Raw genomic sequence first — 57,671 nt, forward strand, 5'->3', positions numbered from 1 at the left:
AAATAAAAGGATTAATGGGTTCTAACGAACCAAAAAAGCATTTTTTCCCGTAGATTTCATTGGTTCCGTACAGAAATTGAGCACATCGCAAATAGCTCCTATAAAATGGAAATTGATGTCCGGCTTTCCACCTGATATAATAGACATTAGTGCATTTTTTCCTCCTGGGAGGTTAGGACATGGATCGAAGAAAAAGACAAGAAAAAATCCGCAATTTTTCTATCATTGCCCACATTGACCACGGAAAATCCACGTTGGCCGACCGCATTCTCGAATTCACCGGGGCTCTCAGTGAGCGGGAGCGGGAAGACCAGTTTCTCGATCAGATGGATTTGGAGCGGGAGCGCGGCATTACCATTAAATTGAATTCAGTACAGCTTACGTATAAAGCAAAGGACGGAGAGGAGTACATTCTCCACTTAATCGATACCCCGGGACATGTCGATTTTACATACGAGGTTTCCCGCTCGCTCGCAGCATGTGAAGGCGCGCTTCTTGTTGTGGATGCGGCACAGGGAATTGAAGCGCAAACGCTGGCCAACGTGTACCTCGCGCTGGATAATAATCTTGAGATAATCCCGGTCATTAACAAAATCGATCTGCCGAGCGCGGAGCCTGAACGGGTGAAGCAGGAAATTGAAGATGTTATCGGGCTTGACGCCAGCGATGCCGTGCTCGCTTCGGCGAAGGCGGGCATCGGGATTGAAGACATTCTGGAACAGGTCGTCGCCCGTGTGCCGGCCCCGACGGGGGATCCGGATGCTCCTTTAAAAGCTCTCATTTTTGACTCGCTGTACGACGCCTACCGGGGTGTTATAATTTATGTCCGTGTCATGGATGGTGTCGTAAAAAAAGGCACAAAAATTAAAATGATGGCGACAGGCGCTGTTTTCGAAGTAACCGAAGTCGGCACATTCGCCCCCTTTGCCAAACAGGTGGATGAATTAACGGTAGGGGATGTAGGGTTTATCGCTGCAAGTATTAAAAGCGTACGCGACACCCGTGTAGGAGATACCGTTACCCTTGCGGACCGTCCGGCAGCCGAGGCGCTGCCAGGCTACCGCAAAGTAAATCCGATGGTATTCTCCGGTATGTATCCGGTGGATTCCAGCGATTACAATGACCTGCGGGAAGCACTTGAGAAGCTGCAGCTCAATGACGCCTCCCTTCAATTTGAGCCGGAGACGTCCCAGGCGCTCGGCTTTGGTTTCCGCTGCGGTTTTCTCGGGATGCTGCATATGGAGATTATCCAGGAGCGAATTGAACGAGAATTTAACATTCCGCTCATCACAACGGCGCCAAGCGTAATTTACCATGTGACACAGACGAACGGGGACATGCTTGAGATTGAGAATCCATCGCTTATGCCTGAACCGCAGCGCATTGATTATATTGAAGAGCCTTATGTGAAGGCGTCCGTTATGGTTCCGAAGGATTATGTCGGTTCTATTATGGATTTATGCCAGCGGAAGCGCGGCGAATTCGGGGATATGCAGTATATCGACGAGAACCGGGTGCAGATTGTGTACGAGATTCCGCTTGCGGAAATTGTGTTTGATTTCTTTGACCAATTAAAATCGAGCACGAAAGGCTATGCTTCGTTCGACTATGAACTGTCCGGCTATAAAAAATCAAAACTTGTTAAAATGGACATTATGCTTAACGGGGAAATTGTTGACGCCCTTTCCTTTATCGTGCACCGGGATAGCGCATATAACCGTGGTCGGGTGCTGTGCGAAAAACTAAAAGAACTCATCCCGCGCCAAATGTTCGAGGTGCCTATCCAGGCTGCGATCGGGCAAAAAATTATTGCCCGTGAAACGATTAAAGCGATGCGGAAAAACGTGCTCGCGAAATGCTACGGCGGCGATATTTCCCGTAAACGCAAACTTCTTGAGAAGCAAAAAGAAGGAAAAAAGCGGATGAAATCGGTCGGTAATGTCGAAGTGCCGCAGGAAGCTTTTATGGCAGTCTTAAAAATGGATGACAACTAGCAGAAAAATGATAGGATTATCGTCCATCATCGGCAGGGCGATAACGGTTGCAGGCGGGAAGATAACGGGGAATACCTCTTTGTCCACCCGCTTTTTCTTTCCAACTCAAGTTTTTTAACAAGAAGAAGGTGAAAAGCAGTGACACAATCGGTGTATATTCATATCCCTTTCTGTACGAATAAATGCTATTACTGCGACTTTAATTCCTATGTAACGAAAAATCCCCAGCTTGTCTGGGATTATTTATATGCATTAGAAAAAGAAATGGCAGAGACGGTGGACAGGCATCCGCCGCAGGAAATACAAACCATTTTTGTCGGCGGTGGAACCCCTACGTTTCTGGAGCCGGACCAGATGGAATATTTTCTTGGAACCGTGGCTGCCCATTTTCCGAACCGGAGTGAAACGCTGGAGTTTACGATGGAAGCCAATCCGGGAACGACCGATGTGGAAAAGCTGCAGGTGATGAAAGCCGGCGGTGTGAACCGCCTCAGCTTTGGGGTGCAGTCGTTCGATGATGCGCTGCTTAAAAAAATCGGCCGCATCCATGATAAGGAACAGGTGCTGCGAAGCCTCGCGAATGCTAAACAGATTGGGTTTACAAACCTTTCGATCGACCTCATTTTTGGCCTGCCCGGCCAGACGGTCGATTTGTTTCAGGCGACGCTCGACCAGGCGTTCGCTCTCGATCTGCCACACTTTTCATCCTACAGCTTGAAAGTGGAAGAAAACACTCTGTTCCACACATGGTATGAAAAAGGCAGCCTGCTCCTTCCGACGGAAGATGAAGAAGTGGAAATGTATGAGTGTTTAATGGACCAGATGGAGAAGCACGGCTACCGCCAGTATGAAATAAGCAACTTTGCCCGGCCTGGCTATGAAAGCCGGCATAATATGACATACTGGAAAAACGAGGAATATTACGGAATCGGGGCCGGCGCACACGGATATGTGCGGGGCCGCCGTCATGCGAATGCCGGTCCGCTGCAGCAATATATGCAGCTCATCCATGAGAAAGGTCTGCCCCGTGTCGAAGAGTTTGCTGTGGACAGGCAGGAACAGATGGAAGATCATATGATGGTCGGGCTCCGGCTCATGCAGGGAGTATCGGCTTCAGGGTTTACCGCCCGCTTCGGGGAAACCATTCAACAGCATTTTGGTTTCACTGTGGATGAACTCATCAACCTCCACCTGCTGGAATGGGAGGGAGACTATTTACACCTCACAAAACGTGGAATTCTGTTGGGAAATGAAGTTTTTGCAAGATTTTTGAACTAAGTTGACAACTATGAAGATCGTCTGGTATTTTTTAAGTAAGCTTTTATTAGCACTCGACAACTCGGAGTGCTAACAAAGGAGGGATAGTATGCTGACAGAAAGACAGCAGTTGATTTTGCATGCGATTATAGACAATTACATTCGTTCTGCGGAACCGGTCGGGTCAAGAACGATTTCGAAGCGGGATGATATTGGCTATAGTTCAGCAACGATTCGTAATGAGATGGCTGACCTCGAAGAATTAGGGTACATTGAACAGCCCCATACATCGGCGGGTCGCATCCCTTCTAATAAAGGATACCGGTATTACGTGGATGAACTTGTGCAGTCTCCTTTGAAGCATCCTAAAGATATAGCACAGATTCGCCGGTTGTTTGCTGATCGATTCTACGAATTCGAACAGGTAATGAACCAGGCGGCCGCCATTCTTTCGAGCCTGACCAATTATACGTCGATTATACTCGGTCATGAAATAAATAACACAAGACTCAAACACGTTCAGATGATCCCTTTGTCTAAAGAAGAAGCGGTGTTCATTCTTGTAACCGACACCGGAAAAGTGGAAAGCAAGACAATTGCCATACCGGACGGAATCATGCCGGGTGAACTTGAACGTGTTGTCAACCTGTTAAACGCGAAGCTTGTAGGGGTACCGATGCCGGATTTGCGGCAGGAGCTCCATGCGGAAGTATCCAAAGAATTAGTCCGCTTCTTGCAGCAATATGAGCAGATGGTTACCGTTTTGGAAAATACGCTTACCCATTCAACAGACGAGCGTGTCGTGCTCAAGGGTACCACCAACATCATGAAGCAGCCGGAATTCCGGGATGTCGATAAAGTAAGGGATATTTTGGCACTATTTGAGCAAAATGATATCGTAGTCCGCTTGTTTGAAAACCAGCAAGCAGGTATTCAGGTCAAAATTGGAACAGAAAATAATGAAGAAGCTATCAACAACTGCAGCATTATTACAGCGACGTATCACCTTGACGGGAAGCCCGTCGGTACGCTGGGCATACTGGGGCCGACTCGTATGGAATACGGTAGAGTTATGGGAATACTGGATATTATTTCGAAAGATCTCTCCGATTTGCTTGCAGGCCTCTATGCGAAAAGAGATAAATAAATAGAGAGAAGGAGAGCATATGGACGAACGAAAGGCCGGAGAGGAACGGTTATCGACTCTGTTTCATAATGTGAATGCTGTGCAGGCGGTAGCTGGTTCGGTGGAAGGAACAATCGGTCCCAAAGGGCTTGACACGATGCTTGTTGATGAAGAGGGGAATGTTCTGATTACAAATGACGGGGTAACCATTTTAGAAGAAATGGAAGTAAAGCACCCCGCTGCCCGAATGGTAATTAACATTGCACGCGCCCAGCAGGATAAAGTCGGTGATGGGACCACCACCGCAACCCTGCTTGCCTCCGCTCTTGTTACCGAGGGGGCCAATCAGGTGAGGCGCGGTGTCCCGATAGCGAAAGTGATTGCGGGTATTCAGCAGGGTGTTCGGGAAGCTGCCGGCCAGCTTGAAAGAATGGCTCTTCACATCGATAACCTGGATGATGAAAAACTGTATCATACCGCTCTTATTGCCGGCCGGGAAAATGAGGACATTGCCCGCCTCGTAATGGAAGGGGCCAAACTCATTGGGATTGATAAAATTTTCGAAAAGGATTTTCGTTTAAGCGACCTTGTCACGGCTTGTGAAGGCGCCGAAAATGAAGTGGTTCCCGGGGTTCTCATTCACCAGCATCCGCTGTCAAAAGACATGCCGCAGACTGTTGAAAACGCCAAGCTAATGATTATTAATGATGCGTTGGCACCCGAGGAAATTGATGATGAGGCCCTCGGGACGGAACGCGGATTTCAGCGCTATCTCGAACTGAAGGAAGCCTACCGGCGCAACCTTGAGAAATTAATCGCGCTTGGCATTAATGTTGTTGTGGTAGAAAAAAGCTGTGACAGTATAGCCGAGGAGTTCTGTATTGATAACGGCATTATGGTGCTTCACCGGGTAAAGCGCACCGACCGGGAACGAACGGCCGAACACACGGGAGCCCGAATGGTAAAACGTACGGCCCTCAATAAAACGGTCGACGAGCTTATGCGTTTTATCGGCAAAGCTGAGCGCATTTCCTTTGATGAAAACCTCCGGCAAATCCGGGTCATTAAAGGTGCAGGAATTCCCGCAGCAACAATGGTTATCGGTGCGTCTACAGGCGAAGTGGTAGGCGAACGTGAGAGAATTGCCAAAGATGCGGCGGCAGCTGTCCAAGCGTCCGTTCGCGGCGGGTATTTACCGGGAGGCGGCAGCGCCGAACTATACGTGTCCCACCACCTTGAACAGTGGAGAACGACCTTGAAAGGGATGGAGGGGTTTGGGGTAGAGGCTGTGGCGAACGCTCTTCGCCGGCCGCTTTCTCAAATGATTCAAAATGCGGGCTTTAATCCACTGGAAAAAGTGGAACTGATAAAAGCCGCCCAGGACGAATGGGGCCGCAGCAGCATGGGGCTTGATTTTGATACGGGGCAATGCGCGGATATGCTGCAGGAGGGGGTGGTAGACCCTGCCCTTGTAAAAATTCACGCACTAAAAACGGCAGGAGAAGTCAGCCAGGCGATTCTGCGCATACATACCGTGATTCGTATGAAAGCAGGAGAAGAAAACTAGGGAGGATTTATTCATGACGGAAGATACCAGAAAAGAGACGGAAGCGGTGGAACAGGATGCGGCCGGTCATTCACCGGAAAACACGACAGACAACGAACCAGCCGCTTCTTCCGATGTCACACAGGCGGACGAAACGGAAGAGGCTGCCGGGGAGTCAGGGTTGAGTGCGCGCGAACAGGAACTGCTGGCTAAGATTGAACAGCTGACACAGGAAAAGGAAGAAAACTATAACAAATATCTCCGGGCCCAGGCCGACCTGCAGAACTTCCGCGCCCGCACAAACAAAGAGAAGGAGCAGCTTTTAACATACTCCTCACAGCGCGTCATTGAGGCTTTACTGCCTGTGATTGATAATTTTGACCGGGCGCTTTCCGCCAGCAAGGAAGCTACTGATATGGACACACTGGTGCAGGGTGTGGAGATGGTCTTTCGCCAGCTGCAGCAGGTGCTCGACCAGGAAGGTGTGACGACGCTTCCTGGTGTGGGTGAACCGTTTGACCCGAATTTACACCAGGCGGTGATGCAGGAAGAGAGCAGCGAATATGAACCCGGCATCATCATCGAGGAATTCCAAAAGGGCTATAAGCTCAAAGAACGCGTCATACGCCCGTCCATGGTCAAAGTCAGCTCTTAATTTTCCGTTAATTACTTTTTTATATATCTAGGAGGTAGTCTTACAATGTCTAAAGTAATTGGTATTGACTTAGGAACGACAAACTCTTGTGTAGCCGTTATGGAGGGTGGAGAACCGGTCGTTATTCCAAATCCGGAAGGAAACCGCACAACTCCGTCTGTCGTAGCGTTTAAAAATGGTGAGCGTATTGTAGGAGAGGCGGCAAAACGCCAGGCGATCACGAATCCTGATAATACGGTAGCCTCTATCAAACGGTACATGGGGACGAACCATAAAGTGACACTGGAAGGCAAAGAATATACACCACAGGAAGTTTCCGCGATGATTCTTCAAAAGCTTAAAGCGGACGCTGAAGCGTACCTCGGTGAATCTGTAACGCAGGCGGTTATTACCGTGCCGGCTTACTTCAATGACAGTCAGCGCCAGGCGACAAAAGATGCCGGAAAAATCGCCGGCCTTGAAGTTCTGCGTATTGTAAACGAACCGACAGCGGCTTCGCTCGCCTATGGTATTGATAAAGGGGAAGACCACACCATCCTCGTATACGACCTGGGCGGCGGTACGTTTGACGTGTCGATTCTCGAAATTAACAATGATGAAGAAGAAGGAAAAGGGGTTAACGTTATCGCAACAAGCGGGGATAACAAGCTTGGCGGAGACGACTTTGACCAGGTAATCATTGATTATCTCGTCAATGAATTTAAAAAAGAAAACGGCATCGACCTTTCCAAGGATCGCATGGCGATGCAGCGTTTGAAAGATGCTGCGGAAAAAGCGAAGAAAGACCTTTCTGGTGTCGTAACGACGACGATTTCCCTGCCGTTTATCAGCGCAGATGCATCAGGTCCGAAGCACCTGGAAATGAATCTTACTCGGGCAAAATTTGATGAGTTAACGGCACACCTTGTTGAGCGTACCATGGGACCGACTCGCCAGGCTCTATCCGATGCGGGATTAAGCGCTTCTCAAATCGATAAAGTTGTACTCGTCGGGGGTTCAACACGTATTCCTGCGGTACAGGAAGCGATTAAACGATTAATCGGCAAAGAACCGCACAAAGGCGTGAATCCGGACGAAGTGGTTGCGCTTGGTGCGGCTGTACAGGCGGGTATCGTAACCGGTGACGTAACCGACATTCTTCTGCTTGACGTTACACCTCTCTCACTCGGGATTGAAACCATGGGTGGTGTCATGACAAAATTAATCGACCGGAACACGACAATTCCGACGAGCAAAGCCCAGATTTTCTCTACGGCAGCCGATAACCAGACCTCTGTGGACATTCATGTCCTGCAGGGTGAACGTCCAATGGCAAGCGACAATAAAACGTTAGGCCGCTTCATGTTAACGGATATTCCACCGGCACCGCGCGGAATTCCACAGATCGAGGTAAAATTCGATATCGATGCTAACGGGATTGTTAATGTATCGGCGAAAGACCTGGGAACAGGAAAAGAGCAAAAAATCACGATTACCTCTTCTTCCGGCCTGAGCGATTCTGAAATCGAACGCATGGTACGCGAAGCCGAGGAAAATGCGGAATCAGACAAACAGCGTAAAGAGCAGGTTGAACTTCGCAATGAAGCTGACCAGCTTATCTTTGCCACAGACAAAGCTGTGAAAGATCTTGGCGATAAGGTGGATGCCGGAGAAATCGATAAGGCGAACGCCGCCAAAGACAAGCTGAAGACCGCGCTCGAAGGTAATGATAACGAGGCGATCCGTAAAGCGAAAGACGAACTGCAGGAAGTGGTTCAACAGCTGTCCGTTAAACTGTACGAAAAGATGGCCGCCGAACAGCAGGCGCAGCCGGATCAGGGTGGAGACACCGCTTCTAAAAAAGATGATACTGTGGTAGACGCGGATTATACAGTTGTCGATGAAGAGGGCAAAAAGAACGACTAGGATTGTGACAGAGCAGGAAAAAAGTCAGAGTCAGGGCAACTTGACTTTGACTTTTTTTAGCGTGACCTGATATTATGAGGGGTATGAGTCAAGCGAGCGGGAGTGAAAAGAATGAGCAAACGCGATTATTACGAAGTGCTGGGGCTGTCTAAATCAGCCACAGCAGATGAAATAAAAAAAGCCCATCGTAAATTGTCGATGAAATACCACCCGGACAGGAATAAGGAGCCGGATGCGGAAGAGAAATTCAAAGAAGTGCAGGAAGCATACGAAGTGTTAAGCGACCCGCAGAAAAAAGCTTCTTACGACCAATTCGGGCATGAGGGAGCAAATGGTGGCGCCGGTTTTGGCGGCTTCGGCGGCGGCGCGGATTTCGGGGGCTTCGGTGATATTTTTGATATGTTCTTTGGCGGAGGAGGAAACCGCCGCAATCCAAATGCGCCACGCCAGGGTGACGATCTTCAGTATACCCTGCAAATTGATTTTAAAGAGGCTGTGTTTGGGAAAGAGATGGACATCGAAATCCCGAAAGAAGCTACCTGTTCCAAATGTGACGGTTCCGGCGCAGAGCCGGGCAGCAAGGTGGAAACATGCCACACGTGCAGTGGAACCGGACAGCAGGAAGTGGTGCAGAATACACCGTTCGGCCGTGTCGTAAACCGCAGGGTATGTCCGACATGTAAAGGAAGCGGGAAAATCATTTCTGTTAAATGCAGCAAATGTCATGGCACAGGGAAAGAAAGAATCCGCCGTAAAATTCATATTAAGATTCCGGCGGGCGTGGATGACGGCGCAAGAATGCGGGTCAGCGGTGAAGGCGAACTCGGGATTAACGGGGGCCCTCCCGGTGATCTGTACATTATCCTGCGCGTGAAATCCCATGAATTTTTTGAGCGCGACGGAAATGATATTTACTGTCAGATTCCCCTTACATTCGCGCAGGCAGCTCTTGGCGACGAGATTGAAGTGCCGACCCTCGATGGGAAAGTGAAGCTCAAGGTGCCTGCCGGTACGCAGACCGGTACAGAGTTTAGATTGCGCGGACACGGTGTCCCTTATTTAAATCGTCCGACGAAAGGGGACCAGTATGTAAAGGTTTTGGTCGTTACTCCGACTAAATTAAATGACAGGCAGAAAGAGCTGCTGCGCGAGCTGGCGGAAATTAGTGGAGAAGGCGTGCACGGTTCTAGTGAAAGTTCTTTCTTTGATAAGATGAAAAAAGTACTTCGTGGTGAAATGTAACAGCGAATGGCTCCTCTTTATGGGAGAGCAGTATAACGAGGGGATGATAGCAGTGAAATGGTCCGAAATAAGTATTCACACAAGCCAGGAAGCGGTGGAGGCGGTAGCCAACATCCTTCATGAAGCCGGGGCGACCGGTGTGGTCATCGAGGATCCGGAAATTCTATCGCGTGAGTGGGAAGACCAGTACGGGGAAATCTATCAGCTGTCAGCGAAGGACTATCCGGAGGAAGGCGTCATTATTAAAGCGTACCTTCTCTTGAACAGCTATCTTGGTGAAACGGTGGATCAGATTAAACTCGCGATTAATAACCTCGTTCTATACGATATCGACGCAGGTCCCGGTACCGTCACTCTTGCTGAAGTGCGTGAGGAGGAATGGGCGACCGCATGGAAAAAATATTACAAACCGGTGGAAGTGTCGGAACATATTACGATTACACCAACGTGGGAAGAGTATGTCCCGCAAAAGGAAGACGAGCTGATTATTGAACTTGACCCCGGCATGGCGTTCGGCACGGGTACTCACCCGACGACGGTGCTGTGTATTCGCGCACTGGATGAGGTCATTGCCGGTGGCGAGCGGGTCATTGACGTCGGGTGCGGTACAGGGGTGCTCAGCATTGCCGCCGCCAAACTGGGCGCCGCTTCCGTTCTGGCCTTAGACCTTGATGAAGTGGCTGTCCAGTCCTCGCGGATCAATGTGAAACTGAACAAAACGGCTGACATCGTGACCGTCCGGCAGAATAACCTGCTTGATGGAATTGAGGGGCCGGTGGATATTGTTGTCGCCAATATTCTGGCGGAGGTCATTGTCCGCTTCGTTGACGAGACGGCTGCGGTGTTGAAACCGCGCGGAATTTTTATTGCTTCAGGCATCATCACGCAGAAAGAAGAAGAGGTGAAACAAGTGTTCGCGGCTGCGGGTCTGCGCGTGCGTGAAACCCACTATATGCACGATATGTATGACAGCGATGAGGATGAAAATCCCGGAAATAGCTATCCGTCCGCCGATACCATAGCTCCCCCGACGATCTATGAGCGGGATAGCTTAACATCCGGATGGGTTTGTATGATTGCGGAAAAGGAAGCGTAACGAAACATGCAGCGATACTTTGTAGAGCCGGGGCAAATGTCTTCCGGCACGGTCACGATTGTTGGCGACGATGTAAACCATATTGTGAAAGTTATGCGGGCCAGGGCCGGGGATGAAATCATATGCTGTAACGGCCTGGGGCGTGACGTAAAAGCCGTCATCGAATCGCTTGGTGCGGAAGAAGTCACCGCCCGCATTGTTGAAGAGAACCTGCCAAGCAGGGAAATGCCGGTATATGTTACCATTGCCCAGGGATTGCCCAAGAGTGATAAAATAGAGTTTGTTATACAAAAAGGCACTGAGCTTGGTGCTTTTTCTTTTTTACCGTTTACGTCACAGCGCACGGTGGTCAAACTCGACGACAAAAAAGAAAAAAAGCGTCGTGAACGCTGGCAGAAAATTGCCAAGGAAGCAGCAGAACAATCGCACCGCAGCCGCGTACCGGTAGTCCAAAATGTTTGCAGTTGGCGCGGGCTTCTTGCATTGGCCCCCGAATTTGATTATGCTTTATTTGCATATGAGAAGGAAGAAGGCGCTTTAGCCCGCTCTCTGCAGGACATTCCGCCCGGCTCCCGGGTTCTGCTTGTCGTTGGCCCTGAGGGCGGATTTGATGAAAGTGAAGTTAAGGAAGCGGAAGACGCCGGGATGAGGATTGTTTCACTCGGGCGCCGTATTCTGCGCACGGAAACGGCCGCTCTCTACGGCTTATCCTGTATATCCTATCAATTCGAAAGATAAAAACCTTACTGTAGCAAGGAGTTGGTTCCTTATGCCAACCGTAGCCTTCCACACATTAGGCTGTAAAGTAAACCATTATGAAACGGAGGCAATCTGGCAGCTGTTTAAAGATGCCGATTATCATCAAATAGATTTTGAAGACAAAGCAGACGTCTATGTCATCAATACGTGTACCGTAACGAATACGGGAGATAAGAAGAGCCGGCAGGTCATCCGCAGGGCGATCCGCCGCAATCCGGAGGCTGTTATTGCTGTAACCGGCTGTTATGCCCAGACGACACCACATGAGATTATGGCGATCCCGGGGGTCGACATTGTTGTTGGAACATCGGGCCGCGACAAGCTGATTGATTATGTTGGACAGTATTTGCAGGAGCGCAAGCCGATTAATGCTGTCTCTAATATTATGAAAGCGCGGGAATATGAAGAGCTGGACGTGCCTTCTTTCACGGATCGTACCCGGGCTTCACTTAAAATCCAGGAAGGATGCAACAACTTTTGCACATTTTGTATCATTCCGTGGGCTCGCGGGTTAATGCGCAGCCGCCACCCGGAGAGCGTGATTGAACAGGCAAACAAACTTGTTGCCGCAGGCTACAAGGAAATTGTTCTGACAGGCATCCATACGGGAGGATATGGCGAAGACCTGGAAGATTATAATCTGGCCCGCCTCCTACGCGATTTGGATACAAAAGTGCCGGGTTTACGGCGCATCCGCATCAGTTCGATTGAAGCGAGCCAGATTACGGATGAAATTATTGAAGTCCTGAACTCATCGGATAAAATGTGCCGTCACCTGCATATTCCGCTTCAGGCCGGGGAAGACAATGTGCTCAAACGCATGCGCCGGAAATATACGACCGATGAATATCGCCGTACGATTGAAAAGCTGCACAAAGCAATGCCTGATGTGGCCATTACAACGGATATTATCGTAGGTTTCCCGGGTGAAACGGAAGAGATGTATGAGCGCGGTTTCCGTTTTATCGAGGAGATGGGATTTGCCGAGCTTCATGTGTTCCCGTACTCGAAGCGAACCGGCACACCGGCTGCCAAATTCGAAGACCAGGTGGACGAAGAAGTGAAAAACCGCCGGGTGCATGAATTAATCGAACTGTCTAACCGCAGAAAGATTGCTTATGCCAATAAATTCGTCGGCCAGGTACTGGAAGTCATTCCGGAAGAACCTTACAAAGAAGCGCCGAACAGCGGGCTCTATGTCGGTTTCTCCGACAATTACGTGAAGCTTGTTTTCGAGGCAGACGAATCGCTTGCGGGTTCAATATGTAAAGTCCGCCTCGACGAACCGGGTGTGGAATATTCAAAAGGGACGTTTGTTCGTGTGCTGGAAGAAGCGCATGAACGGGCGATTATTTAAAAAAAGCGGAGCCTTTGCACGTACTGCATCGGCTCCGCTTTTATTGGCTATAAGAAAGCATAACTTTCTTATATGCATCAGTACAACTAAGGCTGCCATCTGCGCCTTCGGCTTGATGCCAGCCAAGTTTTCTTTAAATGATGCGCCTTGCGGTCATATAATATTGCATAAGCCAGCTATCCAGTCTGCTAACGATGACGTTATATCTTGGATTCGTCATATGAAGCACGCGGCCGTTTCCCAGGTAGAGCGCCACATGGGTAGCATCTTGTTGTTCTTTTTTTGTATTAAAAAATACGAGATCACCTTTTCGGAGCTCCCTCATCGATACGTATTCCCCTAAAAATACCTGGTAGTTAACCGCTTTTGTCCCTATATTAATACCGTTCTCTTTGAAAATATAATAAATAAAACTCGAACAATCCAGATATGCGGGAGGTCGGTAATCATAGCTGAATTTAGACTTCCCGATTAAACTCATTCCCGTACGGATTACATTATCTATGACTTCCACCCACTCTCACTCTCCTTGCCGCCGTTGTTTGAAAGAACCCGTTGATATAGGTTATGAACGAGACAGAGCAGTTGCGTAGACACGTATGGAGATAAATAACCCATTTCCGAACGTAATGTAGGTGCGAATGGAATGTACGAATGGAATGGGCCGTTTTATTTTTTTGCGAGTTTTTCCTTGCAGGGAAGCGGAGACTGTCCGTGCTCCTCTTCCGCTTTGAGGCGGCCCGAAACATCCGGTTATCTCAAAATGATGGAGACAGTCGGGCCTAAAAGCACCTCCAAGCTCCAGAGAAGCACTGAGTATCGGAAAAAAAAGCAAAAAATATAAACCGGCCCATTCCATTACCTGCCATCTTCGGTGAATTTCGCGTTTCGTCAAACGCAGCATCGCAGGCGGCGTTAAAGAAAGCAGGCAAGTCCGACGATGAAATCAAAAAAACAGCCCGCAAACCGCTGTAAAAGCGCTCCGGGCATGGCCTGTTGTATAGTTGCTAAGCATCCTGATACCGCGGCGTCATCGTTTTGAAAAAAATTCTTGGACGAATACCACGGCAATATGTACAGCATTTATAGACGCAAATCGATTGATAATCTTCCCGGTCGTTCTGATCTTCCCGTACATAACTCAGAAAACATTCCGGACAAGTTAGTGAATGGAGCATTCTTATCCTCCTATCCTGATCGGTCTGTTAAAAATATATTGTAAAAAAACAAAAATATGTCGGATGGATGAATGATTCTTTTAATATCAGAGAATAAAGAGTAAAATATGGAGAAAAAGTGGTAAAAACTTATACAACATATACGTTATTGATTCTGTTCGTAAGGAGGGATAAACCGTGGTAAAAGAAATTTCAGCCGGCGGTGTCGTCTACCGGCGCCGGGGTGAAGAAATTGAATTAATGCTAATCGAAGACCGGTATATGAAAGTATCTTTACCAAAAGGCAAGCAGGAAAAAGGAGAAACAATGGAACAAACCGCTCTGCGTGAAATCGAAGAAGAGACGGGCATTCAGGGCAAGGTGATCGAGCCGCTAAAGACCATTTATTATGATTACTACAACCCCGAGGTTGGCACCATCAAGAAAGAAGTCCATTATTACCTTGTTGAAGCGCTGTCCGGAACATTGGTTCCACAGGTGGAGGAGATTAACAAAGTGGACTGGATGTCGCCGGAAGTGGCGTGGAAGAAACAGGACCGTAATGGTTACGACAACAACATTCCCGTATTAAAAAGAGCGTACGAGATTTTAGGAATTCAACACCGGAGGGGAAAAACTTCATGAGCGAACATATCGCATCTTATATTGACCATACACTGTTAAAACCTGAAGCGACCGACGAGATGATTGATAAATTGTGCCAAGAGGCACGAAACCATGGCTTTTTTGCGGTTTGTGTCAACCCCTGTTGGGTGAGCCGTGCGAAAGAAAATCTCACTGGCAGCAAGGTAAAAGTGGCAACCGTTGTCGGTTTTCCGCTGGGTGCCGCCACCTCTGAAGTAAAAGGGTTTGAAACCGTACAAGCCGTTGAGGACGGTGCGGATGAGGTTGACATGGTTATCAACATCGGGGCCTTGAAAGCCGGAGATGATGAGAAAGTCCGCCTTGATATTATGGCGGTTGTCAATTCGGCCGATGGTAAACCTGTTAAAGTGATCATTGAAACAGGCCTTTTAACAGAGGAAGAAAAAGTCCGCGCCTGCAAGCTAAGCAAAGAAGCCGGCGCCCAATTTGTGAAGACTTCCACGGGGTTCGGGCCTGGAGGGGCTACCCTTGAAGATGTTTCCTTGATGCGCAAAACAGTCGGTCCTGAAATGGGGGTTAAAGCGTCCGGCGGCGTCCGCAGCCGTGAGGCAGTGGACGCGATGATTCAGGCAGGCGCTACCCGTATCGGTACGAGCAGTGGTGTCGCCCTTGTAAAAGATAAAACTGAGTATTAATCGTAAGAAAGACGGGCACGAAATAGCGCTCGTCTTTCTTACCTCGGCTTTATTTTATCCGGTATGAAGAAATCGGCCAGCAAAGCGATTGAGTACGTAAAAGGCAAGGCGATTAGGGAGCATACGATATTAAAAATTGTCTGGGAATGGGCAATTTGTAAGTCGGGTGAGTCGGTCAGCCACGAAACGATGGAGGCAAGCGGCTGAATGAGCGGGATAAACAAAAGTACGCCGGCCACATTGAGAAATACGTGGACCCAGGCCACCTTTTTGGCCGGCACGCTGGATCCAACGGCGGCCAGCACAGCGGTAACGCATGTGCCAATATTGCTGCCCAGCACGATGGCAATCCCCGTAGCAAGCGGGATCATATTCTGGTTCATAAATCCCATCGTAATGGCGGTAACGGCGGAACTGCTCTGAATGATAGCGGTAAGTACGGCGCCGATCAGGATGGCTGACAAATAATTCCCCGAAGCATGGGTGAGAATTTTGGGCAGCCATCTCATTTCCTGAAGCGGGCCGATCATTGCCTGCATTACATTAATACCGAGAAATATACATCCGAACCCGGCAAGGGAGGCCCCGACCGCCCGCCACGGTGAACGTGGAATGAACCAGAGAATACAGCCTACGATAAAAACCGGCAGGGCATGTTTTCCAAGGTCAAGGGCGATAAGCTGGGTTGTAAACGTAGTCCCGATATTTGTCCCGAGAATAATCCCGATGGTTTGGGGAAATGACAGCAGGCGCGCGTGTGTGAGGCCGATCGTCAGAACCGAAACCGCGCTGCTGCTCTGTGTAATCATCGTTACGAGTGTTCCGGTAATGAGACCGCGGGCAGGGGTTTTGGTAAATCGAATAAGCCATGCCCGCATGTTATCGCCTGCCAAATTAAACAGCCCCATTCGCATCATATGCATACCGCCGATGAAAAGGAGAAGGCCTGTTAGTAATCGGGTGATAATCATGATTATCTTGTCCCTTCTGATTTTTTAATAGATAAGTATTTCCGGCAGTTGAACATCTGGGCATTGAGCCCTCTCAAACCATATATATTCATCAGTTCGGACGGGCATTCCGTTTTTGAAACATTAATGAAAGTGAAAAAGGAGGGAAGAGAGAGGAAATCGTGTAAAAAAATCCCCCGTTTCAGGTGAATTCCCATGAAACGGGGGATTTTTTTACAATGGCCTGCCGGCCTCGCGTTATCCACGTTTTTCTATATTGACATTTTTATCATTCGAGTGTAATTTTACACTAAAAGATGATATTTACAATGCCTTTTTTGGCTTGTTTTTCCATAGAAAATGGTATAAAAGGATAGTAGTATAGAAAAAGGGGCAGAGGGATGTGGATAATGTGAGCAAGATAAATGGTTTAACCAGCAAAGCCGAAGTGATTGACTTTCTACGGAAAATAGAACTTCCTGTTTATCGAATGGCTTTTCATATCCTTCAAAGTGAAGAAGCGGCGATGGAAGCTTCCAGAAAAGCTTTAATAGAGATTTATGTACAGGCGGATAAGCACGGCGGAGATATGAAAGGGATCGCCTGGATTAAGAAAATTGTCGTTCATATCTGCATGGACGAATATCGTATAAAAAATGTGAGAACATGTAGATAAGAAAGTTTGTTTTCTTATCTACCGGAAAGGGGATAACGATGAAAACACACGCGATAAAGTTTTTTCTCCTGAGTATCGTTGCAGGGGCCGCGATGGCGGGCGGTGTTGGCTACGCATTTCCGGGTCCTGCAAAAGCTTGGGCAGACCCTGTTCCAGCATCATCAAAATCGAACGGCAAAACGGAGCAGCCTATGGAACACGCAAAAGAATTACCATATGAATCGGTATATTCTTCCGAGTTAGGCCTGGACCACAATAAAACGGTGCCGGCTAACATAAATGAATGGTACGACGGCAAACGCCTGACCGAGTTTCAGGGTGTCACTCCATTCGATGGAGCTTCATATGTTGCGGTTTCCCGTGGAGAATGTTCGAACCCCGGCTATAATGTGAAGTTAATTGGCGTTTACGAAACGGATCATGAGATCATTGTAAAGGTAAAATATATAAATCCTGACCCCGATAAAACGTATATACAGATGATTACCCATCCGTCCATTTTGTTTAAAGTAAATAAAGACGGCAAACCGTTCCGATTCGTCATCGAAAAGTAACCAGCCGAAAAGCAAAACCACGCGAAATGAAAATCCTGCGCGTGGTTTTGTCATAACGCAGAAATTCAGTTATAGTTAGAATGTATGAAATACTATGTTTAAAGAGGGAACCTTAATGTCAGGACAAGCAAAACACCTAGCAAGCATTTCGCTTGGAATCATGGGGGCCGGCTTTATTGCTACGCTGCCTTTCCAACAATCCGTTATTGGAAGTGTTCTGCAGGGGGGCTTTGAAGCGGGGCTGGTCGGCGGACTGGCAGACTGGTTTGCAGTGACTGCGCTTTTTCGCCATCCGATGGGCGTGCCGATTCCGCATACCGCGCTTTTGCCTAAAAATCGCAAACGAATCACAAACGCGCTCGTTTCCACCATTGAAAATGAGTGGTTAAATAAACAAAGCATCATCGAAAAAATGAGGCAAATCCGTATCACGGAGAAAATTTTTGAATATATGGAACGGGAACTCTGTTCTGACTCTGTAAAACAATCGTTTGTTTCGATAAGCCGCCATCTGCTTCTTGCCATTCGGCCGGATACATTCGTTTCTTTTATCGAGAGCGAACTTAGAAAGTATATGGGAGAGTTGGATACGAGGAGTATCCTGCAGTACCTTGCAAGAGAAGTGGTCGACCGGGAGTACGATGAAAAAGCGCTTGACTTTCTTCTGGGCAAAATTGGCGAGTGGGCGATAAAAGGGGAAACCCGTCATAAGCTGGGTGGCATGCTGCTGCATGCGCTTGAAAATATTGAAGTAGACGGTTTTATGCAGTTTGCCCTCAAATCTTTTACGAGTATTGTCAATGAAGACAAGATGGGCGGGATTATTCAGAACTTTATCGTTCGCGCCGTCAGCAATCTTCGTCATACGAATGATCCCAACCGCGTGCTTATCCTCCAAACAATTCGGTCGGAGCTAGGAAATCTGAAGGACAATGAGAAATTTATCGCGGAACTTGATGAATGGAAAAATCATTGGATCGACCAATGGGAGATTGGCAAGAAAGTAACAGGGATTTTGCTTACTCTGCAGCAAAAAGCCTTATCCTTCATCGAAAAGCCGGAATACGTGAAGAACTACCTTCTTCCATTTCTTACCGGTATGCTTGAGAAGTGGAAAAATAGTCCTTCTGCTGTGGAAAAATTCGAGAACTGGATCCAGCAGCAGATCGCCCGTGTTATTGAAGAGAACCACTCCAAAATTGGCCGCCTTGTCCAGGAGAACCTGGATAAACTTGACAATGAAACGTTGATTCATATGGTGGAGGATAAGATCGGGGGCGACCTCCAGTGGATACGGGTAAACGGGGCGCTTTGTGGTTTTTTAATCGGATTGGTTCTTGTTGGTGTAAAAGCAATTTTATAATGTGATCCCCGGCCTCCCTGACAGGAGGCCTTTTTACGTATTAAGCCAGCGAAAGGGAGGAAAAGGTTGCCTGTTTGACGAAGTAAGTTTTTGCGCCGATTGCGCAACATCAAACAATGGTGGAGGAAGACGTGCTTTTGCGAATCGTAACATCCCGGGTTGTCTGGGTAAGTGTGCCCTTTATTCTATTTGCCATACTTTTGCCGCTATGGTTAAAACCCGAACACCTTGGCCTTTTTGACCGGTTAGCTTCGTTAGAAATGCACCCTTCAGGCAACCTGCTTATGGTCACTGTATTTTTGCTTATGGTGTGGAAGGTTGTGTTTACACTACCGTATTATATCGGCTGCTTTTTGCTGGCGGACCAAATTGGAGAGAGAACAGGGGTTATCTGGTTGAAAACCGTTCTGCCGCTTCTGTTATTTCCGCTGCTCCCGTTTGAAGGTCACCTGTACCGCTCTGTCGGCTTTCAGGTTGGAATGCCTGATGTGATGCTCCTCCTCTCGATTGTACTTTTACAACGACTGGGGAAGGACAGGCTCGGACTGGGCATGAAATCGCTCGTTCTAACCCAGCTGCTTATCGGATTTCAATGGCTGCTTGTTGTTCCTTTTCTCTCATTTCTAGATTTCGGGCATTATCCGGCCGTTGCCAAATTAAAGGAAATCGCGGTTCACATTGGGTTTGACAAAGCGCTTGGGTTGTATGGTGTCGTACTTTGCTTAATTTTTATTGTCAATGCCGCAATTCTTGCTGCTTTTCTGACGGTTGCCGGTCAGAAGTGGAAAATGACGGAGACGTTGCATCTTGCCCAGCTTGAAGCGATACAGTCGCGTTCCGGCCGCGAAGTCCTGCAGCTTGTCCACGATTTAAAAACGCCGCTTACCTCAATCGAAGGGCTGATCTCCTTAATCGGTATGCGCATACATGATGCAAAAGTTAAAGAATATTGCGCGATCATCTCAAACTCAATAGGTTCCATGAGTGAGATGATTTCAGAAATGCTGTATGAGGATCGAAAGAATTGGTGCAGTCTTCACGAATTAATGAATTATGTACGAGCCAGCCGGTTAAGCGGGACGGGAGCATCGGTTGAGATAGAACTGCCCGAACAAAACGTATATATATGGGTAAATAAAATCCGCGTAACCCGCGCCATTGTTAATCTGATCGACAATGCATTGGACGCTATCAAAAACAAGACGGCCGGTAAGGTGGTGCTGCGCGCCAGAATTAACGCAAATGAAATTTGGATTGGGGTATCGGATAACGGGAATGGAATTACAATGGATGAACAGGCAAAAATTTGGCAGGCCGGGTACAGTACGAAGAAGAATCCCGGACTGGGCCTTTCTTTCGTTCGACAGGTGGCGGAAGGGCATAACGCGATGATTACGATCGAGAGCGAAGTGGGCAGCGGGACTACGGTGTGGCTTCACCTGCACGGAGGAGATGAATGGTATGAAAATATTAGTCATCGATGATGACGCAACGGTTCGTTTTATGCTCAGTGAGATTTGTGCCATCGCTAACTGGGAAGTCGTGATAGGCAGCAATGGCCGCGAGGGTTTGGAAGCGCTTACGAAAAATGAGATCGATGTAGTGTTAGTTGATTACCATATGCCGGAAATGGACGGATTACAGACGGTTCAGCATCTGCGCAGAATGGATCGCAACGTTCCGATTCTCGTGCTGACGGTAGACGAACGGCAGGAAATCGCGGACCGGTTTCTCGACCTGGGGGCGACGGATTTTGCATTAAAACCGGTCAAGGCTCCCGACTTAATTTCGCGCATTCAATTGCATATGCGCCTGGCTCAATACACCCGAACGATGGGAAATGAAATAAGCGAGCGGTTACCAGCGGATGATTTATTTGAGACAAAAGGGATAAGTAAAACGACGTTAGTTCATATCATTAGCTACCTGCGAACCAACCCTCAACCGTGTACCGTGGATGAAATCACACAGGAAGTCGGCCTGGCGTACCCGACTGTCTACCGTACACTCGTACACCTCATGCAGAAAGGAAAAGTACGCACCATCATTAGCTACCAAAAGGTTGGGCGGCCTAAAAATAAATATGAATGGTTGAAGGATTAATCCAAAATAAAGAACCACATTTAGAAATGTTGCCTAAATGTGGTTTAAGCTGAAGAGACCTAACATGATACTCTCCCCTTTCCCAAACTTTACTGATTGAGGTTTCCCTTTACCCTTATTATAGTCTCCTATTCATGCTTTTAGAGCAGAACAGGGAAAACGACCCGAAACATTCACAATGAGGATACCTGTTTTTTTCTTTTTTTTCTGTTGTCCTGACTTTTTGATAAATATATACTAAAAATCAATCGGGATTTGTTATCTGAATATTTTAAAACTAATAAAATGAGTAAAGATACCAACGATAAAAGCAAAATTCATCAAGAATAGACGGAGGTGGAAAACATGGAGCCATTGCTCAGCATTAACGGGTTAAAAACACACTTTTTTACGAGCGAAGGAGTCGTCCGCTCTGTTGACGGCGTTGACCTCACCATCCGCAGGGGTGAAACGCTCGGCGTTGTAGGTGAATCGGGTTGTGGGAAAAGTGTCACCGCTCTTTCCGTTATGCGCTTAATTCCTTCCCCGGGCAGGATTGTCGAAGGGGCGATTATCTTTAAAAATAGCGACCTGGCAAAAGTTCCGGAAAAAGAGATGCGTGATATACGGGGAAACGAGATTGCTATGATTTTTCAGGACCCGATGACAAGTCTGAATCCGGTGTACACGATAGGAATGCAAATCGCTGAAACGATCCGGCTTCACAAAGGCTTCGATAAGAAAAAAGGGATACAGCGTGCCGTCGAGCTCCTGCGCCAGGTAGGCATTCCCCGCGCCGAACAAATTGTCGATGAGTATCCGCACCGGTTGTCGGGCGGGATGCGGCAGCGCGTGATGATTGCGATGGCTATGGCATGCGATCCGAAGCTTCTTATAGCGGACGAGCCGACCACAGCGCTCGATGTAACGATTCAGGCGCAAATTCTCGATTTAATGAGGGCTTTGAAAAAAGAACACGGGACATCTATTCTTATGATCACCCACGATTTAGGGGTCGTAGCGGAAATGTGTGACCGCGTTGTCGTCATGTACGGCGGTAAGGTGGTAGAGCAGGCGGATGTCGAAACGTTGTTTGAGCATCCGGCACATCCATATACCCGCGGACTGCTTCAATCGATTCCATCCCTTGAAGAAGAAAAAGAATGGCTCGATTCGATTCCCGGCAACGTTCCCATCCCGTCAGAGATGCCGGAAGGATGTAAATTTGCTCCGCGTTGCCCGCATGCTATGGACAGATGCCATATCGAGGAGCCGCCGCTGTATGAGCTGGCCGGCGGACAAAAGTCTCGCTGCTTCCTGGCAGCTGGGGAGGGTACCCTATGCCGGATGTCTTACTAAAAGTCAGTCATTTAAAAAAATATTTTCCGATTCGCGCCGGACTCTTACAGAAGACGGTTGGCTACGTAAAAGCCGTTGACGATGTAAATCTGGAAATTAACCGTGGAGAAACATTCGGACTTGTAGGCGAATCCGGCTGTGGCAAGTCGACAACAGGCCGTTCCATCCTGCGCCTGATTGAGCCGACGAGCGGAGAAATCCAGTTTGACGGAAGGGACATTCATTCTCTTTCTGGAGCTCAAATGCGAGGTATGTACCGGGATATGCAGCTGGTGTTCCAGGACCCTTACGCTTCGTTGAACCCCCGCAAAACGATAGAAAAACTCATCGAAGAACCGATGATCATTCATAATATGTACACCCCGGGGGAGCGAAAGAAAAAAGTTCATGAGCTTCTCGAACTTGTCGGGCTCAATGCGTATCATGCTTCACGCTATCCCCATGAATTCTCGGGCGGACAGCGCCAGCGCATTGGCATTGCCCGGGCGCTTGGGCTTCAACCGAAGCTGGTGATATGCGATGAACCCGTTTCCGCGCTGGATGTATCGATTCAGTCGCAGGTGCTTAATTTGCTTAAGCAACTGCAGCAGCAGTTACATCTTACATACATGTTTATTGCTCATGATTTGAGTGTGGTGAAACATATCAGCGACCGGGTTGGCGTGATGTATTTAGGGCGAATCGTTGAGCTTTCCGACAAAAAAAGCCTATACGAAAAACCGCTGCACCCGTATACCCAGGCTCTCTTATCCGCGGTGCCTGTGGCTAATCCGAACGCGAAGCACGAGCGGATTATTCTCGAAGGGGACGTGCCCAGTCCGGCTAACCCTCCAACCGGTTGTACTTTCCACCCGCGCTGCTCGGCCTGCATGGATATCTGCAGAACGGAGCGCCCCGTTCTCCGCGATATCGGAGACGGGCATATGGTGGCTTGCCATTTATATAATCAATAAAATCTAAAGGGGGCTTTTGAGGAATGAAAGGTTTTAAAAAATCGTCACTTCTTTTTGCATCTGCGGTTCTCGCCACTTCGCTTACGATGGCGGGCTGCGGCGGGGGAAACAAAGCCGCCAGCAGCGATTCACAGGGTAAATCGGCTGATACGGGAAGCGGTGGGGGCGGAACATTAATTTATGCGCGCGGGAGTGATTCCGTTTCACTCGATCCGCAGAATGTAACAGACGGGGAATCCCTTAAAGTTACAAAAAATATTTTTGACACGCTGGTCGATTACAAAAAAGAGAATACAGAGATTGTACCGGCGCTGGCGACGGAATGGAAATCGTCTCCGGACGGAAAAGTGTGGACATTTACGTTGCGTGACGGCGTGAAATTCCAGGATGGCACTGACTTTAACGCTAATGCTGTCGTGTTTAACTTTGAACGCATGATGGATAAAAAGAACACGTACCATACAGGAGGAAACTTCGATTATTTTCCTAGTATGTTCGGTGGTTTTAAAGGGGAAAAAGGTGCCGTAATTAAAGAAGTGAAAGCGCTGGACCCTAAACATGTGCAATTCACGCTTAATGTACCGCTGGCACCGTTCTTAGCCGATATCGCGATGCCCTGCTTCGCAATTGGCAGTCCGAAGGCCATTCAGGAAGAAAAAGATAAATTCGGCCAGCATCCTGTTGGAACAGGCCCATTCAAATTTGTAAGCTGGACGGCGAACGATTCGATTATCCTTGAGAAAAATAAAGATTACTGGCTCGCCGGGGCACCGAAGCTTGATAAACTGATATTTAAGGTCATTCCGGATAATACGGCCCGCCTTACAGCCCTTCAATCGGGAGAAATTGATGTTATGGATGGCTTGAACCCTTCTGACGTGCAAAACGTTCAAAATAATAAAAAATTACAAGTGCTTTATCGCCCGTCTAACAATATCGGCTACCTGTCTTTTAATGAAACGAAAAAACCGTTTGATAATCCGAAAGTGCGTAAAGCCCTCTCTATGGCGATTAATAAAAAGGCGCTCGTTGAAGCTTTCTATGGCGGGCTCGGTGAAGTGGCTAAAAACCCAATGCCGCCGTCTCTGCTTGGCTATAACAACGATGTAAAAGACTATGACTACAATCCGGATGCCGCCAAAAAGTTGCTGGCTGAGGCAGGATTCCCGAATGGATTCTCCATCGATTTCTGGGCGATGCCAAAAGCGCGTCCGTATATGCCTCAACCGCAAAAAATTGCCGAAGCGATTCAAGCTGATTTCGCTAAAATCGGGGTTAAAACGAACATTGTCAACATGGAATGGGCAACGTATCTCAAAAAATTAGAAAATGCCGAACATACCATGGCGCTCTTCGGATGGCAGGGTGATAACGGGGATCCGGATAACTTCCTCTATGTACTGCTTGATAAAGACAACGCCAAACCGCCGGCTGCGCAAAACGTGTCTATGTATAAAAATGATAAATTGCATGATTTGTTGATCAAGGCGCAAACCACGCCGGATAATAAAGTTCGCGAAGATTTGTATAAACAGGCACAGGTCATCATTCACGATGATGCACCGCTCGTTCCGCTGGTTCATTCCAAAGAAGCTTTGGCCGCCAGTGCGAACGTGAAAAACTTCGTTCCACATATGACGGGGTCGGATAAATTTACAGATGTAACAATTGAAAAATAGTACAGCAGCGCTGGAAAGAGTGTGTGGTAAAGCATACACTCTTTCATTCTTACCATTAAGGCAGGTGAATCACGTGTTATCTTATATTATCAGGCGGCTCCTTCAACTTATTCCGGTTCTGCTTGGAATGTCTATCGTCGTATTTTGCATTATTCATGCGATCCCGGGTGACCCCGCCCAGGTTATTTTGGGTGAACACGCAACTCCGAAGGCCATCCAATCGCTGCGTGAGCAGCTTCATTTAAACGACCCTCTGTATAAGCAATATTTTTATTATATGAAAAATATCTTAACCGGCGACCTTGGTGAATCGTTACGCACTCAACGGGCCATTTCCAGCGAAATAGGGCCTTATTTAGCTGCAACGCTTGAACTGTCCGTCGTGGCGTTAGTTTTCGCCGTCATTATCGGCGTGAACGCAGGAATTATTGCAGCCTGGAAACGTGCGACATGGTTTGACTATATCGCCATGCTGGTAGCGTTAGTAGGCGTTTCAATGCCTGTATTCTGGCTTGGATTGATGGAGCAGTGGGTGTTTGCCCAGCAGCTTGACTGGCTGCCTTCCATCGGACGGTTTAATACACGGGAACCTATTACACCGATTACCAATTTATATTTGATTGATACGATGATCCAGGGAAACTGGGCCGGATTTACTGATGTAGTGAAACATTTAATTTTACCAGGCGTTGCGCTGGGTACAATTCCGATGGCAATTATCGCCCGCATGACGCGCTCCTCTATGCTGGAAGTCATGAAGTCAGATTATATTCGCACGGCCCGCGCAAAAGGGTTAAAAGAGTTCTGGGTCGTTTACCGGCATGCGTTAAAAAACGCGTTGATTCCTGTACTTACCGTTATCGGGCTACAGCTTGGCTTGCTGCTTGGCGGTGCGGTGCTGACTGAGACCATTTTTGGCTGGCCCGGCCTTGGTCGGTACATTTACGACGCGATTGGCTTCCGGGATTATCCCGTTGTCCAGTCAGGCATTCTCGTCATTGCGTTTCTGTTTGTGCTTATTAATCTCATCGTGGATATTTTGTACGTGTATATCGATCCGCGCATTCAATATAAGTAGAGGGGGAATAAAAATGGAAACGCTCGTACAATCCAATTCCGGTAGAGCCAGGGCCGCGGTTAGCCCGCCGAGTTCTCCATGGCGGGATGCATGGAACCAGCTAAAAAAACAAAGAATTGCGCTCGTTGGACTGGGAGTTATTCTTCTTTTCATTCTCCTTGGCATTCTGGCTCCTCTGCTTACCCCGTATTCATGGGATCAGGGGAAGCTGTCGGACCGGTTGATCTCTCCCAATTCACACCATTGGCTAGGAACAGACGACCTGGGGCGGGACCTGTTAACCCGTATCCTGTACGGTGCCCGCATCTCTATCTGGGTTGGGTTTTCCTCAGTGGCGGGTTCGATTGTGGTAGGGACGGTTCTTGGCCTGATAGCTGGGTATTTCGGAAGCGTAACGGATACGGTTATTTCCCGTATATTTGATATTATGCTGGCCTTTCCAAGCATTTTGTTGGCGATCGCCATCGTCACCATTCTGGGGCCAGGCCTTTCCAATGCATTAATTGCCATTGCGATTGTAAATATTCCGACCTATGGGCGGCTTGTCCGGTCTAAAGTTCTCAGCGTGAAAGAAGAAGAGTACATTGTAGCTGCGAAAGTTATTGGGATGAACCATACCCGCATTATTTTTTACCATGTGCTCCCCAATAGCATTGCGCCTGTCATCGTACAGGGGACGCTCGGTATAGCCACGGCGGTCCTGGAAGCGGCGGCACTCGGGTTTCTCGGTCTCGGCGCCCAGCCGCCTCAACCGGAATGGGGGAAAATGATAGCCGACTCCAAAGATTATTTAACGAATGCGTACTGGACCGTTCTCTTCCCGGGACTAGCCATCGCGTTTACCGTGCTGGGCTTCAATCTGTTTGGCGACGGCCTCCGCGATGCGCTCGACCCGAAAATGAAACAGTGATAAACATTCATATGTTTTAAGACAACAGAAGAACTAGAATTTCCGTTTGGTGCGTTAAAAGTAGCTGATGGTGGATTCTTCGGAACCGTCTTTGTGTTATTTAAGCTAAGTCGCATCGCCTGAGGACCAGTCCAAGAGTATCCAGAAGGCCGAAAAACACCGCCTCCTACTTGTTTATCGATATTGGTATATCATTAATCAGAATTAAGCCGTTACCCTGAATAGCTCCGTCAGTTAAAATTTTATTTCCTTTAAACAAAGTCATTCCTGCACTCTGATCCCCTATAGGAAGAGTGGCAGTAGAAGGAATAGAAGCACTCGGATATGTTTTTCCACCAGAACCAGCCGTATATAATTTTAACGAGTACCCGGCAGGTACAGTACCGTATATTTTCCTACCGCACCCGCGTTCGGATGGAACGTTTTATCCGGGTACCCCGCTACGATTTTTTGATCTACGCCCTAAACAACCGACAGATAGCCCCAAAAAGTTTTCGGTGCGTCGCTGAAATTACCTGTATTTTGATAGGGTGAGATAAGTGGAATTTCCAGAGCAAAGGTTGGGCTATCTATGGACATGACTAGTAAAGCACAAAGTGTAGTAAAGTTTTTATAAATGGAGTCATAGTATTAGTATACATATATAGGAAGAAAAAACCATGAAAGAATCATATATAGAATGTATAGAGATATAGATATCGTATGATTGATTTGACAAAGGGGATTTAAGTATAGTGCTAAAGTCCTTTATACTTAGGGAAACACTCCTTGGTGTCCGATTTTTCTAAGGAGTTAGACCACCTGTGAGGAATTAAAAGCGTGCGTTTTCCTACTAGGGGGACGTCTTTCTGCCCGACTGTCTACCTCTTTGAGCTACCCGGATATTTCGGGCAGGTCCCCCTTTGTTCACGTTAAAGAAAGTATATGTTGCTTTACAGTGTTAAAGCAACATATACTTTCCTCCATGGGTCACCCGAGAAAAACTCGCGGGAGTGTGCCGAACGTTGCTTTTTCAATGTGGAGCGTGTGACCGGAAGGTCGATCAGACCGACAATTGTCTCCATCATTGAGGTACCCGGATGTTTTGTCGGTCCGACCTTCCGGTCACTAAGCGGCCGTTTCGCTACCCTGCAGAAAAAGGACGAGCGACAACGCCCGCGAGTTTTTCTCAGTAACACGGACAGTCTCTACTTCCTTGAAAGGGAAAACCCGCAAAAAATAAAAACGGAGCATTCCATTCGCACCTACCCACATGTTTCGCACCGCCTCCGCATGTTTCGTACGAGGGATGTTCCGTTCGCTCCAAAACTGGTATGATACAGATATTATCCTTTTTTTATTTTCTACATACAATGGAGAAGATGGGCGGGTGCCCACAAGAGAGAAAGATGTCCTCACAGGGGATATGAAGGAGGCTTTTACGTGAGCAAGCAAAGGTTGGGAATAATATATGGAGGCAAATCGAGTGAACACGAGGTGTCCGTTCATACGGCCCTCTCAATTATTAGAGCGGTAGACAGAGCGCGCTATGAGGTGCTGCCTATTTATATTCATGTGGACGGCCGGTGGGCGGAAGGGCCATGGGTTGAAGAAATTCCGGAACATGTTGATCAACTGCGGTATGAGCCGGATAACACCCCTGAAATCTTGCTCCTTAAAAATAAACTGGATGTGGTTTTTCCGGTGATACACGGCCCGAACGGCGAGGATGGTACGCTGCAGGGATTGCTCGAAATGATCGATCTTCCGTATGTCGGGTCCGGAGTACTTGCCTCATCGCTTGGCATGGATAAAGTGATGATGAAAGAAGTATTCGCAAATACTGGATTGCCGCAGGGGAGATACAGTAGTTATTTGCGCAGCCGGATTAGGGATAACAGACAGGCGGTATGCGATGAAATTGAAGAAACCCTCGGCTTTCCATGCTTTATCAAGCCCGCTAACATGGGCTCAAGCATCGGCATCAGCAAAGCGAAAGACCGGGCTTCCCTCGAAGATGCGCTTGCTCTTGCCGCACGTTTCGACCGGAAAGTGATTGTGGAAGAGTTCATCAACGGACGCGAAGTGGAGGTTGGTGTACTCGGAAACGACCATCCCACTACTTCCGTCGTAGGGGAAATCATCCCGGAAAACGAATTTTACGACTATCAGGCGAAATACAAAAGCAGCGGAACCCGCCTTGACATCCCCGCCAATATCCCGGAAAATATTGCCGAACAAATAAAAGAATTAGCGGTTAAAGCTTTTGGCGCTCTCGGCTGTTCCGGTTTGTCCCGCGTCGATTTCTTCTATGCGGAAACGGAGCAAAAAGTATATATTAATGAGATCAATACGCTTCCTGGTTTTACGCCATACAGCATGTATCCGATGCTGTGGAAACAAGCCGGCATAGAGTACGCGGAACTAATTGAACGTTTAATCGGTTTTGCGTTGGAGCGCTATCGCGAGAGGAAGGAAAATGAGCTGGTAGCCGAGAGCTTCTATAATTAATCATCAATTAACCACCGTAAAGGCAGGAGCTATTAGATTGGAAACTAAAAAGACTACAGTGGATTCTAAATACATTCAGCAGCACCTGGCCAATGAGCGAACGTATTTGGCCTGGCTGCGCACTTCCATTGCGGTCATGGGCGTGGGGACGCTGGCCGCGACGCTTGAGGCGAAGGGGATACTTGCCAAGCCGTTTCCCTATGCGGGTCTTGTGCTGGGCCTCCTTGCCATTCTGATGGGTGCCCTGATTTGTGTTGTATCCACGTATAACTATTTTTCTAATCGAAAGGCGATTAATGAGCAAACATATACCTCTGTTTTCCGGCTCGTCTGGTGGATTTCGGCCGGTGTTGTGATGCTGGCCGCGCTGCTCGGTCTGTATATGTATGAAATGATGCGGAACGTTCAATCGTAGACAGAAAAACCCCCTGTTTTCCTAATGATGCGGAAACAGGGGGTTTCATGTTTCATCGTTTCATCAGTTCCATCAGTTTCGCAGCCTATAAAAGCGCCGAAGCCAGTTTCTCAAACTTCATGCCGCGCGAAGCTTTGAACAGCATAGCATACTTGCTGCTTTTGAACCGGGCAAGATGCGAGGCGGCATCTTCCAATGTATCGAAATGGGATCCGGAACCGTACGCGTCTGTGATGTGCTTGGACAGCTGTCCGACGGTCACAAGATGAAAGTCATTGCCCATCTCTTTCAGGGCTTTCCCGGTTTCCTCATGGTACGTTTCGCTTTGATCTCCCAGCTCAAACATATCTCCGAGAACGAGCACTTTTTTTCGTTCAGGATAGATGGAAAGGAACGTTGTCACCGCCGCCAGCATCGAAGAAGGGCTTGCGTTATACGCGTCATTAATCATCAGCAGGCCGCTCGGGCTGTCGATGCGTTCAAAGCGCATGGACGAGATTTCTAACGTCCTCAATTGTTCAGTGATTTCAGGGAGAGAAAGTCCCAGCTGACGGGCAATAAAGATTCCCGGAAGGGCATTTGAAACGTTGTGTTTCCCGAATAGCGGCATAAAACATTCGGCTTTTTCATCGTTCATCTGTACAACAAAATGGCTGCCCGATTCATCAAACCGCATGGAGGACGCGGTAATATCTGCGGCCCGTACAGGCTCGCCTTCCTGCTGAATATGATAGAAGTAAGTTTTACCAGGATTTAAATGCGCCAGGCCGGGCACAAGGTCATTGTCCAGGTTGAGACACGCGAATCCATCCGGATCTGTGTGCGGCAGAATTTCTCCTTTAGCTTCGGCAATTCGTTCCCTTGTGCCGAAGAATTCAATATGGGCGTCGTTTACGTTTGTGATCACGGTATACGTTGGGCGCACCATCCCGGCGAGGAAATCAATTTCACCCGCATGATTCATGCCGAGTTCGAGCACCCCTACTTGTGTATCCGGAGTCATTTGCAGCAGAGAAAGCGGCACACCCAGGTGGTTGTTAAAGTTCTTGTACGTCTTATACACGTTCATTTTGCCGGATAGGATATGGGCCAGTATATCTTTGGTGGTGGTTTTTCCATTGCTTCCTGTAATAGCGACTATCGGAATCGCCAGCCGGTTTCGGTGGGTTCGAGCGAGCACTTGAAAGGCTTTTTCGGTATCCGGTACAAGGACTAATGAAAAATCCGATGGCAGGGCAGTCTCGCTTGCTTTTGCCGCATCTGATATGAGAGCCGCCTCCCCCCCCTGTTCCGCTGCCTGGCGGAGAAATTCATGGCCGTCCCGCGAACCGCCTGTGAGCGCAACAAACAGCGCACCTTCTCTCATTTCCCTGGAATCGAAATGGACGGACACAATCTTTCGCGCTTCGTGTCCCTGCAGAAGTTTTCCTCCGGTAATTTCAATGATTTCTTTTATTGTAAACATCGTGTTCTCCTCCCGTTTCACATTCGTAGTTATGCTACCACTTACGGGTATGTAAGAGCAACCATTTGTATGATAAAAACAAGTTGAGAGTTGACCTGCCTATGTCGGTATAATATAATGTTCTTTGACGACTTTTGCAAACCCTGTTTAGTTGCATCAGTCATGATGGTTATGGCGGAGGGAGGGGAAACAAATGGCAGAAATTCGTGTACGTAAAAACGAGTCGTTAGACCAGGCATTACGTCGGTTCAAACGTGACTGCTCAAAAGATGGCGTTCTTGCTGAAGTTAAAAAGCGTAGACATTATGAGAAGCCTAGTATCAAACGCAAGAAAAAGTCAGAGGCAGCGCGTAAACGTAAGTTTTAGGAGGAATAGTTTATGAGACTCGTCGATCGGTTAACCGACGATATGAAGCAAGCGATGAAGAACAAAGACAAGCTCAAACTTTCCGTAATTCGTATGGTGAAAGCTTCGATTAAAAACGAAGAAATTAACCAGGGCAAGGAGCTATCTGACGACGAAGTGTTAACTGTCTTGACTCGTGAGCTGAAGCAAAGACGCGATTCCCTCCATGAATTCGAAAAAGCCGGTCGTGATGACCTTGCAGCAACCGCCCGCGAAGAAATTAACGTTTTAATTGAATATATGCCTGAACAATTAAGTGAAGAAGAAATCCGCCGGTTGGTGAGCGATGCGATCCGGCAGGTTGGAGCCTCCTCCAAAAAAGATCTCGGGAAAGTCATGGGCGTCCTAATGCCGAAAGTTAAGGGACGTGCCGATGGAACTCTCGTTAATAAAGTTGTCCAGGAGCTATTACCATAGTTACGGTTGTGGCGTTGCCTAGAACCCCTTCTGCGAAAGCAGAGGGGGTTTTTCCTTTGCCGTTAAAGAAAGTATATGTTGCTTTACAGTGTTAAAGCAACATATACTTTCCTCCATGGGTCACCTGAGAAAAACTCGCGGGAGTGTGCCGAACGTTGCTTTTTCGATGTGGAGCGTGTGGCCGGAAGGTCGATCAGACCGACAATTGTCTCCATCATTGAGGTACCCGGATGTTTTGTCGGTCCGACCTTCCGGTCACTAAGCGGCCGTTTCGCTTCCCTGCAGAAAAAGGACGAGCGGCAACGCCCGCGAGTTTTTCTCATATCGGCCGTAAAAAAGAGAAACATGCACACATAATTTCCCGCTCGCACGCGTAATGATGGAATATAGTATCTTCTGACCACCTGAGATGAAGGGGCGTGAGTCGGTGAAAAAGTGGAGCGAGAAATGGCGCAGAATTGCTTCCGGCGTCCTTGACCTGCCGCAGGATATTACAATGGAAATGCCACGTATTACGATGATTGGACAACTGCAAATGTATATTGAGAACCATCGCGGAGTCCTACTGTTTAGCAATCAGGAACTCCGCTTACTTTTGACAAAAGGGCAGCTTCTTGTAAGGGGCGAGAAGCTCGTCATTCGCGCGATTTTACCGGAAGAAGTGCTGCTTGAAGGCATTGTCAATCAAGTTATTTTCGTGGATGAGTAGAGGAGGAAGAAAGAATGAATCAACATAGCCTTCACTGGTTTCGCGGGTATCTCATTTTACAGGTACGCGGCAAACGTTTAGAGCGGTTTTTAAATCGTATTGTCGGACAAGGCATTGTCGTATGGAATATTGAAAGAATGAATGAGGAAGCAATTTTAAGCCTTCCTTTAGATAGCTTCCAAAAGCTAAGACCTTACCTGAAGGAAACAGGATGCCGTGTTCATGTGAAGGAGCGTGTTGGATTTCCATTTCTTTTACAAAAAAGCAGGACACGCTCCATGTTTGTGTTAGGAGCGGTTTTTTTCTTTCTTGCTATTTACTTTTTATCAAACATTGTCTGGCGTGTCGAGGTTATTGGCAATGAAAAAATTTCTGCAGAGCAAATTAAACAGGTCGCCCAACAGGCAGGGATAAAACCGGCTGCGTTTATTTTCCGACTTCCTGATCCGGCCGAGGTTCAGCGAAAATTAATGAAGCAATTGCCTTCCGTTTCATGGGTGGGATTCGAAATGCAGGGCACTACAGCGTACATTCGCGTTGTGGAAAAGGTTCTTCCGGAAAAGCAGGAAATTGTGCAGCCGCGCAACATTATCTCCACAAAAAAGTCGATGATTCATTCTATTTTTGCTGAGAAAGGGCGGCCAAAAGTAAAGCGAAACGACTGGGTGAACAAAGGTGATGTACTCATATCCGGCGTGCTTGGAAATGAAGAGGTGTCCAAGCTTGTCGCGGCCAAGGGGCGTGTGGAAGGGGAAGTATGGTATGAATCCGATGTGACGATTCCGTTGAAACAGCAGCGCACTGTCCTGACCGGGGAGACGAAGATGAACCGCTATCTTGTTCTCGGCGGCTACAGTGTAAAATTTTTTGGGTTTGGCAACATTCCATTTGCCCATTTTATAAAAGATGAGACGGTGCAGATGATGCACTGGGGAAATAAGTCGTTCCCCGTTGGACTAAAAACGGAATATATTAGGAAAAATGAAGTGAAAGATGTTACGATAAGCAAGGACGAAGCGATTCGGCTCGGTAAGCAGTATGCGAAAGAAACCCTCCTTAAACAGGTTAAAAAAGGAGCCTATGTCCAATCAGAAAAAGTTTTGCACGAGAAGCTGGAGAATGGTAAAGTTTATTTAAAGCTACACTATATTGTAGTGGAAGATATCACCGGGGAGCAGCCAATTACAGGGGAGCAACCTATACCGCATGAAGGAGAATGAAGTCTTTGCGTGTAGAAACAAGCAAAACCATACGACTTGAGAATGCTGAAGAAGCAAGTTTGCTGTTTGGCCCGCATGACAGCTTTTTAAAGAGAATAGAAAGCGCAACGGACGCCCACATCTTTGCAAGGAGCGAAGAAATAACGATAACCGGAAACGAGCCCGAGGTAACCCGCAATGCCCGCCTCTTTGAAGTACTTGCGGCTCTTTTGCGCCGGGGAATTAAATTATCCGAACAGGATGTGTTGTACGCGATTCAGCTTTCAAAGGAAGACGGGCTCGATGAGCTGATCGAATTGTACGAACAACCGATCGCCACTTCTGTGAAAGGAAAACCGATTCGAGTTAAAACGCTTGGTCAGCGCCATTATGTCATGTCTATTAAAAAACAGGATATCGTATTTGGGATTGGTCCGGCCGGTACGGGAAAAACGTATCTTGCCGTCGTTATGGCTGTCACGGCGTTGAAAGCCAATCGGGTGAAGCGCATCGTATTAACCCGGCCTGCGGTTGAAGCCGGTGAAAATCTGGGCTTCCTGCCAGGCGATTTACAAGAGAAAGTGGACCCGTATTTGCGCCCGTTATACGACGCCCTGCAGGATTTAGTAACGGCTGAAAATATGAGCAAATATATGGAACGCGGTGTGATTGAGGTGGCTCCTCTCGCCTATATGCGCGGGCGGACGCTCGATGATTCTTTTATCATCCTTGATGAAGCGCAGAATACAACGCCCGAACAGATGAAAATGTTTTTAACGCGGCTTGGTTTTGGTTCCAAGATGGTTATCACCGGGGATGTCACCCAGGTTGATTTGCCGCGCGGCAAGAAATCAGGCCTTGAGGAGGCACGCCGTATATTGGAGGGCACAGAAGGAATATCTTTTGTTTATTTATCAGGATCAGATGTCGTACGCCATCCGCTTGTTCAGAAAATCATTACAGCTTATGAGTATGATAGTGAATTGTCCCGTTAAAAGGGGTTGTGTTAAATGAATGTAAGAAAACAGCTGCATGTGGTGATTCCTGAGTCCTGGAAACACAGCACGGCAGTTAGACGAATTCTTTTCTTTCTTATCGTGCTGGGGATTTATTTACCCCTTATGGGCGATGTGCTGCCTAAAACGTTTGATTTAAATGTCAATACTGTGAGCAATGTAACGCTGACTGCCCCTGTTACGGTGGAAGACACCGAAGCGACGGAGGAAGCCAGAGCCAAGGCTGCCACCGAGGTACAGCCGGTCTACGCACGCAACGATACGATCACGGCAAATCAAATGAAGTTGATTACGTACGTGTACAAGAAGGTGGAAGAGCTCCAGGCGAATACTACGTTAAAACCGGAGCAGCGTTTACAGGAACTGAAAGATAATATCCCGTTTGCCCTTTCTCCGGACATTCTTCAGACCTTATTAACGATGCCAACCCCGGCTGTGGAAGCCGCGAATAAGGAAACGGTTAATGTCGTTTCTACTATTATGGAAAAAGGGGTAGACGAACACGTTTCTCCTGAAACGATTCAACAGCTTGTGAATCAGCAAATTGTCTTGATTGACCTCGACAGCAAATCCCGTAAAGTTGTTCGTGCGATTGCGATCGCAGGGGTTACACCGAACTTAACGATTGACGCCGAGGCTACACGCTCGTTGAGGGAAGCGGCCGGCAAATCGGTCAAACCGATTATGATCTACAAAGGGGAAGTCCTTGTTGAAAAGGGACAGTATGTCTCGGACGAGGTACACCGCAAGTTAAACGCGGCGGGTCTGCTCAAAAAGAATGCAAGCGTCCTTCCGTATTTTGGATTTTTGGTTATCGTTATTTTGATGGTTGGGTTTCTCGCGATTTATCTCGCACAAAATCACCGGATGGTATACAAAAATAATATGATGCTGTTAATGCTGGCGTTTATCATATTTTTAGAAATGGTTGTTCTAAAAATGATAAGCCTGGGCCAGAATATGGGCTTTTCTTCTATTGGATATCTGGCGCCGGTCGCCCTTGGTGCGATGTTAACGGCAATACTGATTGATACCCGGTTGGCGGTGATTACAAGCTTGATTTTTTCGATTATTTCCGGGATTGTCTTCAATAATGAGAGTCTTCTGCCATTTGATTTCCGCTACAGCCTTTTTGCATTAATCAGTTGCCTTGTGGCGGTTTATTCTCTGGGCAAAGCAACGAAACGAAGCCGGATTTTCCAATCCGGATTTATCGTATCACTGGCAAACCTGTTTGGTATTTCCGCGATTTTTTTGCTCCTCTATACGACGGGAAAATGGCAGGAATTGCTCTATCAGTACGCTTTTGGCGCGATCAGCGGCATCATGGCTGCGGTGTTGACAGTCGGTTTTCTCCCGTTTTTTGAGGCGTCATTCGGCATCCTATCCCCGCTTCGCTTAATCGAAATTGGCAATCCTAACCAGCCTCTGCTGCGCCGGCTGTTGATGGAAACACCTGGCACGTATCACCACAGCATGATGGTCGCCAATCTTGCGGAAGCGGCATGTGAAGCGATCGGCGCGAACGGCCTGCTGGCCCGTGTCGGTGCCTACTATCATGATGTAGGGAAAATGAAACGTCCGCAGTTCTTTGTGGAAAACCAGATAAACCGGGAAAATCCTCATGACTCCATTGCACCCGGTCTGAGCAAGCGGATTATTATTGCTCATACGTATGATGGCTCCAGGATGCTTGAGGAATATAATATTCCCAAGCCGATCCGTGATATTGCCGAACAGCATCACGGGACGACACTTCTGAAGTATTTTTATCACAAGGCCTGCAAATTGTCCGATACGCCTATTCCGGAGTCCGATTATCGCTACCCCGGGCCGAAACCGCAAACACGGGAGTCGGCCATTATCAACATTTGTGACAGTGCGGAAGCCGCGATCCGTGCTCTCAGTCGGCCTACGATGGAACGGGTGGAACAAATCGTCCGCAGGATCGTCGCCGAACGTCTGGAAGACGGTCAGTTTAACGAATGTGATATCACAATGAAAGAACTGGAGATTGTGACACAAACGATTTGTGAAACACTCCAGGGATTTTTCCATAACCGGATCGAATATCCCGATGAAAAACAAATGGCGGTGAAACAGGCATGAGTATAGAGGTGGAATTTATCCAGGAATACACCCCGGAAATAAAGGGGGAGCTGCTTGATACTCTTAGAAAAGTGCTGGAAGCGGCCGGAGAACTTGAAGAGGTGCATGGAGAGGTGGTCGTTACCTTTGTTAATGACGAGAGAATTCACGAGTTGAACCGTGATTATCGCGGTATAGACCGCCCAACAGATGTTCTGTCTTTTGCTATGAATGAGCAGGGTGAAGATGAGATGGACATTTTTATCGATGAAGAAGAGGAAGAAATCCCGAATATGCTGGGAGATATCATTATTTCCGTTCCGCGCGCCAGAGAGCAGGCGGAAGAATACGGTCATTCCTTCGAACGTGAAATGGGATTTCTCGTCGCCCACGGTTTTCTCCATTTAATCGGTTACGACCACAGCACAGAAGAAGAGGAAAAAGAAATGTTTGACCTTCAGGAGGAAATTCTGACCCGGGTACATTTAGTTCGTGAATAAGGTGAATTCACAATGAACGAGTGGCGGAGACTAAAAAAAAGTTTCGGTTATGCGCTTGAAGGCATCATATATACCGTAAAGACTCAGCGAAACATGCAGATCCATGTGACGATGGCGATTCTTGTCCTTCTGTCAGGCTTCTGGCTCCAGATCCGCAAAGAAGATGTTTTGCTGGTCTTTTTTTCTGTTTTTCTCGTGCTCATTCTGGAAACGATAAATACAGCCATTGAGAAAACGATTGACTTTGTGGCGCAGGGACAGATTCACCCTCTGGCCAAAATCGCCAAAGATGTGGCCGCAGGCGCCGTGCTGTTCTCTGTCATTCTTGCTGTATGCACCGGCACCGTCATTTATGCCGCCCCGCTATGGGAAACGCTGCATGGCCTCAGGCATCCTCTTACTTTGTCTGAACGGGGCGGGTACCCCTTGCTGTTTGTTTCTGCTGTGCTTATTATTTTTTTACTATGGGTCTTTATTCGGAGGGATAAAACATAAATGGACGATCAGACGCTCATACTAGAAGCCAAAAAAGCCCGTGAGCAGGCCTATGTGCCGTATTCTAAATTTAAAGTAGGGGCTGCTCTTTTAACGGAAGACGGCCAAGTGTACCATGGCTGTAATATTGAAAACGCTGCGTATTCCATGTGCAATTGTGCGGAACGAACGGCGTTATTTGCCGCGTATGCGCAGGGGGACCGGGTGTTTAAAAAGCTAGCGGTTATCGCTGATACTCCCGGTCCGGTAGCGCCATGCGGAGCGTGCAGGCAGGTGATATCCGAACTGTGCCGGCCGGAAATGGAAGTCATCCTTACCAACCTGGGCGGACAGGTAAAAACAGTGACGGTAGCCGAACTGCTGCCCGGGGCATTCAGTCAGGAGGATTTGGGGTAAATGAAACAGGAATACAAATCAGGGTTTGCTGCCATTATCGGCCGCCCCAATGTAGGAAAATCGACGCTTTTAAATCAGATTATCGGCCAAAAGATTGCGATTATGTCGGACAAGCCGCAGACAACAAGAAATAAAATCCGGGCCGTTTACACGTCGGAAGAAGGGCAGATTATTTTTCTCGATACGCCGGGGGTGCATAAACCGAAGTCCAAACTTGGCGATTATATGAACCGGATGGTTGAGGACGCCTTGCGTGAAGTGGATGTCATCTTATTTCTGGTAGACGCGTCCGAGAAATTGGGGCCGGGCGATGAATTTATTATCGAAAAGTTGAAAGATATCAAAACACCGGTCTACCTTGTCATTAATAAAATCGATAAAATCAGTCCGGAGGAATTGCTCCCGTATATTGACAAATACAGCAAACTGTATCCGTTTGCCCAGATTGTCCCGGTTTCTGCTCTGCACGGAAACAATGTGAACCGGTTAATGGATCAACTTCTGCTTGAACTTCCGGAAGGCCCACAGTACTATCCGGCTGACCAGGTAACAGACCATCCGGAACGTTTCATTGTGGCGGAACTGATTCGCGAGAAAGTGCTGCACCTGACGCGCGAAGAAATCCCGCATTCCATTGCCGTAGTCATCGAACAGATGAAGGCGAGGGAAGATCATGACAATCTGGTCGATATTTATGCGACCATTTATACGGAACGGCAGACACAGAAGGGAATTCTCGTTGGCAAGCAGGGGTCTATGATGAAAGAAATCGGGAAGCGGGCCCGGGAAGATATCGAACGTTTGCTGGGGACGAAAGTTTATCTCAATCTCTGGATTAAAGTGAAAAAGGATTGGCGGAACCAGGAACAGCTATTTAAAAACTTTGGCTTTCACGATGAAGAGTAAGGGTAACAGGTAATTATTCCTGTAAAATATTCCTTCGGATAACGCCATAGCCGGCAGGTCATGATATAAACATGATCGTCACTCATGCTTTATCTTTTCCGAAAGGATGGATACAAATGATGAGAGATTTCTCCTGGAATTACTTCGTAAATACCGGTTGTATTCATGCGTATATGCTGTATACGGAACACAAAAACTACCTTGACTCAGAGCAGCAGGAGACATCCGACGATATGGACGAGCCCCTCGAGATAGAATAGAACGTTCGGGAGAGGAGAGGGCTTATGATAGGAAAAGCGGAAGGAATTGTGGTTCGCACGACGGACTATGGGGAAGCCAATAAAATTCTCACTGTTTTCACGCGGGAAGCCGGTAAAATTGGCATCATGGCTCGCGGCGCGAAAAAAACGAAAAGCCGTTTTACAGCCATTTCTCAACTGTTTACATATGGTCATTTTCTATACCAGGCCGGTTCCGGTATGGCCTCGTTGCAGCAGGGTGACTTAATCCGTTCTTTTCGTTCGATACGTGAGGATTTAACAAAGACTGCCTACTCGGTCTATCTTGTGGAACTGCTTGACCGAATGACGGAAGACAAGGAACGAGACCCTTACTTATTTGATACATTATTATCGGCTTTGACCTGGGCGGATGAGGGCAAGGATATGGAAATTGTTGCTCGTCTTTTTGAGATGAAGATGCTGCAGGCTGCGGGCTATCGCCCGCGGCTCGATGCGTGCGTTCACTGCGGTGCAGTCAATGTTCCGTTTTTTTTCAGTATTAAAGAAGGAGGATTTCTTTGCCAGAATTGCCAAAGACATGACCCTTATATGGTTCCGACTGGCCCGGGCGCCGTTAAAGTATTGCAGTACTTTACTCATATGCACATGCATCAGCTGGGAAATATAAATGTAAGCAGTAAAACAAAGCAGCAGCTGCGCCAAGTCATGCTTACGTTTTTTGATGAATACACCGGGCTTTCTCTCAAGTCGCGCAAATTTCTCGATCAGCTGGAGCGAATGACGGAGACACTCACCGAGAAAGCAAACGAAAAAATCAATAATATAGCGGTAGAAAAACCGAAACATGAGTAGATCCTCAAAGAACCCACTGGCACTCCTTTTCCCATCGGATTTCACATTTTGTATGGGGACGGGAGTTTGTTCGTTTTTGTATAAAATATATTGCAGGAATGAAGGGGTATTCTATAGTATATACTATATAGCTATATTTATTGTTTAGTATGGCATTTATTGTTTTTCACCACTGGAGGTGAATAATCATCGAACTGACGAAACGACAGGAACAGATTATTGAGATTGTAAAAAGTGAGGGGCCGATTACCGGTGAGCACATCGCGGAGCGCCTTTCCCTAACGCGGGCAACCCTCCGGCCTGACCTGGCCATCCTTACCATGTCCGGATTTCTTGACGCCCGCCCCCGAGTAGGGTATTTTTACACGGGAAAAGACAGCAACCAACTCATCAAAGAACAAGTAAATAAAAAAATTGTTAAAGATTACAAGGCTCAACCCATTGTAATTAGCGAATCAAGTTCCGTATATGATGGGATTTGCACGCTTTTTTTAGAGGATGTAGGGACTTTGTTTGTCGTGAATAATATGGGCCACCTGGCAGGTGTTGTTTCCCGCAAGGATCTTCTTCGAGCGGCCCTTGGCAAGCAAAATCTTACCGACATTCCAATTAGCATTATCATGACCCGAATGCCGAACATCATCACCTGTACAGCAGAGGAATCTCTTTTAGAAGCTGCCAAAAAATTAATTGACTATCAAATTGATTCACTGCCGGTTGTACGCGCGGTCCAGAATGGTAATCGAACCGTGTTTGAAGTGATTGGACGCGTAACAAAGACAACCATAACGAAAGGATTCGTTGAATTCGGCAACGAAGTAACGATTTAAGGAGGTAGCATGCAAAGACTGTCTAACGAAGCGATCGTCTATGTTGTATCTGATTCAGTTGGAGAAACAGCGGAATTCGTAGTAAAAGCGGCGGCCAGCCAATTTGGCGGGCAAACCCTTCACATACGCAAATTTCCTTACATAGAAGATGAAGGCACCATAAATGAAATTATTCTGGCGGCAAAAGAAAGCGAGGCAATTATCGCCTATACGATTGTTATCCCATCGCTGAAAAAACATATGAGGGAAAGAGCGCAGCAGAGCGGAGTGACCGCGATTGATATTATGTCGCCCATGGTCAATGCGTTTAAGGATTATTTTCATATTGAACCGGTCAACCAGCCCGGGCTTGTCCGCCAACTCGATGAAGACTATTTTCGCAAAGTGGAAGCCATTGAATTTGCGGTTAAATATGATGACGGCCGGGATCCTCGCGGCCTGCTGCGTGCGGATGTTATCTTGATAGGCGTTTCCCGAACTTCTAAGACACCTCTCTCGATGTATCTTGCAAACAAGCGCTATAAGGTTGCCAATGTACCGCTTGTTCCTGAAGTTGAACCTCCCGAGGAATTGTTCCTTGTACCCAATAAAAAGTGCATCGGCCTTACCATTAGTTCCGACCAGTTAAACATGATACGAACCGAGCGTTTAAAATCTCTTGGTCTTACCTCTCAGGCGAACTATGCCAACGTAGAACGCATTAAATTAGAGCTTGAATACGCGGAAAGCGTCATGCAACGCGTTGGCTGCCCGGTTATTAACGTTTCCAATAAGGCTGTGGAAGAGACAGCCAATATCATTATTGAAATTATTAAACAAAGAGACATGTAAGCCATGCAGGTAGCGATAAGCTGCCTGTATTTTTCTCTTTTTCGACATGATTCGAAATTGACAAACTATATCATTCATGCAGGAAAAAAGAAGATGGGCGTAGAATAGTACGATTATGAACGAAAAAACACTAGAAATATGGGTTGATGCCGATTCTTGCCCCGTAAAAAATGAAATTGTGCTGGAAGCAGAAAAATGCGATTGTTTTGTTCATTTTGTCGCCTCCTACGATCATCAGCTTACGATTGAACACCCGAAAGTACAGACCATAGCGGTTGACAGCGGATACCAGTCCGTTGATATGTATATCATCAACCATGTGAAAGAAAAGGACCTCGTCATCACGGACGACTACGGCCTGGCGTGTCTTGTATTGGAGAAAGGGTGCTTAGCGTTAGGGACGAGAGGAAAAGAATATACTAAGGAAAATATATCTTTTTTGCTTATGAATCGGTATGCTTCAGAGCAAATTGCGAAGGTAGGGGGGAAGCGTAAAGGCCCTCGCCCTCTCCAGAAAGAGGAAATCGCTCATTTTCGACAAATCCTGCAAAAACTTTTACTGCAATGAGAAGGAGATTGAAGGATTTTGCCGAATTATATTATTCCGTTGCCCCAAAATGTAATATTGACGGAATTTGGGAAGTTCAGGTGAGAACATGACAGGACGAATTCCTAAAGATGTCATCGAGAAGGTACGCGTAAAAAATGACATTCTGGAAGTAATAGGCCAGCATGTTCATTTGAAAAAAACAGGACGCAACTATTTTGGACTATGCCCGTTCCATTCAGAAAAATCTCCATCTTTTGCCGTACAACCGGATAAGCAGTTGTTTCGCTGCTACGGCTGCGGTGAATCGGGTAATGTAATCTCATTTGTGATGAAGATGGAAGGGCTCGAATTTCCGGAAGCGATTCGGGTGCTGGCGGAGCGGGCTGGCGTGGAATTGCCTGTTCAAGAAGCCACACCTGAAAACAAGCAGGCCCGGCAGAAAAAAGAAATCATGCTGGAAGCTCACGATAGGGTTGCGCAATTGTATCATCATATTCTAACCAGTACAGAATACGGTGAACAGGGGCGCAATTACTTGTTGAACAGAAATGTTCAGCCTGCTACAATTAAAGAGTTTGCTCTTGGATTCAGTCCGGATAGCTGGGATTTTGTCACTCGCATTCTCGAGAAAAGAGGATATCCATTACCGTTAATGGAAGAAGCAGGGTTGCTGAGTCGCAAGGACAAGACCAGTCGGCCTTTTGATAAATTCCGTGGACGGGTTATGTTCCCCATTCATGATACACAGGGAAGAGTGGTGGCTTTCGGGGCCCGGATTATTGGTGAAGGACAGCCAAAATATTTAAACAGTCCGGAAACGCCGCTGTTTAATAAAAGTCAACTGCTGTTTAATCTTCATCGCGCACGCGCCCATATTCGCAAGAAGCAGGAGGCTGTGCTGTTTGAGGGATATGTTGATGTGATATCTGCGTGGCAGGCCGGAGTTTTAAACGGTATTGCCTCACTGGGCACGGCTCTTACGGAGCAACAGGCCCGAATTATTCGCCGGAATACGGAAAATGTGGTACTCTGCTACGACTCTGATCAAGCAGGAATCGAGGCGGCTTTTAAGGGCGCTGAGTTGCTGGTCAATGCCGGCTGTGCCGTAAAAGTTGCGCAAATGCCTGCTGGCATGGATCCCGATGAATATATTCAAAAGTATGGGGCAGAGCGATTCAAGCAGGACATTTTATTAAATACGATGTCTCTTACCGCTTACCGCCTGCAGGTGATCCGCTCACATTATGACGTAAAAGACGAGACGGAGCGTCAGAAATACATCAGCGAAGCTCTGGAACAGATATCCCGTCTTCGCAGTGCCGTAGAGCGTGATCATTACTTGCGCCAGCTGGCTGAAGAATTTCATTATTCGCTTGATGCGCTGAAAGCGGATCAGTACAAAATTTTTAAAAAACAAAAAAAAACGGCTTTGAGGGATAATCTGTCAGATAGTTGGAATAATAGTATAGATAATAGCAGACATATGACTGTAAAGCCGCTTCTGCCCGCTTATCTCAATGCGGAAAAGTATTTAATGGCTTTGATGATGCAAAATGCGGATATTTCTCACCAGGTGCAGCTAACGATTGGAGCCGATTTTATCGTTGAAGATCACGCAGCCCTTGCCGCTTATCTATACAGTTACTACGCAGCCGGATATGAACCGGATGTAGCCCGCTTTACTTCTTTTCTTCAGGATGAGCGATTGATTCGGAAAGCTTCTGAGCTGGCGATGATCGACATTGACCCGGAAAGTACAACGCAGCGGCAGTTGGATGATTACATCAGACAGGTGTTGGCTTATCCGAAGCGAATACAAATAGAAGAGCTTGAACAAGAAAAGAAAAAGCAGGAGAAATTGGGGAACACCTTAGAAGCAGCTCGGATCGGTATGGAAATGGTCCGATTAAAAAAGCTTTTAAAATAAATGATAATGGAGCCCGTGGGAAGGAGGGAATACCATGACAAAGAAGACAGAAAGCAAACCGGAGATGGAAATAACCCTGGATCAGGTCAAGGACCAATTGATCGAAAAGGGTAAAAAACGCGGTATGCTCACGTACAAAGAAATCATGGAACGTCTCTCTACCTTTGATCAAGATCCCGATCAAATCGATGAATTTTTTGAGTACCTGAATGATCAAAGGATAGAGGTAATAAATGAAGAAGATGAGGAAGATGACGATGATCCAATTCTTCCTCAGACAGACAGTGATGAGAACGAAGAATTCAATTTGGATGACCTCTCCGTTCCACCCGGTGTGAAAATTAATGACCCGGTTCGTATGTATTTGAAAGAAATCGGTCGTGTGCCTTTGCTCTCCGCGGAGGAAGAGATTAATCTCGCCAAGCGGATTGAAGAAGGTGATGAAGAAGCCAAGAGGCGGCTGGCCGAAGCCAACCTGCGTTTGGTTGTCAGCATCGCGAAAAGGTATGTAGGGCGCGGCATGCTGTTTCTCGATCTGATTCAGGAAGGCAACATGGGATTGATCAAAGCTGTTGAAAAATTCGACTACCAGAAGGGCTACAAGTTCAGTACGTATGCCACATGGTGGATTCGCCAGGCAATTACCCGCGCGATAGCGGATCAGGCGCGTACAATTCGTATTCCTGTTCATATGGTGGAAACAATTAATAAATTGATTCGTGTGTCCCGCCAACTTCTTCAGGAACTGGGCCGCGAACCTTCACCGGAAGAAATTGCTGAGAAAATGGACCTTACACCTGAAAAGGTCCGGGAAATTATGAAAATCGCACAGGAGCCGGTTTCGCTGGAAACGCCAATCGGCGAGGAAGATGACTCCCATCTGGGTGACTTTATCGAAGACCAGGAAGCGCTCGCTCCATCGGATGCGGCCGCCTATGAATTGCTCAAAGAACAGCTGGAAGACGTACTCGACACGTTAACCGAGCGGGAAGAGAATGTGCTTCGTTTACGCTTTGGGCTCGATGACGGCAGAACGCGCACGCTTGAAGAGGTCGGTAAAGTGTTTGGCGTTACCCGGGAACGGATCCGCCAAATCGAAGCGAAAGCTCTCCGTAAGCTTCGTCACCCCAGTCGCAGCAAGAGACTTAAAGACTTCTTAGAATAATGTTTGTTTTGTATAGCCTGCGTTTCGACGACGTAGGCTTTTTTCATTTGATATTCATGATTCGATTCGTAAGTAAAAATCCGTGATTCCATGACATTTGCATTTGGAGGTCTCCGCTGTATGAATGAGCAGAAAAAGAAGGTGATTTTAGGCGAAATAGAGTATTGGCGCCAAAGTCATCTGCTTCCATCCCATTATTGCGACTTTTTGTTGAATCTGTATACAGAAGGTGAGAAGGATAGTATGGACGGCGGTGGTCGCGCTTCCAAAGTCACAAAGGAAGCGGGGTCCGAATCCCTGTCTGCGTTCTCATTTCCCAGATTAGAAAGGAAATGGGCCGTCACCATTCTGTCTGTGATTGTACTGCTGTATCTTGTTTTTCATTTTACCGATTTTACCATCACAATGCAAATGACGATGCTATCAATTTTAACAATTGGGTTGTATATTTTAGCGTTTATTGGGAAAGAAGATCGACTTTCGAAGCATATTTTTCTCGGGGCTGCTTCCATTCTGCTTGCTTTGAGCGGTCTCTACTTTTTAAAGTATCAAGGTTACAGTGCAACGGTTATCATCGGATTTCTGGTTATTGTTTGCTGCCTGTGGGTGGCTACCGGACTGGCCGCTAACAAGCGGTACATTTCCTTTTCCGGACTGCTTGGTCTGCAGGCAATTTACGGGTGGATAACGTACCGGCGTCTCATCGATGATTTTGCCTGGTGGCGGGTGGAATGTTTCTGGATCCCTATTGCCATTGTTCTCGTCGTTCTCGGCCTCATCTGGAACCGGCGCAAAGGCGAAACGGCAGCGCTTTTCTTTTTCAACGGGATCATCGGCCTGTTCGGTTCGGAAATCGCTTGTTTCTTTCTCGGTCAGGCATCCAAAGACGTCCTGCTCTACTCTCTCTATATTAAGATTATTTTTGTCGCGTTTTTTCTCCGCTCGCTGAAAAATTTGTGGTGGCGCTGGGTCAGCAAGCAGCAGGCTCTGCGTTAGGCAGCGTAATGTAAAACGTGCGTGTTCGGCAACAAAGCTGCGTGCGGGATGCATCGAATCCGTTTATTTTTGCCGAGTTTTCCCTTACAGGGAAGTTTAGACTGTCCGTGCTCCTCTTCTGTTTGGAAACGGAAATTGCATTTACGCGGGGGCCTGCATGCAAGGCGGCTGTTCTTTTCCTGTCTACTCATCATCCATGTTTGTCGGAACGCAAATACGGATTTGGCTGCAATGGAATGGTACGTTTCTTACTTTTTGCTTTTTTCCCGCTGCCTAGTGTTATGAACAAAGGAGAACGTCTTTCTGCCCGATTGCCTCCCTCTTTGAGTTACCCAGATGTTTCGGGCAGGTTCCCCTTTGTTCATAACACGGACAATTTATACTTCCCTGCAAGGGAAAACTCGCAAAAAGTAAAAACGACCCATTCCATTGCCCCACCGAACCATTGATGTTGCGACAAACGTGGATTTATTTATGAAAACGCTTTCGAAACTATGGCAGGAATTCTTCGATCGATGTAGAATAAAATAGATTCAGAAAAGTACGAAGTATAAATCTTGTAACCGTTTCACATTTTAAAAAAACTGCGATCCTGAACAATCGCTCAATCACTCAATCACCGAGGAGAAAGGACGGAGAGAGAATGAACTTTAATCTGACAGATGAGCAAGCAATGATTAAAAATGTGATCCGAGATTTTGCAGAGGGAGAAGTAGCTCCCGGGGCGGATGAACGAGACAAAACGGGCGAATTTCCGTTAGACGTGTTTAAAAAAATGGCCAAGCTGGATTTGATGGGTCTCCCGTTTCCGGAAGAGTATGGCGGGGGTGGGGCAGACACGATTAGCTTCGCGATTGTGGTGGAAGAACTCAGCAGGGTTTGCGGTTCAACAGGCATCACCTACTCGGCCCACGTCTCGCTGGGGGGCGCGCCGATTAACCTGTTTGGCACCCACGAACAGAAACAAAAATACTTAACACCGCTCTGCCGGGGTGAATATTTTGGTGCTTTCGGGTTAACCGAACAAACCGCAGGCTCGGATGCGGGCGGGACCCGTACGACCGCAGTGCAGGATGGAAATGAGTGGGTGATTAACGGATCGAAGTGCTACATTACCAACGCGAGTTACGCAAAAAATCTTGCTTTGACAGCTGTCACAGATAAGGAGAAGGGAACAAACGGCATTTCCTCGTTTATTGTGCCAACGGATGCAGCCGGTTTTTCCGTTGTTGATAATTATGAAAAAATGGGGCTTCATGCTTCCAATACAACAGAACTGTTTATGGAGGACGTTCGCGTGCCGGAGGAAAATCTCCTTGGAGTGCGCGGGAATGGGTTTAAACAGTTTCTCGCCACGCTTGACGGCGGAAGGATCGGTATTGGCGCGATGGCGGTCGGCATCGCCCAGGGCGCTTACGAGAAGGCGCTTGCGTATGCGCAGGAACGCGTTCAGTTCGGCCAGACGCTGTCAAAGTTTCAGGCCATTCAGTTCAAGCTGGCGGACATGGCTATGTACGTTGAATTAGCGCGCAATATGGTGTACAAAGCTTCATGGTTAAAAGATCAGGGACGCAAATTTACAATGGAAGCGGCGATAGCAAAGCTGTATGCCTCTGAGATTTGTATGCGCGTATGCGACCAGGCGATTCAAATCCATGGCGGAAACGGCTACATGCATGAATACCAGGTTGAGAGATTTTTCCGCGATGCCAAACTGCTTGAGATTGGAGAAGGAACTTCGGAAGTGTTGAGGATGGTTATTTCCCGAGAAATCGGGTGTAAATAACAATTTTGCTGGGGGAGGTTTTTTAGTGAGTGAACCGATAAACGTGACAATTGGTACACTAATGGACGAGACAACTGAAAAGTTTCCGGACAGGGAAGCTGTCGTGTACCCTGAACTCGGGTTGCGGTATACGTTCCGGGAATTTCAAGCGCTTTGCAACACAGTGGCGCGAGGACTTATGGATATCGGGATAGAGAAGGGAAATAATGTGGCGATTTGGGCTACCAATGTGCCCGAATGGGTGACGGCCCAGTTCGCCACCGCCAAAATAGGTGCTATTCTTGTTACGGTCAACACGAGTTATCGCGTCCATGAGCTGGAATATTTGCTTCGCCAGTCTGAATCCACAACGATTATTTTAATTGAATCTTTCAGGGGAGTAAGTTACCTGGACATGATATATGAACTTTGTCCGGAACTTTATCACAGTGAGCCCGGACGTCTGCAATCAAAGCGTCTCCCCCATTTGAAAAATGCGATTTTTATTGGGAATGAACGTAAACCCGGCATGTACCTCTGGACAGATTTGATTGAGAGGGGCGGTCACGTGCCCGACGATAAACTGGCTGAAGTCCAGAAGACCCTGCAGGCGGACGATGTTATTAATATGCAGTATACGTCAGGAACCACAGGTTTTCCAAAGGGCGTGATGTTGTCGCATAAAAACATTGTCAACAACGCGGCCAATGTTGCCGCATGCCAAAATATTACCGAACAGGACCGCATCTGCATCCCTGTACCGTTCTTTCACTGTTTCGGCTGTGTAATGGGCACGCTCGCCTGTATCGCCACAGGAGCTACAATGGTACCGATCGTATCATTTGACCCGCTGCTGGTGCTGCAGGCGGTTCAGGATGAAAAATGCACGGCGCTGTATGGCGTACCAACGATGTTTATCGCGGAATTAAACCACCCGGATTTTACACGGTTTGATTTGCGGACGCTGCGCACGGGAATCATGGCAGGATCGCCTTGTCCGATCGAGGTCATGAAAAAAGTGGTCGATGTCATGGGAATTAAAGAAATTACGATTGCGTACGGCCAGACTGAATCTTCCCCGGTTATTACGCAGACCCGGCCAAATGATACGCTGGAACAGCGCGTATCATCGGTGGGCCGGGTGCTGCCGCATGTGGAAGCGAAAATTGTCGACCCCGGAACCGGCGAAGAATTGCCGGTCGGTGAACAGGGTGAACTTTGCACGCGGGGGGTTCATGTGATGAAAGGGTACTACAATATGCCGGAACAGACGGCACAGGCGATTGACCATGAAGGATGGCTGCATACGGGAGATTTGGCCACCGTTGATGAACAGGGCTACTACAAGATTACCGGACGCCTGAAAGATATGATCGTTCGCGGTGGAGAAAACGTGTACCCGCGGGAGATTGAAGAATTCCTCTATACGTACGATAAAATTCTTGATGTACAGGTGATAGGGGTGCCGGATGACAAGTATGGGGAAGAGATCCTTGCCTGTGTCAAAGTAAAAGAAGGGGAAACCGTGACAACGGAAGAAATTCGCGCGTATTGTGAGGGTAAAATTGCCCGCTTTAAAATCCCGCGTTATGTTCAAATCGTCGATGATTATCCGATGACGGCTTCCGGCAAAATTCAAAAATTCCGTCTGCGTGAAGAAGCGGAAAAAAAGCTTGGCATTCGATAAAGAAACTGTAAATGAATAAAAGGGGTACGGCAACGGCAAAGCTGTTTGAGAAAAAACTCAAACAGCTTTTTTCACTCTCTCATATTGTGAATGTTTCACCGACAATGGTAAGCTAGGGTAGGAACGGATAAATAAGGAGATTAGTATGATTGAAATTTCTCAACGCTTACAAACGATTGCAAACATGGTCACGCCCGGTCACCGGGCAGCCGATATCGGCTCAGACCATGCTTACCTCCCCACCTATTTAATTGAACAAAATATTTCTCCTTTTTGCATTGCCGGTGAGGTGAATAAAGGACCTTATGAATCGGCTGCAAAACAGGTGCGTGCGGCAGGTTTGACGGAAAACATTGAGGTTCGCCTTGGTGACGGTTTGGCTGTTGTTCACCCCGGCGAGGCCGACACGGTATGTATCGCCGGAATGGGCGGAAGCTTAATCGTCTCGATTCTCGGCGCTGGCCTTGAGGGATTAAATATAAAGGAACTCATTCTGCAGCCGAATGTAGCGGCCCCGCTTGTGCGGCGCTGGCTAATGAACAATGGATGGGAAATTACAGCAGAAAAAATCATAGAGGAAGACAACGTTATCTATGAAATCATGCGGGCCGTCCCCGGAGATGGAAAAGCCCCTTACACTGGCCAGGACCGCACGTTTCCCGAACTGCTCGAAATCGGCCCTTTTTTATGGAGGGAAAAGTCGCCGGTTCTTCGGAAAAAATGGCAGGAAGAGAAAAATAAGCTGCTATTCATTCAACGCAGCATGATGAAGTCCCAAGCGCCGGAGACGGAACGTAAAAAACAGGAAATTACTGAAAAAATCAAATGGATCGAGGGGGTTATCGAATGTTTGCCAGCGGACAACGCATAATTCAATATTTCGAAACGTTTGCACCTAAACATTTAGCGATGGAAGGAGATAAAATCGGCCTGCAGGTTGGGACGTTAAACAAAGAAGTTAAAAAGGTTATGGTGACCCTTGACATCCTGGAAGGGGTCGTGGACGAAGCGATTGCGCAAGGGGTGGATTTAATCGTAGCGCACCACGCGGTCATTTTTCGCCCGTTAAAAAATTTGCGCACCGATTTACCGGCCGGTCGTTTGTATGAGAAGCTGATTAAGCATGATATCGCCGTTTACATCGCCCATACCAATCTTGATGTGGCCGAGGGTGGAATCAATGATTTGATGGCTGAAGCCCTGGGATTAATAGATGTGGACATACTGGAGAAGTGGCACGAACAAAAGTTAAAGAAAATTGTCGTATATGTGCCTGCTTTCCACCTGGACGCGGTACGTGAGGCAATGGCACAGGCAGGAGCAGGCTGGATTGGCCACTACAGCCACTGTTCTTTCGTTGTAAAGGGTACCGGTACTTTTGTTCCACGGGAAGGAACCGACCCGTATATCGGCGAACAGGGCAAGCTTACCCAGGTGGAGGAAGTTCGGATGGAAACGATTATGCCGGAGGAAATACAGGCCAAGGTGATCAAAGCAATGGTGAAAGCGCATCCGTACGAAGAAGTAGCCTACGACATTTATCCGGTTGAGCAGGCTGGGACGACATGGGGCATCGGTCGAATCGGCAAACTGCCCCGCCCGATGCCGCTCGGCGATTTTGCCAGAAAGGTGAAAGAAGCGTTCGACGTCCGGGGATTGCGTGTTGTAGGCCCGCTTGACCGGGAAGTAAGCAGGGTGGCCGTGCTCGGCGGCGACGGCAACAGCTTTGTGCCAAAGGCGGTTTTCCGCGGTGCGGATGTACTTGTTACAGGGGATATTTATTACCATACCGCGCATGACGCGATGGCGGGAGGGCTGTCCCTGGTCGATCCCGGGCACAACGTAGAAAAAGTAATGAAGGAGGGTGTAAAAAAGATTCTGGAGCAAAAGATCAAAGAGGATAAGCTCGCCACCGAAGTGATTATCTCCAGAGTGAATACCGACCCTTTTACATTTCTATAAAAGTGTATAAAAGACTAAAAAGCTTATAAAAGCGAAGTATAGATTAACAGAAAGATGGAGCAGGAGAGAAGAGAAATGCTTGAGTCTAGAAAATTGTTAGAACTGCACCAGGCAAACAAACAAATCACGAAAATTGAAAACTCCTTACTCAGTTTGAAGGAGGAAGAAGACAAACTGTTAGCCGCATGCAGGAAGTACGAAGAAAAAGTCGCAAAAATCGGGGAACCGTCCGATGAGGATATAGACGGTAAAATTGAGCTGGCTCTCGCACAGCAGGAGTTGTGGATGGCGCGGAAAGAATACGAACGGTTTATGGAACAACGGTTCAATACAGAAATGGATTTGCACCAGGAGAAGGTAGTATGGAAAGAAAAAGTGGAGGAACTTGTGCAGTCAATCTCTCCTGAGGCGATCGCTTTATACGAAAAAATAGGAGAAGCGATCAAAGACCCGGTGGTGGAAGTGAAGCGCCGATCGTGTATGGGATGTTTCCTGCCGCTTTCCGTTGCCAAAATGAATGAATGGCGTAAAGGCAGAGACATCGTCCGCTGCGATGAATGCGGCCGCATCCTCGTTTAATCTAAGGTTATACCTATCGCCTGCGCCTTTCGCTTGGCGCTGGCCAAGTTTTCTTTACTAAGGGGTTTCCTACAATGAGTGAAGATTTGTATCTGCTTATGCAAAAATTATACGAGTACCGCCTTGATTTGGGCATAACCCTGCAGGAAATCGAACAGGAAACAGGAATTGACCATGAGCGGTTGAAAAGAATTGAAGAAGGGACAATCCCGATTACGGTTGAGGAAGTCGATAAACTGCTCACTTTTTACGATATCAATGCCAATTCGTTGCTATCGTATCAGGAAATGCCGACTGTCAGAAAAAAACGGGGTTTCGTCTTTGCTGTTTGGATTGTCGCACTCCTGGCGCTCGGGGTTGGCGGGTATAAATCGATTGGGATGCTGCAGGCCATGAAAAGTGCAAGCCAGTTCCGGATGAATCCGTCAGTAGACGATATTGTGAACAAGAAGCAGCCGGTTCAGAACGAAAAAACTGTCGGCGAGCTTTTTTCTGCCAACGCTTCAAACACTGCAGGGACATCAACAGGTTCTACAGATTCTACAGGTGGACAGTCCAAACATCCGTCCGCTGGCGTTGGATTTCGAATGGTGATGTTTGGCGATACTTCTTTTTACGCGGCCAAAGTAAACCCGGCTCCGCCATGTGATTTTCAGCTGATACCCATTAAAGGATTTAAACCCGATTCCGATATGCCGTCCTGGCTGTCCGATGCGAGCACGCGCACTCGGACTGCGGTTGACCTGGCAAACAATGATATCCTTAACGGCCAGAGCCGGAAAGAGGTGGACAAGGGGTTGTCTATTTTGCATAATCACCACATAACCACACTCGGCTACGGGACGAAAGACAAAGCGTTTTCCCCCGTCATTTTACAGAAAAACAACGTAAACTATGGCTTTGTGTCTTTTTCACGCCTCATTCCTGATATATCATGGAAAGCGACCCGGATGGAAGCTGGCGTGGCTGATGCGTACGGATCCCACCCGCTCAACGATATTAAGAAGGCAAAGGAGAAGGCTGATGTACTCGTTGTGTCCGTCTTTTGGGGGAAGAAAAATCAGGAAGCGCCGGAAGATTACCAGCGTCAACTAGCCCATGACATGATCGATGCCGGGGCCGACGTAATTATCGGACATCGTACTTCCAATAAAGAAGTCTATGAAAAATATAAAGGAAAATATATTTTCTACAGTGTAGGGCCTAACAAACTGGATGTCCTGTTTAATAAAGAAAAAGTCAAAGAATTGGCATTTATAAAAAATAACAAACGAACGATTATACACTAAATTGCGTCTTACTATTTTTTTATTACGTATCTGCTGCTTTCCTGTTACAATATAGGTTGTACGTGAGCTTATAGTGATGGGAAGATGAACAAAGGAGATCGGCAGTATATGAAAAAACGGTTTAGATTAGGGGCTATTGCCCTTTTCCTATCGGTAAGTTTTTTAACATCAGGATGCAATACAAAAGTGATTGAACATGAGAACCAGGCATTGAAAACGGAACTGGATAATGTTAAAAAACAACTGAACGATACAAGACAGCAAGTGAAAAATGAAACGAATCAAAATAACAATTTACAAAAAACAATTTCGCTTTTAGGCAGCGCGCCGGTTGACGAATCGCTCCTGCCCCTGCTCGGATATTACGAACAGCAGCAGGCGGCGAGCGCGTTTGAGAGCACGTATACCGCAAGCATGGACATTTTAAATACACCGAATGTCGACGATAGAGCGAAACAGATGATTATTGTACAATACGAGCACAATATGGCACCCTATGCGACGCAGGACTACATAGACGATAGGGTCAAGCGGCTGCAGGATGCGTGGGGGAACAAAAATCCGATCGGTTTCCCAAACGCGGACAAGTTAAAGGAAGTTATATTGAAGCAGAAACAGGATACGACGGCTGTGGTACAGGCGCTTATTACGCGGACGTTCACGGCTTCTCCGGCGAATACAACGAAGAGTGAGGATTATATACTTACGATTACGCTTGAAAAATCTGATTTAGGCTGGAAGCTTAAAAATGCCGTGAGCACACCTGCTCCGGCTCAACAGCCCGCATCGCCCCCGGCCAATCCGGCGGCAGCGAATACTCCGGTGCAACCCGGTCTCGGCAATTAATCAAAAACCTCGTACTTCCACCAAATGGAATGTACGAGGTTTTTTCTATCGGTTAACTTGAAACAGACAGGTGGGGAAATAGAATAGAAGGGGCGCCGTACTGGCTAGGACCGGGCGGCGAGAATTTGAAATCGTCCGCGCTTTGTTCGATAGCCGCAAATAGATCAAAGAAGTTCCCGGCGATCGTAATATCTTTTACCGGGTGAATAATTTGCCCGTTTTCTATCCAGTGGCCCTGGCACGCAAGTGAGAAATCCCCGGAGACAATATTCGTCCCCGAATGCAACCCCTGGACATCCGTAACGTAAAGCCCGTTGTGCATCGTGGAAAATAATGATTCAAGCGGGACAACCCCGTTTGGTATCTGCATCCGGTGCGGCGCGATCTGCACGGTTCCTTTGTAGCTGCGGATTCCGTGGCCGGTCGGGGTCTGCTTCATGTCTACTGCTGATTGCAGGCTGTGCAGATAGCTTTCCAAGACACCGTCCCGAACCAGGTAGAGTTTCTCCGTATTGACCCCTTCATCGTCAAACGGCACTTGTTCATATCCTGTATCCGGATCGTCGAGCAGGGTAAGGGAGCCTAATAATTTTTCTCCCAACCTTCCTTCGAGCCTTGACGTTCCCTGCAGAATGCTGCGGGCGGAAAACACGCCGCTGTATGTCGATAGAAGAGAACAAATAATTTTACGATCGAGAACGGCCGCGTAGCTGCCCGTTTTAATCGGCCGTCCGCCGAGCTTGCGGCGCGCTTTTCCGACCACTTCCTCGATTAATTCCCTCTTTGAAAACTGTCGGATATCACCAGTATAATATGCGCCGTCCGTTTCAACTTCAGCGCCGCGCTTTACTACAACGGAGAGATAAACCATGCTGTAATTTGATTCGTGAGTTTTGTCTACTCCATACGTGTTGGCAATCCGGCGCACCGCGTGCCCGCTGCTTACAAGCGCATAGGAGACAGAGGAAACTTCTTCCGCCTGGCCCGCTTCCGCTTCTAGCTGCAGTGCAAGTTCAATTTGTTTGTCGTCGGGCAGTTCGGGTTTAATGTCACGCCAATGACCTTCCTGTTTTACCTGAAACAGCGGTTCTTTTTCGTCCATAAGTGAGGCATTCGCCTTGAGCATGTCAATCAGATTATCGAATTCCTCAGGTTTCACTCTCTCGGTATACGCGTAACCGGTCCGTTCATTAAAAGTTCCCCGGATTCCGATGCCGCCGGTATTCGTCTTTTTATACGACTCAATTTTCCCTTCATACGCCTGTACGCTGAAGTTCTGTCCCTGGCTCGTAAGGATTTCCAAATCCTTAATATTCTTTTGTTTGGCAAGGGAAAATAACTGCTCGATCATGATTGGCTTCCTCCTACCGTCAGTTGGGATACACGCAGGGCCGGCTGGCCGACATTTACCGGTATGGAACCACTGATCGAGCCGCACATTCCCTGTCCGGGTTTAAAGTTATTTCCAACCATGTCGACATCGTACATGGTCTGCCTGCCATTGCCGATTAACGTGGCCCCTTTTACCGGATACGTCAGCTTACCATTTTCAATCATATAGCCTTCAAGCACCGCGAAGTTAAAATCGCCCGTTGTCGTATTCACACTGCCGCCGCCCATCGATTTCGCGTAGAGGCCGTATTCGGTTCCCGCGATCATATCATCGAGTTTATCTGTGCCCGGCAAAATGTAGGTGTTCGTCATGCGCGAAGTCGGGGCGAACCGGTACGACTGCCGTCTGGCTGAGCCGGTCGGGGCCATACCCAACCTCCGTCCGCCGAGCTTGTCGATTAAATAGCCCTTTAAAATTCCTTTTTCTATAAGCGAATTGCGCTGGGTGTGTGTGCCTTCATCGTCAATATGAAGCGAGCCCCATTCATTCGGAATCGTTCCATTATCTATTGCTGATATTTTTTCGCTTACGACCTGTTGGTTGAGCTTACCGGCATATGGGCCGTTTCCTTTGGCAACAGCGGTCGCTTCCATTCCGTGCCCGCATGCTTCATGGAAAATAACGCCGCCAAACCCGTTATCAATCACAACAGGCATTTTTCCGCCAGGACACGGTCTGGCTTCGAGCATGCGTACGGCGCTATCGGCCGCCGTCTCTGCGATATCGCGGAGATCGATCTCGGAGTAGAACTCAAACCCTTTCGATGCGCCCGGTGCCAGGTAACCCCGCTGCTTTTGCTCTTGGTCTGCGGCGATCACTTCGACAAACAGGCGGGTTCTTACCCGTTTGTCCTCGGCCCATAGTCCGTCAGAGTTGGCGATCAGCACCCGCTGTGTTTCATCGAAATAGCTGGCTTTTACCTGGCTGACCGATTTATGGTAGTCGAAGGCATGCCTGGTGACCCGGGATAGCACATCCCTTTTTCGTTCAATGGACACCACCCGTGGATCAATGGTGGCGATATGGCGGGGCACGATCAATTCTTTCTTAAATGTGATGGTCCGGTTGACCGTCTGCCGGTTTTTAGCGGCCTGAGAGAGGAGGGCGGCAATCTCGATTAAATGATTTTCCTCTTCATTGTTCGTGTATGTATATAGATAATCCACGCCGTTAAAAATGCGAATCCCGATCCCGAAGTCCTGCCCTGAACGGGCCTTTTCGATTTTTTCTTTTACCATGGAAAGGTGTTGTTCGAT

The 57,671-nt window shown here is 47.6% G+C and carries 56 protein-coding genes (1 of these 56 running past the window's edge); 49 read left to right on the top strand and 7 right to left on the bottom strand.

The window, feature by feature from the left end; all coding sequences use genetic code 11:
* Positions 1-179: 179 nt before the first annotated feature.
* From lepA to mtaB, 10 genes are all read left to right on the top strand, one after another.
* Entirely contained in the window at positions 180-1,994 is a 1,815-nt protein-coding gene (lepA, locus tag H525_RS0108095) for a translation elongation factor 4 (RefSeq protein ID WP_027415798.1), read from the top strand.
* A 138-nt stretch (positions 1,995-2,132) separates the two neighbouring features.
* Positions 2,133-3,272: a radical SAM family heme chaperone HemW gene (gene hemW, locus H525_RS0108100; RefSeq protein ID WP_027415799.1), complete on the top strand. Its 1,140-nt coding sequence runs from the start codon at positions 2,133-2,135 to the stop codon at positions 3,270-3,272.
* An 88-nt stretch (positions 3,273-3,360) separates the two neighbouring features.
* Positions 3,361-4,398: a heat-inducible transcriptional repressor HrcA gene (gene hrcA, locus H525_RS0108105; protein ID WP_027415800.1), complete on the top strand. Its 1,038-nt coding sequence runs from the start codon at positions 3,361-3,363 to the stop codon at positions 4,396-4,398.
* A gap of 19 nt (positions 4,399-4,417) precedes the next feature.
* The gene (locus tag H525_RS0108110) at positions 4,418-5,944 is read left to right on the top strand and encodes a TCP-1/cpn60 chaperonin family protein (protein ID WP_027415801.1); all 1,527 of its coding nucleotides are present in this window, start codon (positions 4,418-4,420) and stop codon (positions 5,942-5,944) included.
* Positions 5,945-5,957: 13 nt separating this feature from the next.
* The gene (grpE, locus tag H525_RS0108115) at positions 5,958-6,578 is read left to right on the top strand and encodes a nucleotide exchange factor GrpE (protein ID WP_027415802.1); all 621 of its coding nucleotides are present in this window, start codon (positions 5,958-5,960) and stop codon (positions 6,576-6,578) included.
* 45 nt (positions 6,579-6,623) lie between these two features.
* Entirely contained in the window at positions 6,624-8,483 is a 1,860-nt protein-coding gene (dnaK, locus tag H525_RS0108120) for a molecular chaperone DnaK (RefSeq protein ID WP_027415803.1), read from the top strand.
* Between the two features lie 111 nt (positions 8,484-8,594).
* Positions 8,595-9,725, top strand: coding sequence for a molecular chaperone DnaJ (dnaJ, locus tag H525_RS0108125; protein WP_027415804.1), 1,131 nt, complete (start codon positions 8,595-8,597; stop codon positions 9,723-9,725).
* Between the two features lie 52 nt (positions 9,726-9,777).
* Positions 9,778-10,821 carry a 50S ribosomal protein L11 methyltransferase gene (gene prmA, locus H525_RS23300; protein WP_081413297.1) on the top strand — a complete coding sequence of 348 codons (1,044 nt, stop codon included), beginning with the start codon at positions 9,778-9,780 and terminating at the stop codon, positions 10,819-10,821.
* A gap of 6 nt (positions 10,822-10,827) precedes the next feature.
* Positions 10,828-11,559 carry a 16S rRNA (uracil(1498)-N(3))-methyltransferase gene (locus H525_RS0108135; RefSeq protein ID WP_027415805.1) on the top strand — a complete coding sequence of 244 codons (732 nt, stop codon included), beginning with the start codon at positions 10,828-10,830 and terminating at the stop codon, positions 11,557-11,559.
* Between the two features lie 31 nt (positions 11,560-11,590).
* Complete coding sequence (gene mtaB, locus H525_RS0108140; RefSeq protein ID WP_027415806.1) at positions 11,591-12,937, top strand: tRNA (N(6)-L-threonylcarbamoyladenosine(37)-C(2))-methylthiotransferase MtaB; 1,347 nt, start codon at positions 11,591-11,593, stop codon at positions 12,935-12,937.
* A gap of 133 nt (positions 12,938-13,070) precedes the next feature.
* On the opposite strand, the gene H525_RS0108145 is transcribed toward mtaB, so the two are convergent.
* Positions 13,071-13,451, bottom strand: coding sequence for a C40 family peptidase (locus H525_RS0108145; RefSeq protein ID WP_027415807.1), 381 nt, complete (start codon positions 13,449-13,451; stop codon positions 13,071-13,073).
* A 904-nt stretch (positions 13,452-14,355) separates the two neighbouring features.
* Here H525_RS0108145 and H525_RS0108160 point away from each other — a divergent pair.
* Together H525_RS0108160 and deoC are read left to right on the top strand one after the other, a co-directional pair.
* On the top strand, positions 14,356-14,739 hold the full coding sequence (locus H525_RS0108160) for an NUDIX hydrolase (RefSeq protein WP_245590432.1): 384 nt from the start codon (positions 14,356-14,358) through the stop codon (positions 14,737-14,739).
* Entirely contained in the window at positions 14,736-15,395 is a 660-nt protein-coding gene (deoC, locus tag H525_RS0108165) for a deoxyribose-phosphate aldolase (RefSeq protein WP_027415810.1), read from the top strand. Before H525_RS0108160 ends, deoC begins: the two co-directional genes overlap by 4 nt.
* Before the next feature lie 38 nt (positions 15,396-15,433).
* On the opposite strand, the gene H525_RS0108170 is transcribed toward deoC, so the two are convergent.
* Positions 15,434-16,366, bottom strand: coding sequence for a Na/Pi symporter (locus H525_RS0108170; RefSeq protein WP_035100388.1), 933 nt, complete (start codon positions 16,364-16,366; stop codon positions 15,434-15,436).
* Between the two features lie 391 nt (positions 16,367-16,757).
* On the opposite strand from H525_RS0108170, the gene H525_RS0108180 reads away from it, so the two are divergent.
* The 10 genes from H525_RS0108180 to H525_RS0108225 all read left to right on the top strand — a co-directional run bounded on the left by H525_RS0108180 (position 16,758) and on the right by H525_RS0108225 (position 26,999).
* Positions 16,758-17,021: an RNA polymerase sigma factor gene (locus H525_RS0108180; RefSeq protein WP_155837189.1), complete on the top strand. Its 264-nt coding sequence runs from the start codon at positions 16,758-16,760 to the stop codon at positions 17,019-17,021.
* A 38-nt stretch (positions 17,022-17,059) separates the two neighbouring features.
* Positions 17,060-17,575: a protease complex subunit PrcB family protein gene (locus H525_RS0108185; RefSeq protein WP_027415813.1), complete on the top strand. Its 516-nt coding sequence runs from the start codon at positions 17,060-17,062 to the stop codon at positions 17,573-17,575.
* Positions 17,576-17,690: 115 nt separating this feature from the next.
* A complete protein-coding gene (locus tag H525_RS0108190) occupies positions 17,691-18,938 on the top strand; it encodes a DUF445 domain-containing protein (RefSeq protein WP_027415814.1) in 1,248 nt (415 codons plus the stop codon).
* Between the two features lie 116 nt (positions 18,939-19,054).
* Positions 19,055-20,422: a sensor histidine kinase gene (locus H525_RS0108195; protein WP_035100389.1), complete on the top strand. Its 1,368-nt coding sequence runs from the start codon at positions 19,055-19,057 to the stop codon at positions 20,420-20,422.
* Positions 20,400-21,041, top strand: a complete 642-nt coding sequence (locus H525_RS0108200) for a response regulator (RefSeq protein WP_027415816.1) — start codon at positions 20,400-20,402, stop codon at positions 21,039-21,041. The genes H525_RS0108195 and H525_RS0108200 overlap by 23 nt, the downstream gene beginning before the upstream one ends.
* A gap of 345 nt (positions 21,042-21,386) precedes the next feature.
* The gene (locus H525_RS23305) at positions 21,387-22,379 is read left to right on the top strand and encodes an ABC transporter ATP-binding protein (protein WP_035100390.1); all 993 of its coding nucleotides are present in this window, start codon (positions 21,387-21,389) and stop codon (positions 22,377-22,379) included.
* A complete protein-coding gene (locus H525_RS0108210; RefSeq protein WP_027415817.1) occupies positions 22,361-23,332 on the top strand; it encodes an ABC transporter ATP-binding protein in 972 nt (323 codons plus the stop codon). The genes H525_RS23305 and H525_RS0108210 overlap by 19 nt, the downstream gene beginning before the upstream one ends.
* A gap of 23 nt (positions 23,333-23,355) precedes the next feature.
* Positions 23,356-25,011 (top strand): ABC transporter substrate-binding protein, encoded by a 1,656-nt coding sequence (locus H525_RS0108215; RefSeq protein WP_027415818.1) that lies wholly within the window; start codon positions 23,356-23,358, stop codon positions 25,009-25,011.
* A gap of 73 nt (positions 25,012-25,084) precedes the next feature.
* Positions 25,085-26,089: an ABC transporter permease gene (locus H525_RS0108220; protein WP_027415819.1), complete on the top strand. Its 1,005-nt coding sequence runs from the start codon at positions 25,085-25,087 to the stop codon at positions 26,087-26,089.
* Positions 26,090-26,102: 13 nt separating this feature from the next.
* Positions 26,103-26,999, top strand: a complete 897-nt coding sequence (locus H525_RS0108225; RefSeq protein WP_027415820.1) for an ABC transporter permease — start codon at positions 26,103-26,105, stop codon at positions 26,997-26,999.
* Between the two features lie 932 nt (positions 27,000-27,931).
* Here H525_RS0108225 and H525_RS27145 read toward each other — a convergent pair.
* Positions 27,932-28,177 (bottom strand): hypothetical protein, encoded by a 246-nt coding sequence (locus H525_RS27145; protein WP_155837190.1) that lies wholly within the window; start codon positions 28,175-28,177, stop codon positions 27,932-27,934.
* A 244-nt stretch (positions 28,178-28,421) separates the two neighbouring features.
* Here H525_RS27145 and H525_RS0108240 point away from each other — a divergent pair, with 244 nt between their 5' ends.
* Both H525_RS0108240 and H525_RS0108245 read left to right on the top strand, forming a co-directional pair.
* Positions 28,422-29,489 (top strand): D-alanine--D-alanine ligase, encoded by a 1,068-nt coding sequence (locus H525_RS0108240; protein WP_027415821.1) that lies wholly within the window; start codon positions 28,422-28,424, stop codon positions 29,487-29,489.
* A gap of 37 nt (positions 29,490-29,526) precedes the next feature.
* Positions 29,527-29,904: a YidH family protein gene (locus H525_RS0108245; RefSeq protein ID WP_035100391.1), complete on the top strand. Its 378-nt coding sequence runs from the start codon at positions 29,527-29,529 to the stop codon at positions 29,902-29,904.
* 85 nt (positions 29,905-29,989) lie between these two features.
* On the opposite strand, the gene H525_RS0108250 is transcribed toward H525_RS0108245, so the two are convergent.
* A complete protein-coding gene (locus H525_RS0108250; RefSeq protein WP_035100392.1) occupies positions 29,990-31,369 on the bottom strand; it encodes a UDP-N-acetylmuramoyl-tripeptide--D-alanyl-D-alanine ligase in 1,380 nt (459 codons plus the stop codon).
* A 193-nt stretch (positions 31,370-31,562) separates the two neighbouring features.
* On the opposite strand from H525_RS0108250, the gene rpsU reads away from it, so the two are divergent.
* On the top strand, positions 31,563-31,736 hold the full coding sequence (gene rpsU, locus H525_RS0108255) for a 30S ribosomal protein S21 (RefSeq protein ID WP_027415824.1): 174 nt from the start codon (positions 31,563-31,565) through the stop codon (positions 31,734-31,736).
* A gap of 12 nt (positions 31,737-31,748) precedes the next feature.
* The gene (locus H525_RS0108260) at positions 31,749-32,192 is read left to right on the top strand and encodes a GatB/YqeY domain-containing protein (RefSeq protein ID WP_027415825.1); all 444 of its coding nucleotides are present in this window, start codon (positions 31,749-31,751) and stop codon (positions 32,190-32,192) included.
* An 83-nt stretch (positions 32,193-32,275) separates the two neighbouring features.
* Here H525_RS0108260 and H525_RS0108265 read toward each other — a convergent pair whose 3' ends face one another.
* Positions 32,276-32,515, bottom strand: a complete 240-nt coding sequence (locus H525_RS0108265) for a hypothetical protein (protein ID WP_027416312.1) — start codon at positions 32,513-32,515, stop codon at positions 32,276-32,278.
* A gap of 104 nt (positions 32,516-32,619) precedes the next feature.
* Between H525_RS0108265 and yqfC the strand changes: the two genes are divergently transcribed.
* From yqfC to H525_RS0108390, 23 genes are all read left to right on the top strand, one after another.
* Positions 32,620-32,901, top strand: coding sequence for a sporulation protein YqfC (gene yqfC, locus H525_RS0108270; RefSeq protein WP_027415827.1), 282 nt, complete (start codon positions 32,620-32,622; stop codon positions 32,899-32,901).
* A 14-nt stretch (positions 32,902-32,915) separates the two neighbouring features.
* Entirely contained in the window at positions 32,916-34,121 is a 1,206-nt protein-coding gene (gene yqfD / locus H525_RS0108275; RefSeq protein WP_027415828.1) for a sporulation protein YqfD, read from the top strand.
* Between the two features lie 5 nt (positions 34,122-34,126).
* Entirely contained in the window at positions 34,127-35,095 is a 969-nt protein-coding gene (locus H525_RS0108280; protein WP_027415829.1) for a PhoH family protein, read from the top strand.
* A 15-nt stretch (positions 35,096-35,110) separates the two neighbouring features.
* The gene (locus H525_RS0108285; RefSeq protein WP_051330899.1) at positions 35,111-37,225 is read left to right on the top strand and encodes an HD family phosphohydrolase; all 2,115 of its coding nucleotides are present in this window, start codon (positions 35,111-35,113) and stop codon (positions 37,223-37,225) included.
* Positions 37,222-37,704 carry an rRNA maturation RNase YbeY gene (gene ybeY, locus H525_RS0108290; protein WP_027415831.1) on the top strand — a complete coding sequence of 161 codons (483 nt, stop codon included), beginning with the start codon at positions 37,222-37,224 and terminating at the stop codon, positions 37,702-37,704. Before H525_RS0108285 ends, ybeY begins: the two co-directional genes overlap by 4 nt.
* Positions 37,705-37,716: 12 nt before the next feature.
* Positions 37,717-38,199, top strand: coding sequence for a diacylglycerol kinase family protein (locus H525_RS23310; protein WP_081413299.1), 483 nt, complete (start codon positions 37,717-37,719; stop codon positions 38,197-38,199).
* A complete protein-coding gene (cdd, locus tag H525_RS0108300; protein WP_027415832.1) occupies positions 38,200-38,595 on the top strand; it encodes a cytidine deaminase in 396 nt (131 codons plus the stop codon).
* A complete protein-coding gene (gene era, locus H525_RS0108305; protein WP_027415833.1) occupies positions 38,596-39,501 on the top strand; it encodes a GTPase Era in 906 nt (301 codons plus the stop codon).
* Between the two features lie 71 nt (positions 39,502-39,572).
* On the top strand, positions 39,573-39,761 hold the full coding sequence (locus H525_RS26135) for a YqzL family protein (protein WP_081413300.1): 189 nt from the start codon (positions 39,573-39,575) through the stop codon (positions 39,759-39,761).
* 24 nt (positions 39,762-39,785) lie between these two features.
* Positions 39,786-40,595, top strand: coding sequence for a DNA repair protein RecO (recO, locus tag H525_RS23315; protein ID WP_051330900.1), 810 nt, complete (start codon positions 39,786-39,788; stop codon positions 40,593-40,595).
* A gap of 182 nt (positions 40,596-40,777) precedes the next feature.
* Complete coding sequence (ccpN, locus tag H525_RS0108320) at positions 40,778-41,425, top strand: transcriptional regulator CcpN (RefSeq protein WP_027415834.1); 648 nt, start codon at positions 40,778-40,780, stop codon at positions 41,423-41,425.
* A gap of 9 nt (positions 41,426-41,434) precedes the next feature.
* A complete protein-coding gene (locus H525_RS0108325; RefSeq protein ID WP_027415835.1) occupies positions 41,435-42,256 on the top strand; it encodes a pyruvate, water dikinase regulatory protein in 822 nt (273 codons plus the stop codon).
* 115 nt (positions 42,257-42,371) lie between these two features.
* Positions 42,372-42,824 (top strand): YaiI/YqxD family protein, encoded by a 453-nt coding sequence (locus tag H525_RS0108335; RefSeq protein WP_035100398.1) that lies wholly within the window; start codon positions 42,372-42,374, stop codon positions 42,822-42,824.
* An 88-nt stretch (positions 42,825-42,912) separates the two neighbouring features.
* Positions 42,913-44,733 carry a DNA primase gene (gene dnaG, locus H525_RS0108345; protein WP_027415837.1) on the top strand — a complete coding sequence of 607 codons (1,821 nt, stop codon included), beginning with the start codon at positions 42,913-42,915 and terminating at the stop codon, positions 44,731-44,733.
* A gap of 34 nt (positions 44,734-44,767) precedes the next feature.
* Positions 44,768-45,898, top strand: coding sequence for an RNA polymerase sigma factor RpoD (gene rpoD, locus H525_RS0108350; RefSeq protein WP_027415838.1), 1,131 nt, complete (start codon positions 44,768-44,770; stop codon positions 45,896-45,898).
* A gap of 120 nt (positions 45,899-46,018) precedes the next feature.
* Positions 46,019-46,894, top strand: a complete 876-nt coding sequence (locus H525_RS0108355) for a hypothetical protein (RefSeq protein WP_027415839.1) — start codon at positions 46,019-46,021, stop codon at positions 46,892-46,894.
* Between the two features lie 643 nt (positions 46,895-47,537).
* Positions 47,538-48,680, top strand: a complete 1,143-nt coding sequence (locus H525_RS0108360; protein WP_027415840.1) for an acyl-CoA dehydrogenase family protein — start codon at positions 47,538-47,540, stop codon at positions 48,678-48,680.
* Positions 48,681-48,705: 25 nt separating this feature from the next.
* Positions 48,706-50,346 carry an AMP-binding protein gene (locus H525_RS0108365; RefSeq protein ID WP_027415841.1) on the top strand — a complete coding sequence of 547 codons (1,641 nt, stop codon included), beginning with the start codon at positions 48,706-48,708 and terminating at the stop codon, positions 50,344-50,346.
* Between the two features lie 145 nt (positions 50,347-50,491).
* A complete protein-coding gene (locus tag H525_RS0108370) occupies positions 50,492-51,217 on the top strand; it encodes a tRNA (adenine(22)-N(1))-methyltransferase (RefSeq protein ID WP_035100400.1) in 726 nt (241 codons plus the stop codon).
* A complete protein-coding gene (locus H525_RS0108375; RefSeq protein WP_027415843.1) occupies positions 51,193-52,308 on the top strand; it encodes a Nif3-like dinuclear metal center hexameric protein in 1,116 nt (371 codons plus the stop codon). Before H525_RS0108370 ends, H525_RS0108375 begins: the two co-directional genes overlap by 25 nt.
* Positions 52,309-52,383: 75 nt before the next feature.
* Positions 52,384-52,887 carry a C4-type zinc ribbon domain-containing protein gene (locus H525_RS0108380; RefSeq protein WP_027415844.1) on the top strand — a complete coding sequence of 168 codons (504 nt, stop codon included), beginning with the start codon at positions 52,384-52,386 and terminating at the stop codon, positions 52,885-52,887.
* 74 nt (positions 52,888-52,961) lie between these two features.
* A complete protein-coding gene (locus tag H525_RS25470; protein WP_027415845.1) occupies positions 52,962-54,176 on the top strand; it encodes a CapA family protein in 1,215 nt (404 codons plus the stop codon).
* A gap of 108 nt (positions 54,177-54,284) precedes the next feature.
* A complete protein-coding gene (locus tag H525_RS0108390) occupies positions 54,285-55,022 on the top strand; it encodes a hypothetical protein (RefSeq protein ID WP_027415846.1) in 738 nt (245 codons plus the stop codon).
* Between the two features lie 52 nt (positions 55,023-55,074).
* Here the strand turns inward: H525_RS0108390 and H525_RS0108395 are convergent, their stop codons facing one another.
* Positions 55,075-56,373, bottom strand: coding sequence for a TldD/PmbA family protein (locus tag H525_RS0108395; protein WP_027415847.1), 1,299 nt, complete (start codon positions 56,371-56,373; stop codon positions 55,075-55,077).
* Positions 56,370-57,671: the 3' portion of a TldD/PmbA family protein gene (locus H525_RS0108400; protein ID WP_027415848.1), read on the bottom strand. Its footprint extends 87 nt past the window's final position; only the last 1,302 of its 1,389 coding nucleotides appear in the window; its start codon lies off the right edge, out of view — the gene reads right to left on this strand; the stop codon is at positions 56,370-56,372. The genes H525_RS0108395 and H525_RS0108400 overlap by 4 nt, the downstream gene beginning before the upstream one ends.

Source organism: Aneurinibacillus terranovensis DSM 18919 (assembly GCF_000430625.1).
GTDB lineage: Bacteria > Bacillota > Bacilli > Aneurinibacillales > Aneurinibacillaceae > Aneurinibacillus_B > Aneurinibacillus_B terranovensis.

Bases quoted from the DNA above. Each gene is read 5' to 3' on its own strand.
- mtaB (WP_027415806.1), top strand. From the start codon at position 11,591: ATGCCAACCGTAGCCTTCCACACATTAGGCTGTAAAGTAAACCATTAT.
- H525_RS0108225 (WP_027415820.1), top strand. From the start codon at position 26,103: ATGGAAACGCTCGTACAATCCAATTCCGGTAGAGCCAGGGCCGCGGTT.
- grpE (WP_027415802.1), top strand. From the start codon at position 5,958: ATGACGGAAGATACCAGAAAAGAGACGGAAGCGGTGGAACAGGATGCG.
- dnaG (WP_027415837.1), top strand. From the start codon at position 42,913: ATGACAGGACGAATTCCTAAAGATGTCATCGAGAAGGTACGCGTAAAA.
- yqfD (WP_027415828.1), top strand. From the start codon at position 32,916: ATGAATCAACATAGCCTTCACTGGTTTCGCGGGTATCTCATTTTACAG.
- H525_RS0108390 (WP_027415846.1), top strand. From the start codon at position 54,285: ATGAAAAAACGGTTTAGATTAGGGGCTATTGCCCTTTTCCTATCGGTA.
- H525_RS0108395 (WP_027415847.1), bottom strand. From the start codon at position 56,373: ATGATCGAGCAGTTATTTTCCCTTGCCAAACAAAAGAATATTAAGGAT.
- H525_RS0108190 (WP_027415814.1), top strand. From the start codon at position 17,691: ATGTCAGGACAAGCAAAACACCTAGCAAGCATTTCGCTTGGAATCATG.
- hrcA (WP_027415800.1), top strand. From the start codon at position 3,361: ATGCTGACAGAAAGACAGCAGTTGATTTTGCATGCGATTATAGACAAT.
- H525_RS0108335 (WP_035100398.1), top strand. From the start codon at position 42,372: ATGAACGAAAAAACACTAGAAATATGGGTTGATGCCGATTCTTGCCCC.
- H525_RS0108285 (WP_051330899.1), top strand. From the start codon at position 35,111: ATGAATGTAAGAAAACAGCTGCATGTGGTGATTCCTGAGTCCTGGAAA.
- H525_RS23310 (WP_081413299.1), top strand. From the start codon at position 37,717: ATGAACGAGTGGCGGAGACTAAAAAAAAGTTTCGGTTATGCGCTTGAA.
- H525_RS0108380 (WP_027415844.1), top strand. From the start codon at position 52,384: ATGCTTGAGTCTAGAAAATTGTTAGAACTGCACCAGGCAAACAAACAA.
- H525_RS0108210 (WP_027415817.1), top strand. From the start codon at position 22,361: ATGCCGGATGTCTTACTAAAAGTCAGTCATTTAAAAAAATATTTTCCG.
- H525_RS0108110 (WP_027415801.1), top strand. From the start codon at position 4,418: ATGGACGAACGAAAGGCCGGAGAGGAACGGTTATCGACTCTGTTTCAT.
- dnaK (WP_027415803.1), top strand. From the start codon at position 6,624: ATGTCTAAAGTAATTGGTATTGACTTAGGAACGACAAACTCTTGTGTA.
- H525_RS0108135 (WP_027415805.1), top strand. From the start codon at position 10,828: ATGCAGCGATACTTTGTAGAGCCGGGGCAAATGTCTTCCGGCACGGTC.
- rpoD (WP_027415838.1), top strand. From the start codon at position 44,768: ATGACAAAGAAGACAGAAAGCAAACCGGAGATGGAAATAACCCTGGAT.
- lepA (WP_027415798.1), top strand. From the start codon at position 180: ATGGATCGAAGAAAAAGACAAGAAAAAATCCGCAATTTTTCTATCATT.
- deoC (WP_027415810.1), top strand. From the start codon at position 14,736: ATGAGCGAACATATCGCATCTTATATTGACCATACACTGTTAAAACCT.
- H525_RS0108370 (WP_035100400.1), top strand. From the start codon at position 50,492: ATGATTGAAATTTCTCAACGCTTACAAACGATTGCAAACATGGTCACG.
- H525_RS0108250 (WP_035100392.1), bottom strand. From the start codon at position 31,369: ATGTTTACAATAAAAGAAATCATTGAAATTACCGGAGGAAAACTTCTG.
- H525_RS0108355 (WP_027415839.1), top strand. From the start codon at position 46,019: ATGAATGAGCAGAAAAAGAAGGTGATTTTAGGCGAAATAGAGTATTGG.
- cdd (WP_027415832.1), top strand. From the start codon at position 38,200: ATGGACGATCAGACGCTCATACTAGAAGCCAAAAAAGCCCGTGAGCAG.
- H525_RS0108360 (WP_027415840.1), top strand. From the start codon at position 47,538: ATGAACTTTAATCTGACAGATGAGCAAGCAATGATTAAAAATGTGATC.
- H525_RS0108215 (WP_027415818.1), top strand. From the start codon at position 23,356: ATGAAAGGTTTTAAAAAATCGTCACTTCTTTTTGCATCTGCGGTTCTC.
- H525_RS23305 (WP_035100390.1), top strand. From the start codon at position 21,387: ATGGAGCCATTGCTCAGCATTAACGGGTTAAAAACACACTTTTTTACG.
- dnaJ (WP_027415804.1), top strand. From the start codon at position 8,595: ATGAGCAAACGCGATTATTACGAAGTGCTGGGGCTGTCTAAATCAGCC.
- H525_RS0108185 (WP_027415813.1), top strand. From the start codon at position 17,060: ATGAAAACACACGCGATAAAGTTTTTTCTCCTGAGTATCGTTGCAGGG.
- rpsU (WP_027415824.1), top strand. From the start codon at position 31,563: ATGGCAGAAATTCGTGTACGTAAAAACGAGTCGTTAGACCAGGCATTA.
- H525_RS0108195 (WP_035100389.1), top strand. From the start codon at position 19,055: ATGGTGGAGGAAGACGTGCTTTTGCGAATCGTAACATCCCGGGTTGTC.
- era (WP_027415833.1), top strand. From the start codon at position 38,596: ATGAAACAGGAATACAAATCAGGGTTTGCTGCCATTATCGGCCGCCCC.
- H525_RS0108265 (WP_027416312.1), bottom strand. From the start codon at position 32,515: ATGAGAAAAACTCGCGGGCGTTGCCGCTCGTCCTTTTTCTGCAGGGAA.
- H525_RS0108260 (WP_027415825.1), top strand. From the start codon at position 31,749: ATGAGACTCGTCGATCGGTTAACCGACGATATGAAGCAAGCGATGAAG.
- H525_RS0108200 (WP_027415816.1), top strand. From the start codon at position 20,400: ATGAAAATATTAGTCATCGATGATGACGCAACGGTTCGTTTTATGCTC.
- recO (WP_051330900.1), top strand. From the start codon at position 39,786: ATGATAGGAAAAGCGGAAGGAATTGTGGTTCGCACGACGGACTATGGG.
- ybeY (WP_027415831.1), top strand. From the start codon at position 37,222: ATGAGTATAGAGGTGGAATTTATCCAGGAATACACCCCGGAAATAAAG.
- H525_RS26135 (WP_081413300.1), top strand. From the start codon at position 39,573: ATGATCGTCACTCATGCTTTATCTTTTCCGAAAGGATGGATACAAATG.
- H525_RS0108325 (WP_027415835.1), top strand. From the start codon at position 41,435: ATGCAAAGACTGTCTAACGAAGCGATCGTCTATGTTGTATCTGATTCA.
- H525_RS0108160 (WP_245590432.1), top strand. From the start codon at position 14,356: ATGCTAATCGAAGACCGGTATATGAAAGTATCTTTACCAAAAGGCAAG.
- H525_RS0108375 (WP_027415843.1), top strand. From the start codon at position 51,193: ATGTTTGCCAGCGGACAACGCATAATTCAATATTTCGAAACGTTTGCA.
- H525_RS25470 (WP_027415845.1), top strand. From the start codon at position 52,962: ATGAGTGAAGATTTGTATCTGCTTATGCAAAAATTATACGAGTACCGC.
- H525_RS0108170 (WP_035100388.1), bottom strand. From the start codon at position 16,366: ATGATTATCACCCGATTACTAACAGGCCTTCTCCTTTTCATCGGCGGT.